52 protein-coding genes and 1 tRNA gene are annotated in these 57,076 nt (G+C 63.9%); 18 read left to right on the top strand and 35 right to left on the bottom strand.

Features of this window, described 5'->3' with window-relative positions; translation table 11 throughout:
* Nucleotides 1-75: 75 nt before the first annotated feature.
* Nucleotides 76-1,371 carry an MFS transporter gene (locus tag IVB01_RS18075; RefSeq protein ID WP_247276936.1) on the top strand — a complete coding sequence of 432 codons (1,296 nt, stop codon included), beginning with the start codon at nt 76-78 and terminating at the stop codon, nt 1,369-1,371.
* Between the two features lie 211 nt (nt 1,372-1,582).
* On the top strand, nt 1,583-3,058 hold the full coding sequence (locus tag IVB01_RS18070) for an FAD-binding oxidoreductase (protein WP_247276935.1): 1,476 nt from the start codon (nt 1,583-1,585) through the stop codon (nt 3,056-3,058).
* A gap of 101 nt (nt 3,059-3,159) precedes the next feature.
* Here IVB01_RS18070 and IVB01_RS18065 read toward each other — a convergent pair whose 3' ends face one another.
* The 4 genes from IVB01_RS18065 to IVB01_RS18050 all read right to left on the bottom strand — a co-directional run bounded on the left by IVB01_RS18065 (nt 3,160) and on the right by IVB01_RS18050 (nt 8,297).
* Nucleotides 3,160-3,753, bottom strand: a complete 594-nt coding sequence (locus IVB01_RS18065; RefSeq protein WP_247276934.1) for a hypothetical protein — start codon at nt 3,751-3,753, stop codon at nt 3,160-3,162.
* Nucleotides 3,754-4,024: 271 nt separating this feature from the next.
* Nucleotides 4,025-5,722 carry a GMC oxidoreductase gene (locus IVB01_RS18060; protein ID WP_247276933.1) on the bottom strand — a complete coding sequence of 566 codons (1,698 nt, stop codon included), beginning with the start codon at nt 5,720-5,722 and terminating at the stop codon, nt 4,025-4,027.
* 111 nt (nt 5,723-5,833) lie between these two features.
* Complete coding sequence (locus tag IVB01_RS18055; RefSeq protein ID WP_247276932.1) at nt 5,834-7,393, bottom strand: carboxyl transferase domain-containing protein; 1,560 nt, start codon at nt 7,391-7,393, stop codon at nt 5,834-5,836.
* Nucleotides 7,323-8,297, bottom strand: coding sequence for a helix-turn-helix domain-containing protein (locus IVB01_RS18050; RefSeq protein ID WP_247276931.1), 975 nt, complete (start codon nt 8,295-8,297; stop codon nt 7,323-7,325). Before IVB01_RS18050 ends, IVB01_RS18055 begins: the two co-directional genes overlap by 71 nt.
* 94 nt (nt 8,298-8,391) lie before the next feature.
* On the opposite strand from IVB01_RS18050, the gene IVB01_RS18045 reads away from it, so the two are divergent.
* From IVB01_RS18045 to glsA, 4 genes are all read left to right on the top strand, one after another.
* A complete protein-coding gene (locus IVB01_RS18045; protein WP_247276930.1) occupies nt 8,392-8,613 on the top strand; it encodes a biotin/lipoyl-containing protein in 222 nt (73 codons plus the stop codon).
* Nucleotides 8,614-8,758: 145 nt separating this feature from the next.
* A complete protein-coding gene (locus IVB01_RS18040; protein ID WP_247449219.1) occupies nt 8,759-9,925 on the top strand; it encodes a TAXI family TRAP transporter solute-binding subunit in 1,167 nt (388 codons plus the stop codon).
* 9 nt (nt 9,926-9,934) lie between these two features.
* A complete protein-coding gene (locus tag IVB01_RS18035; RefSeq protein ID WP_247276928.1) occupies nt 9,935-12,010 on the top strand; it encodes a TRAP transporter permease in 2,076 nt (691 codons plus the stop codon).
* A gap of 21 nt (nt 12,011-12,031) precedes the next feature.
* Entirely contained in the window at nt 12,032-13,879 is a 1,848-nt protein-coding gene (gene glsA / locus IVB01_RS18030) for a glutaminase A (protein ID WP_247276927.1), read from the top strand.
* Between the two features lie 54 nt (nt 13,880-13,933).
* On the opposite strand, the gene IVB01_RS18025 is transcribed toward glsA, so the two are convergent.
* From IVB01_RS18025 to ugpC, 14 genes are all read right to left on the bottom strand, one after another.
* The gene (locus IVB01_RS18025; protein ID WP_247276979.1) at nt 13,934-14,236 is read right to left on the bottom strand and encodes a nucleoside triphosphate pyrophosphohydrolase family protein; all 303 of its coding nucleotides are present in this window, start codon (nt 14,234-14,236) and stop codon (nt 13,934-13,936) included.
* A gap of 25 nt (nt 14,237-14,261) precedes the next feature.
* The gene (locus IVB01_RS18020; protein WP_247276926.1) at nt 14,262-14,789 is read right to left on the bottom strand and encodes a carboxymuconolactone decarboxylase family protein; all 528 of its coding nucleotides are present in this window, start codon (nt 14,787-14,789) and stop codon (nt 14,262-14,264) included.
* Nucleotides 14,790-15,406: 617 nt separating this feature from the next.
* On the bottom strand, nt 15,407-15,766 hold the full coding sequence (locus IVB01_RS18015; protein WP_247276925.1) for an OB-fold domain-containing protein: 360 nt from the start codon (nt 15,764-15,766) through the stop codon (nt 15,407-15,409).
* A complete protein-coding gene (locus IVB01_RS18010) occupies nt 15,763-16,899 on the bottom strand; it encodes a thiolase family protein (protein ID WP_247276924.1) in 1,137 nt (378 codons plus the stop codon). Before IVB01_RS18010 ends, IVB01_RS18015 begins: the two co-directional genes overlap by 4 nt.
* Nucleotides 16,900-17,028: 129 nt before the next feature.
* Nucleotides 17,029-18,228, bottom strand: coding sequence for a CoA transferase (locus tag IVB01_RS18005; protein WP_247276923.1), 1,200 nt, complete (start codon nt 18,226-18,228; stop codon nt 17,029-17,031).
* 122 nt (nt 18,229-18,350) lie between these two features.
* Nucleotides 18,351-18,557, bottom strand: coding sequence for a hypothetical protein (locus tag IVB01_RS18000; RefSeq protein WP_247276922.1), 207 nt, complete (start codon nt 18,555-18,557; stop codon nt 18,351-18,353).
* 121 nt (nt 18,558-18,678) lie between these two features.
* Complete coding sequence (locus tag IVB01_RS17995; RefSeq protein WP_247276921.1) at nt 18,679-19,848, bottom strand: acetyl-CoA acetyltransferase; 1,170 nt, start codon at nt 19,846-19,848, stop codon at nt 18,679-18,681.
* A gap of 59 nt (nt 19,849-19,907) precedes the next feature.
* Nucleotides 19,908-20,558: a bifunctional 4-hydroxy-2-oxoglutarate aldolase/2-dehydro-3-deoxy-phosphogluconate aldolase gene (gene eda, locus IVB01_RS17990; RefSeq protein WP_247276920.1), complete on the bottom strand. Its 651-nt coding sequence runs from the start codon at nt 20,556-20,558 to the stop codon at nt 19,908-19,910.
* 16 nt (nt 20,559-20,574) lie between these two features.
* On the bottom strand, nt 20,575-21,561 hold the full coding sequence (locus tag IVB01_RS17985; RefSeq protein ID WP_247276978.1) for a sugar kinase: 987 nt from the start codon (nt 21,559-21,561) through the stop codon (nt 20,575-20,577).
* Nucleotides 21,562-21,584: 23 nt separating this feature from the next.
* A complete protein-coding gene (gene denD, locus IVB01_RS17980) occupies nt 21,585-22,571 on the bottom strand; it encodes a D-erythronate dehydrogenase (protein WP_247276919.1) in 987 nt (328 codons plus the stop codon).
* Nucleotides 22,572-22,635: 64 nt separating this feature from the next.
* Nucleotides 22,636-23,571, bottom strand: coding sequence for a carbohydrate ABC transporter permease (locus IVB01_RS17975; RefSeq protein ID WP_247276918.1), 936 nt, complete (start codon nt 23,569-23,571; stop codon nt 22,636-22,638).
* A complete protein-coding gene (locus tag IVB01_RS17970; RefSeq protein ID WP_247276917.1) occupies nt 23,564-24,517 on the bottom strand; it encodes a sugar ABC transporter permease in 954 nt (317 codons plus the stop codon). Before IVB01_RS17970 ends, IVB01_RS17975 begins: the two co-directional genes overlap by 8 nt.
* Nucleotides 24,518-24,581: 64 nt before the next feature.
* The gene (locus IVB01_RS17965) at nt 24,582-25,901 is read right to left on the bottom strand and encodes an ABC transporter substrate-binding protein (RefSeq protein WP_247276916.1); all 1,320 of its coding nucleotides are present in this window, start codon (nt 25,899-25,901) and stop codon (nt 24,582-24,584) included.
* A 42-nt stretch (nt 25,902-25,943) separates the two neighbouring features.
* On the bottom strand, nt 25,944-27,011 hold the full coding sequence (gene ugpC, locus IVB01_RS17960) for a sn-glycerol-3-phosphate ABC transporter ATP-binding protein UgpC (protein ID WP_247276915.1): 1,068 nt from the start codon (nt 27,009-27,011) through the stop codon (nt 25,944-25,946).
* Nucleotides 27,012-27,212: 201 nt separating this feature from the next.
* Between ugpC and IVB01_RS17955 the strand changes: the two genes are divergently transcribed.
* The 5 genes from IVB01_RS17955 (at nt 27,213) to IVB01_RS17935 (ending at nt 32,295) form a co-directional block, all read left to right on the top strand.
* Nucleotides 27,213-28,313, top strand: a complete 1,101-nt coding sequence (locus tag IVB01_RS17955) for a LacI family DNA-binding transcriptional regulator (RefSeq protein WP_247276914.1) — start codon at nt 27,213-27,215, stop codon at nt 28,311-28,313.
* Between the two features lie 122 nt (nt 28,314-28,435).
* On the top strand, nt 28,436-30,262 hold the full coding sequence (locus tag IVB01_RS17950) for an IlvD/Edd family dehydratase (protein ID WP_247276913.1): 1,827 nt from the start codon (nt 28,436-28,438) through the stop codon (nt 30,260-30,262).
* 135 nt (nt 30,263-30,397) lie between these two features.
* Entirely contained in the window at nt 30,398-31,129 is a 732-nt protein-coding gene (locus IVB01_RS17945; protein ID WP_247276912.1) for an SDR family oxidoreductase, read from the top strand.
* A gap of 19 nt (nt 31,130-31,148) precedes the next feature.
* Nucleotides 31,149-31,895 (top strand): SDR family NAD(P)-dependent oxidoreductase, encoded by a 747-nt coding sequence (locus tag IVB01_RS17940; protein WP_247276911.1) that lies wholly within the window; start codon nt 31,149-31,151, stop codon nt 31,893-31,895.
* A gap of 7 nt (nt 31,896-31,902) precedes the next feature.
* The gene (locus IVB01_RS17935) at nt 31,903-32,295 is read left to right on the top strand and encodes a GFA family protein (RefSeq protein ID WP_247494716.1); all 393 of its coding nucleotides are present in this window, start codon (nt 31,903-31,905) and stop codon (nt 32,293-32,295) included.
* A 2-nt stretch (nt 32,296-32,297) separates the two neighbouring features.
* Here IVB01_RS17935 and IVB01_RS17930 read toward each other — a convergent pair whose 3' ends face one another.
* Nucleotides 32,298-33,206, bottom strand: a complete 909-nt coding sequence (locus IVB01_RS17930; protein ID WP_247494715.1) for a DMT family transporter — start codon at nt 33,204-33,206, stop codon at nt 32,298-32,300.
* A gap of 89 nt (nt 33,207-33,295) precedes the next feature.
* On the opposite strand from IVB01_RS17930, the gene IVB01_RS17925 reads away from it, so the two are divergent.
* The 3 genes from IVB01_RS17925 to IVB01_RS17915 all read left to right on the top strand — a co-directional run bounded on the left by IVB01_RS17925 (nt 33,296) and on the right by IVB01_RS17915 (nt 35,404).
* Entirely contained in the window at nt 33,296-34,159 is an 864-nt protein-coding gene (locus IVB01_RS17925; RefSeq protein WP_247420192.1) for a LysR family transcriptional regulator, read from the top strand.
* Between the two features lie 78 nt (nt 34,160-34,237).
* The gene (locus tag IVB01_RS17920) at nt 34,238-34,918 is read left to right on the top strand and encodes a site-2 protease family protein (protein WP_247276907.1); all 681 of its coding nucleotides are present in this window, start codon (nt 34,238-34,240) and stop codon (nt 34,916-34,918) included.
* Between the two features lie 63 nt (nt 34,919-34,981).
* On the top strand, nt 34,982-35,404 hold the full coding sequence (locus IVB01_RS17915) for a hypothetical protein (protein WP_247276977.1): 423 nt from the start codon (nt 34,982-34,984) through the stop codon (nt 35,402-35,404).
* On the opposite strand, the gene IVB01_RS17910 is transcribed toward IVB01_RS17915, so the two are convergent.
* The 6 genes from IVB01_RS17910 to IVB01_RS17885 form a co-directional block, all read right to left on the bottom strand.
* Nucleotides 35,392-36,207 carry a TonB family protein gene (locus IVB01_RS17910; RefSeq protein WP_247276906.1) on the bottom strand — a complete coding sequence of 272 codons (816 nt, stop codon included), beginning with the start codon at nt 36,205-36,207 and terminating at the stop codon, nt 35,392-35,394. The two genes, IVB01_RS17915 and IVB01_RS17910, sit on opposite strands and share 13 nt — an antisense overlap.
* A 9-nt stretch (nt 36,208-36,216) precedes the next feature.
* On the bottom strand, nt 36,217-36,675 hold the full coding sequence (exbD, locus tag IVB01_RS17905) for a TonB system transport protein ExbD (protein ID WP_247276905.1): 459 nt from the start codon (nt 36,673-36,675) through the stop codon (nt 36,217-36,219).
* A 3-nt stretch (nt 36,676-36,678) separates the two neighbouring features.
* Nucleotides 36,679-37,644 (bottom strand): tonB-system energizer ExbB, encoded by a 966-nt coding sequence (gene exbB, locus IVB01_RS17900; protein ID WP_247276904.1) that lies wholly within the window; start codon nt 37,642-37,644, stop codon nt 36,679-36,681.
* On the bottom strand, nt 37,641-38,330 hold the full coding sequence (locus tag IVB01_RS17895; protein ID WP_247276903.1) for a Fe2+-dependent dioxygenase: 690 nt from the start codon (nt 38,328-38,330) through the stop codon (nt 37,641-37,643). The genes exbB and IVB01_RS17895 overlap by 4 nt, the downstream gene beginning before the upstream one ends.
* Nucleotides 38,331-38,332: 2 nt before the next feature.
* Entirely contained in the window at nt 38,333-40,735 is a 2,403-nt protein-coding gene (locus tag IVB01_RS17890) for a TonB-dependent receptor (protein WP_247276976.1), read from the bottom strand.
* 223 nt (nt 40,736-40,958) lie between these two features.
* Entirely contained in the window at nt 40,959-41,198 is a 240-nt protein-coding gene (locus IVB01_RS17885) for a hypothetical protein (RefSeq protein WP_247276902.1), read from the bottom strand.
* 376 nt (nt 41,199-41,574) lie between these two features.
* Between IVB01_RS17885 and IVB01_RS17880 the strand changes: the two genes are divergently transcribed.
* The 3 genes from IVB01_RS17880 to IVB01_RS17870 all read left to right on the top strand — a co-directional run bounded on the left by IVB01_RS17880 (nt 41,575) and on the right by IVB01_RS17870 (nt 46,521).
* Nucleotides 41,575-42,747: an efflux RND transporter periplasmic adaptor subunit gene (locus IVB01_RS17880; RefSeq protein ID WP_247276901.1), complete on the top strand. Its 1,173-nt coding sequence runs from the start codon at nt 41,575-41,577 to the stop codon at nt 42,745-42,747.
* On the top strand, nt 42,744-45,890 hold the full coding sequence (locus IVB01_RS17875; RefSeq protein ID WP_247276900.1) for a multidrug efflux RND transporter permease subunit: 3,147 nt from the start codon (nt 42,744-42,746) through the stop codon (nt 45,888-45,890). Before IVB01_RS17880 ends, IVB01_RS17875 begins: the two co-directional genes overlap by 4 nt.
* 64 nt (nt 45,891-45,954) lie before the next feature.
* Nucleotides 45,955-46,521: an invasion associated locus B family protein gene (locus IVB01_RS17870; RefSeq protein ID WP_247276899.1), complete on the top strand. Its 567-nt coding sequence runs from the start codon at nt 45,955-45,957 to the stop codon at nt 46,519-46,521.
* A gap of 9 nt (nt 46,522-46,530) precedes the next feature.
* On the opposite strand, the gene IVB01_RS17865 is transcribed toward IVB01_RS17870, so the two are convergent.
* The 8 genes from IVB01_RS17865 to IVB01_RS17830 form a co-directional block, all read right to left on the bottom strand.
* Nucleotides 46,531-46,893 (bottom strand): DUF1428 family protein, encoded by a 363-nt coding sequence (locus IVB01_RS17865; RefSeq protein WP_247276898.1) that lies wholly within the window; start codon nt 46,891-46,893, stop codon nt 46,531-46,533.
* Between the two features lie 173 nt (nt 46,894-47,066).
* Nucleotides 47,067-47,140 (bottom strand) — tRNA-Gln (locus IVB01_RS17860).
* A 264-nt stretch (nt 47,141-47,404) separates the two neighbouring features.
* The gene (locus IVB01_RS17855; protein WP_247276897.1) at nt 47,405-48,376 is read right to left on the bottom strand and encodes a tripartite tricarboxylate transporter substrate binding protein; all 972 of its coding nucleotides are present in this window, start codon (nt 48,374-48,376) and stop codon (nt 47,405-47,407) included.
* 143 nt (nt 48,377-48,519) lie between these two features.
* A complete protein-coding gene (locus IVB01_RS17850; protein WP_247276896.1) occupies nt 48,520-49,650 on the bottom strand; it encodes an iron-containing alcohol dehydrogenase in 1,131 nt (376 codons plus the stop codon).
* 11 nt (nt 49,651-49,661) lie between these two features.
* The gene (gene pdxA / locus IVB01_RS17845) at nt 49,662-50,699 is read right to left on the bottom strand and encodes a 4-hydroxythreonine-4-phosphate dehydrogenase PdxA (protein WP_247276895.1); all 1,038 of its coding nucleotides are present in this window, start codon (nt 50,697-50,699) and stop codon (nt 49,662-49,664) included.
* Nucleotides 50,696-51,802, bottom strand: coding sequence for a four-carbon acid sugar kinase family protein (locus tag IVB01_RS17840; protein ID WP_247420197.1), 1,107 nt, complete (start codon nt 51,800-51,802; stop codon nt 50,696-50,698). Before IVB01_RS17840 ends, pdxA begins: the two co-directional genes overlap by 4 nt.
* Nucleotides 51,799-53,244 (bottom strand): FAD-binding oxidoreductase, encoded by a 1,446-nt coding sequence (locus IVB01_RS17835; RefSeq protein WP_247276893.1) that lies wholly within the window; start codon nt 53,242-53,244, stop codon nt 51,799-51,801. Before IVB01_RS17835 ends, IVB01_RS17840 begins: the two co-directional genes overlap by 4 nt.
* 26 nt (nt 53,245-53,270) lie before the next feature.
* Nucleotides 53,271-54,191 carry a dihydrodipicolinate synthase family protein gene (locus tag IVB01_RS17830; RefSeq protein WP_247276892.1) on the bottom strand — a complete coding sequence of 307 codons (921 nt, stop codon included), beginning with the start codon at nt 54,189-54,191 and terminating at the stop codon, nt 53,271-53,273.
* A gap of 102 nt (nt 54,192-54,293) precedes the next feature.
* Here IVB01_RS17830 and IVB01_RS17825 point away from each other — a divergent pair, with 102 nt between their 5' ends.
* Nucleotides 54,294-55,145 (top strand): IclR family transcriptional regulator, encoded by an 852-nt coding sequence (locus tag IVB01_RS17825; protein ID WP_247276891.1) that lies wholly within the window; start codon nt 54,294-54,296, stop codon nt 55,143-55,145.
* A 15-nt stretch (nt 55,146-55,160) separates the two neighbouring features.
* On the opposite strand, the gene IVB01_RS17820 is transcribed toward IVB01_RS17825, so the two are convergent.
* Nucleotides 55,161-56,063 (bottom strand): ribonuclease Z, encoded by a 903-nt coding sequence (locus IVB01_RS17820; RefSeq protein WP_247276890.1) that lies wholly within the window; start codon nt 56,061-56,063, stop codon nt 55,161-55,163.
* A gap of 28 nt (nt 56,064-56,091) precedes the next feature.
* Nucleotides 56,092-57,069, bottom strand: coding sequence for an antibiotic biosynthesis monooxygenase (locus IVB01_RS17815; RefSeq protein ID WP_247276889.1), 978 nt, complete (start codon nt 57,067-57,069; stop codon nt 56,092-56,094).
* Nucleotides 57,070-57,076: the final 7 nt, after the last annotated feature.

The raw sequence follows: 57,076 nt of genomic DNA, 5'->3' as shown, positions 1-57,076 counted from the left end.
TTGCGACAGAAGCCGTCCGTGCCATCCTCGAACTGACGCCGGTCTCTTGCGACCGCCCGTCAACATTGAGGCCCAATGATCTCGAACTGGCTCGCGGCAGCACTTTCCCGCCGCAACATTCACTACGGCTGGGTGATGGTCGGCGTAACCTTCCTCGCCGCGCTGATCAGCGCCGGCACGGTCGGTGCGCCCGGCGTTTTCATCGTTCCCCTGCAAAACGAGTTCGGTTGGAGCACGGCCGAGATCTCCTCCGCGCTGTCGATCCGCTTCATCCTGTTCGGGCTGATGGCACCATTCGCCGCTGCCCTGCTCAACCGCTACGGCCTGCGCAACGTCACGCTCGCCGCCCAGCTGATCGTCGTCTCGGCGCTCGTGCTCTCGCTCGGCATGACCGAGGTCTGGCAGCTCGTCGCCCTCTGGGGCGTGGTGATCGGCATCGGCACCGGCATGACCGCCTTGGTTTTGGGCGCCACCATCGCCACGCGCTGGTTCGCAGCAAGACGCGGCCTCGTCGTCGGCATCATGACGGCGAGCGTCGCCACGGGTCAGCTCGTATTCCTGCCGCTGCTCGCAAGCCTCACCGAACGGTTCGGCTGGCGCCTCGCACTCGGCTTCGTCTGCATCATGCTCGGCGTCTCGGCGCTGGCAGTCCTGCTCGCGATGCGTGACCGGCCGAGCGATGTCGGCCTGCGCCCATTCGGCGACGCAGGGACCGCGCCGCTGCCCGCTCCGCCGGCCAGTCACGGCTCGATCACCGGCGTTGCGCTCGGCACGCTGCGCGACGCCTCGAAGTCGACTGCGTTCTGGATCCTGTTTGCGACCTTCTTCGTCTGCGGCGCCTCAACCAATGGTCTCGTCCAGGTGCACCTGATCCCGATGTGCCTCGATTTCGGCATCCCGCAGGTGCAGGCGGCAAGCCTGCTTGCGGCAATGGGCATCTTCGATTTCTTCGGCACCATCATGTCGGGCTGGCTGTCAGACCGCTACGACAATCGCTGGCTCTTGTTCTGGTATTACGGCCTGCGCGGGCTGTCGCTGATCTTCCTGCCCTTCAGCGATTTCTCGTTCTACGGCTTATCGATGTTCGCGATGTTCTACGGGCTCGACTGGATCGCCACGGTTCCGCCGACCGTACGGCTCACCGCGCAGAAGTTCGGGCCCGAGCGCGCCAACCTCGTGTTCGGCTGGATCTTTGCCGGCCATCAACTCGGCGCCGGCACCGCCGCCTTCGGCGCTGGCCTGTCGCGCACCGTCTATGAGAGCTACTTGCCCGCCTTCTTCGTCGCTGGCGCGCTGTGTGTGTTCGCTTCGGTCATCGTGCTGGCACTGTCGCGGCAACCCAGGTCGAACCCGCAAGCGGCGACGGCCTAGTACCTCATCGTGATGAAGCCGAACACCGCGGCATTGCCGAGGCGAGACGCCGCGCCGTAAAAGGCGACTCGCGGCTTCGCGGCGCTGGCAGTGACGCCGAGCCCCCGCGGAATTTGAGCTATATTCCCATTAGACTCCCGGGCACAAACGTGGACAATACCCCAGCACGTCACGTGCACAGTGCACACCAAAGATGCACCAGAGGAAACACATGCCGGCTGCCTTCCCGTCGTCCCCACCCGACATTCCAGCCACTCCTTTGACCACCGAAATGCGCGATGCGTTGCGCGCGATCGTGGGCCAAAAAGGTCTCATCGAGGACGAGCACGGCAAGCAACCGTTCGTGACCGATTGGCGCGGATTGCTGGTCGGCGGAGCCGGTGCCATCGTTCGTCCCGGCAGCACCGAGGAGGTCTCCAGGGTGGTCCGGCTTTGCCACGAGCACGGCGTCGCGATCGTGCCGCAAGGCGGCAACACCGGTCTGATGGGCGGGGCGACGCCCTGGCCTGCGCACACCGGCATCGTGTTGTCGCTCGGCCGCATGAACCGCATTCTGGAGGTCGATCCGGTCGGCTATTCGATGACGGTCGAGGCCGGCTGCGTGCTGCAGACGCTTCAGGAGACAGCAAGCGCACACGACAGGTTCCTGCCGCTCAGCCTCGGTGCCCAGGGCTCGTGCATGATCGGTGGCAATCTGTCGACCAACGCCGGCGGCGTGCAGGTGCTGCGCTATGGCAACGCCCGTAATCTCGTGCTGGGGCTCGAAGTCGTGCTGCCCAATGGCGAGGTCTGGGACGGATTGCGCGCGCTCAAGAAGGACAACACCGGCTACGATCTCAAGCACCTGTTCATGGGTGCCGAAGGCACGCTGGGGATCATCACCAAGGCCGTTCTCAAGCTATGGCCTGCCCCGAAGGACGTCTGCACCGCCTGGCTGGCGGTGCGCGATCCGCGCGCGGCTCTGGAAATCCTGTCCGAAGCCCACAGCGCCTCCGAAGACAATGTCGGCTCCTGCGAGCTGATGAGCCGCTCCGCCATAGACATGGTGCTGCGCCATATCCCCGGCACTCAGGATCCGCTCAAGGCAGATACGTCATGGTACCTCCTGCTCGAATGGTCATCCGCACGCCCACGCCGGGACGGCACCGAGGGCATGTCCGAGAAGATGGAGCAGTTTCTCGCCGATCAGCTCGAGGCCGGTCGCGTGCGCGATGCAGCGATCGCACACACGGTCAGCCAGTCGCGCAAAATGTGGCGCATCCGCGAGGGTGTCGCCGAGGCCTCCCGGGCCGAGGGACCGGGACTGAGCTACGACGTATCCGTTGCGATCTCCAGGATTCCCGAGTTCATCGATCTGGGACTCAAGGCCGTGCTCGGCATTCTCCCCACCATCCGCCCCTATCCGCTCGGACATATCGGCGACGGCAATCTGCATTTTTCATTCATGGGGCCGCTCGGCATGGATCAGCAGACGCTGACCCAATACAAGGGCGTCATCACGCGGGCCGTGAACGATCTCATCACCTCCATGGGGGGCTCGATCTCGGCGGAGCACGGCATAGGCATCGACAAGCTCGACGAGCTCAGTCACTATCGCTCGAAGACCGAGCTCGACATCATGCGCACCATCAAGCGCGCGCTCGATCCGCAGAACATCATGAATCCCGGCAAGGTGCTGCGGCTGTGATCGACGCTGCGCCCGGCGCCAATCAATGGTCCAGCATGGGCGGGTCGCAAAGGTGGCGCGACCTGTCCATGGTCTTGTCGAGAGTATAGTGTCCGCCGTCCTCAAGCCATCGAACCGCCGCGCGGGTTGACGATCGTATACCCTCGCAATGAACGCGCATGGATTCGCGTCGCGCGCCCGCCCGAGTTGGCGTCATAGGCCATCCAGACGTCGCCCCCGAGGTGCTGCTCCAGGACGAAAACGTGTCCTCGTCGTGCAGCAACCATTCCTGGTGCGGGTGATGTCCGCCGAAAGCGCAGCCAATTGGCCGCAAGATTCAATTCCGGCACGATACGGCCGAACACGCGCAGAGCCGCGCCGCAGCCGCAGAAGGACGAAGGGCAACCGGCCGGACGGCCACCGATAACGCGCGCGCCGGATACACCGGAGACGGTCGCCGGCGTGGCGGCGCCCCCTGCATCAGTCACTGTCAGTTGCGTCGAGCGGTAGGCTTGTAGAGAAGACCTGGAATTGAGTGAAGATCTGGAAATCAGTGAGGACCTGGAAGTCCGCTCGTTTCGCGTTCTCGAATACGAGAAGTCGCAGGGCATGGTGACATTGCATTCAGTGGCTTGATGAATGCGATAAGGCCGGGCTTCCGAAGCGACAGAACCTAGAACAACGAAGACGCACGCAGAAAATACTCGCTTGAACATTGCAGGACTCCAAATGAGAGACCCTGCCCCGGACAACGAGAAACCAATAACAGTTTGGCTGAAATGGGCCTAAAGAGCGGCCAAAAATGGCTGGATTGCGCGACACAACCTGCAATCGTCGTCGCCTACACGTAGCGGCTGAGATGATTAACTCGCAGCGCACGAATGCCCGCCCAGCAAGTCAAGCTTGCGGCATGCAACCAAGTCCCGTCCGCAACTGGAGCGTTGCGGAGGCACTTGATTGGCCAACGTCCGGTGCGCACCCTGCCGCTCACTGCATCATCGCCGCCGCGATCTTCTCCGCGGTCATTAATACCGGAAAATTGGTGTTGGCGCATGGCACCACCGGGAAGATCGACGCGTCGACGACGCGCAGGCCCTGCACGCCCTTGACGTGGCCCTGGTTGTCGACCACTGCCATCGGATCGTCGTCCCGGCCCATGCGGCATGAGCACGAGGCATGCCACACGCCGATGGTCGCCTTGCGCACGAAAGCTTCCAGCGCCTCGTGGTCGTTCATCACCTGATCGAAGGTAAAACCCTCGACCACGAAATTGTCGATCATGTAGTGACGCAGCGCCGCCGGGCCGTCCATCAGAGCCGCGGCGATCGTGGTGAGAATTCTGTTTTTGGTATTGACCACGCCGATCTTGCGGACGCGGTCGGTGTAGGCGGCCGGGAACGGCTTGTCGGTCACCTTCCTGACGACTTCGCTCATCTGCACCGCCGCCATCTTGCGGAAACCGCTCATGAGGCGATCGAGGTCGCGCCGGTCGGACAACAAATTGAACTCGACGATCGGCTCCGCTGAGGGATCGCGCGAGGTAAGCTTGACCTGCCCGGTCTCGGAATAGGTCTTGTTGACGAAGGTAAGGAGCGAGCCGATCTGCGCGCCGACCGCGTGCCAGGCCGATTTGCTGATGACGACGACGAACATGTCGCCTTTCGGCACGCCCGGCAGCCCGGAGGAATATCGCAGCCCAAGCTGCATGTGGCGCCTGGTGTGCTCGTTCATGCGCGCGCCGCGGCGAACGAAGGACGACAGCGAGATCGAGGGATGATCCATCAGGCGCTGGCCGACGCCTTGCAGCCCCATCAGCACGGGAATGCCCAGATCCTTGAGGTGACCGACCGGGCCGATGCCGGCGCGCAAGAGATGCGCTGGCGAATGGATGGCGCCGCTGGAGAGAATGATCTCGCGACCGCGAAATTCTTGCTCCCGTCCATCGATCACAGCTTTCACGCCGACGCATTGCGTGCCCTCGAACAGCAGCTCCCGAACCTGCGTGTTGGTGGAGATCGTGAGGTTGGCGCGTTTACGGGTGTCGCGATCGAGATAGCCCATCGCGGCCGAAACGCGCTGCTCGGTTTGGTTCGAATGCGTCACCGGGAAATAGCCGTCGACGAACTCGCCGTTCTGGTCCGGCACGAACTGATGGCCGGCCTGCTGGAAGGCCGCGGCGAAGGCCTGTGAATGCCGCGTCCAGTGCTCCCTCGGGATACGGCGGACCGGGATCCTGCCGTCCTTGCCGTGGTACGGTCCGTCGAAATCGAGGTCCCGCTCGACTTTCTTGAAGAAGGGCAGCACGTCGTTCCAGCTCCAGCCCTCGGCGCCCCGCGCCTGCCATTCGTCGTAATCGGTCGGCGCGCCGCGATTGGCCATCTGACCATTGATCGACGAGCCGCCGCCGAGCACGCGCGCCTGCTCGTATTTGCGTAAAGGAGGACGTTCCTCGTTCGGATTGTTGTGGCTGACAACTTGCGTCGTGACCTTGAGTTCGGTCCAGTGGAAGCGCGGATCGAAATACGCAGTGCCCGGATAGCTGTCCCTGATCTCGGCCGGCTCGTTGCCGGGTGGTGTGTCCTGTCCGGCTTCGCACAGCAGGACCTTGCTGGCGTTTCTTGCGGAGAGCCGGTGGGCCAGCACGGACCCCGCCGAGCCGCCGCCCACGATAATGAAGTCATACACGATTGGCGCGTCCTCTCGTTTTTGCCGGGGAAGCGTAGCGCGTTCTTGTTTTGAGGTCACGCCATGGCTGCCGCGACAAGATTGTCGCGCAGTCGCGACGATGGCTGAACGTCACGGCCTGATCGAAAAGTTCTCCGGCGGCCCTGGCTTGCGCAGCGGCTCGGCGAGGCGCGCGAACTCGCACAGCAGCGACCGCGTCTTTCTGGGATCGATGATCTCCTCGATCCAGAATTTTTCGGCAGAGCGGAACGGCGAACGCAGTTTGTTGAGGCGCTCCTCGATCTCCTTCAGCTTCGCGGCCTTGTCCTCGACCGCGTCGATATCGGCGCGGTAGGCGGCTTCGATGCCGCCCTCGAGCGGGAGCGAACCCCAATAGGCGGACGGCCAGGCGTAGCGGATCGAGAAACGATCGGCGGGCTGATGCACGACGCCGGCCACGCCGAAGGCGTTGCGCAGGATCATTGTGCACCAGGGCACGGTGGTCTGGTTGACTGCGGCCATGGCGCGGACGCCGTGGCGGATGGTGGCCGCCTTCTCCGCGTCGAGGCCGATCATGAAGCCCGGGCAGTCCATGAGATAGACGATCGGCAGGTGGAAGGTCTCGGCGAAGTCGACCCAGCGCACCACCTTCTGGCAGGCATCCGCCGTCCAGGAGCCGCCATAGTGAAAACTGTCGCTGGCGAGCAGCAGCACCGCCCTACCCTCGAGCCGGGCAAGACCGACGATAACAGGCTTACCGAAGTTCTTTGCGACCTCGAAGAACGAGCCCGTGTCGACGACGGCGTCGATGATCGGGCGCATCTTATAGACCTGCTTGCGGTTGCGCGGCACCGCGTTCAGCAGCGCTTCCTCGGCGCGTTCCGGATCGTCGGTGCACGGCAAGGTCGGCGGCAGCTCGTACACCGAGGACGGCAGATAGGACAGGAAGCGCCGCGCGCAGGCAAACGCCTCCTCCTCGGTCTCGACCGCATGATCGACCGCACCGGCGCGAGTCTGGATGTCGGCGCCGCCAAGTTCTTCCTTCGAGAGGTCCTGCCCCAGCGCCTTCACCACCGGTGGGCCCGCAACGAACATCGCGGACTTTCGGGTCATGATGGAATAGTGGCTGGCGGCGAGACGCGCAGCACCGAGCCCCGCGACCGACCCGAGGCCGAGCGCGACGACCGGTACGCGCGACAAATTCTCCGTCGTGAAGCGATACCACCGCGTGCCACCGATGCCGCCCGGCAGATTGGCCGCGCCCTTGGTCTCGATGGTCTTGACCGAGCCGCCGCCGCCGGAGCCTTCGATGATGCGGATAATGGGCAGCCGGAAGTCGTGCGCCATTTCCTCCGCCATCAGCGGCTTGGCCGAGATCGACGCGTCCGCCGAGCCGCCGCGCACCGTGAAATCGTCGCCGACCACGACCACGGTGCGGCCGTCGACGCGTGCGCGACCGAACACGCAGTTCGCCGGCGTCAGCTTCTGCAACTCGCCGCTGGAATCGTACTCACCGATGCCGGAGACCGCACCGATTTCGTGAAAGCTGCCTTTGTCGATCAGTCCGCCGATTCGCTCCCGAACAGTCAGCCGGCCCTGGTCATGCTGTCGCTTGACCTTGTCAACGCCGCCCATCTCCCGCGCGAAGGCTTCGCGCCGGGCTAGCTCGTCGAGTTCCGGCTTCCAGTTCATTCACTCCCTCCGAGTTGATCGGCTTGTTCTTGTTATGCACGGCTATGGCGACCGGTCTACGCGAGATACGGTTGTTGAAGGCATCGCCCTCCGCGCCTTCCATCAGGCTGCCGAGCGAGCGGCCGAGCGCGAGCATCAACGGGGCGACTTCGTCATGCAGCCGTTGCTCGTCATACATTGCGGCCAAAAGACCGATCGTGACGACCACGAAGGTCTGATACTGCGGCGACCAGATCGGCACAGCGAGTCCGTTGATGTGCGGGCTCCAGAGGCCGCAGGCTACGACATAGCCGCGCTCGCGCAGCGATTGCCGGTTGGCCTCGATGCGGGGTTTGAGAATCTTCGCAGCCTCGGGCGCTTCCCGCTCCATGTCCGCAATGAAGGTGTCGCCCATCTCGGGCGCGAGCGCCGCAGTGTAGGCCGCGCCCGCGGCGGTCGAAGCCATCGAGATGCGGCTGCCGGTGCCCTCGTGCAGGCCGAGTGCGGTCGCTGAGCGCGCGAACTGGAGATAGACGAGATGGAAACGATCGGGAACGACGAAGCCGACCGTGCCCGGAACCTGCTCGGCGACTTCCTGAAGCCGCTGGCGGATCATGCTGCGCAGCTGCGCGCCCTTCATCATCGAAGCGCTCATCGCCACCGCGCTCGGGCCGATGCGATACTTCTGGTCGCGCGGCAGATACACAAGCTGACCCATGCGGGTCAGCGTGTGCGTGAGCCGCGACACCGTCGAGCGCGGCAGGCCGCAGCGATTTGAAATCTCGAGATTGCCGAGCCTGCTATCGTGGCCCTCGAAGCATCGCAGCACGTCGAACGCGCGCGATACCACCTGGATGACATCACCCTCACCGGCATCGCCGGCGAGCGCACCTTGCCTACTCAACCGCTCCGAACGTCGTCCCATGATCCCTACCGTTTGTTCCGCTGTGCGGAATTAAATTCCACTTGCAGACGACGCTACCTCAGGCATTTTGCGACGACAACAAAAAGGCGATGGCATGCCAGAAATTAAAATCGTTACCGAAGTCGCGGGCCGTGTCTGCGCGACTCCCGTGCAAGTTGGAGGAACCGTCGCGGATGGCGATGACGTTGTGGTGGTCGAAGCCATGAAGATGGAGATACCGGTGCCATCGCCCGCGAGCGGCACGATCACATCGCTGCTGGTGAAGCTCGACGACGTCGTTGCCGAGGGACAGGCGATCGCGATTGTCGCGAGCTGACTGCATAATCCGTCACTTCCGCGACAATCTGTCAGTCTCATTGCGGCATTCGCGAGACGGCGTTGCCATCGCCTGATCCCGGTGACATGATCCGATTCAAGCAAAAAGTTTCTTCGCGGCAAACGCGAGGATGAAGGAGGGAAACATGCTTCGTGGGCTGCTCGTGCTCGCGCCTGCCTTGGTGGCGGGCATTTCTTTTGCGTCTACACGCTATGCGTTCGCCGAGGACATCAAGCTGCCGGCGACATTGACGTTCACCGCCTATGACACCGGCACTGCCGGCTTCAACATAGCAGTCGGCGTCGGCAAGATGATGAAGGACAAATACGGCACCGACGTGCGCGTGCTCCCCGCCGGCAACGACGTCGCCCGCCTCGCGCCGCTCCGCGCCAAGCGTGCGGCCTCCGCGGCGATGGGATCTGGCACCTATTTCGCGCAGGAAGGCGTATTCGAGTTCGGATCGAAGGAATGGGGACCGCAGCCGCTCCAGATCCTGCTCTCAACCGTCGACTGCAATTGCGGCTCGCTCGCCGTCGCCGCCGACACCGGCGTGAAGGAGCTGAAAGATCTCAGGGGCAAGCGTGTCGGCTTCGTCGTCGGCTCGCCGGCGCTGAACCAGAACTCGCTCGCAGTGCTCGCCTTCGCGGGGCTGACGCAGAAGGATGTCAAGGTGGTCGAGTTCGCCAGCTACGGCGCGATGTGGAAAGGCCTGATCAACAACGACGTCGATGCTGCCTTTGGCACCACCATCACCGGTCCTGCCAAGGAAGCCGAGACTTCGCCGCGCGGGCTGATCTGGCCGCCGCTCCCCGCCAAGGACAAGGAGGGCTGGGCGCGGATGCAGAAGGTCGGCTCGTTCTTCTTCCCGCAGCTTGCGACCTGCGGCGCCGGCATCTCGCCGGACAAGCCGGTCGAGCTCGGCAACTATCCCTATCCGATCTTCGTCGCCTATGCCTCGCAACCGGCCGATCAGGTCTATGCGATCACGAAGGCGATGATCGTGAACTACGACGCCTACAAGGATTCCGCGCCGGGCGCCGGCGGGCTTGCCGCCGACCGGCAAACCAAGAACTGGGTGGTGCCGGTGCATCCCGGCGCGGTGAAGGCGCTGAAGGAAGCCGGACAGTGGACCGACGCGCAGGAAGCGCACAATAACAAGCTGATCAACCGGCAAGAGGTGCTTGGCGCAGCGTGGGCGGAGTACGGCAAATCCAATCCGCCATCGGATGACAAGGCGTTCCTCGACGGCTGGATGAAGGCCCGCGCCGCTGCGCTCGCTAAGGCCGACATGCCGAACGGCTTCGAGGATTAGAACAGGATCATGTCTTCTACTTCAGTCTCCACCGGCCCGCAGGACGAGGCCAAGCGGATCGTGTTCGACGATCCGCACGGCGCCGCCGCCAACATGCAGGAGGCGGAGGTCACGCGCGTGCGCACGTTGCGCGGCGCCTGGCGCTGGACGTTGGTGGTCGCGACGGCGGCAACCATCCTGCTCTGCATCAACCAGCAATTCTCGCTGCGCTTCTTCGTCGGCTACACCCAGCTCAACACCGAATACTTCTATCTTCTGATAGCGTTGATGCTGCCGTTCACCTTCTTGATCTTCCCTGGGACTGAACGCGCGCCGCTCGACCGGATTCCCTGGTACGATCTCGTCTTGTTCGTCGCGACCTTCGCGGCGGCGCTGATGCTAATGTCGAACGTACGCAAGGCGGCTGAGGCCGGCTGGGAGTTCGGCGGCGCGCCTAACGGCGTGATCGCGGCGGGCCTCGTGATGTGGGTGATGCTGATGGAGGCGCTGCGCCGCACCGGCGGCTGGAGCCTGCTGCTGAGCGTCCTGCCCTTCACCGTCTATCCGCTGTTCGCCGAGGCCGGCTGGCTCGGCCCGTTCCGCGGCACACAATCGACGCTCGAGCAAGCAACCGCCTACCACGTGCTCTCCGGCGAGAGCCTGCTCGGCATTCCCATTCAGGCTTTCGCCGACACCGTGATCGGCTTCCTGGTGTTCGGCACGGCGCTGATGATGACGGGGGCCGGAAAGTTCTTCATCAATCTCGCCTTCGCACTGTGCGGCACCTTCCGCGGCGGGGCGGCGAAAGTCTGCATCTTTGCCAGCGGCCTCCTCGGCATGATGTCGGGCTCCATCATCTCCAACGTGCTCACCGCCGGCACCATGACCATTCCTGTCATGAAGAAGAGCGGTTTTCGCGCGTCCTATGCCGGTGCGATCGAGGCCTGCGCCTCGACCGGCGCGGTGCTGGCGCCGCCGGTAATGGGCGCGACCGCCTTCGTGATCGCGCAGTTCCTTAATGTCAGCTACGCCGATGTCGCGATCGCCGCGATCATTCCGGCGACGCTCTACTACATCGGCCTGTTCATGCAGGTCGACGCCTACGCCGCGCGCCACGGGCTGAAGGGGATTCCGCGCGCCGAGCTGCCCCGCATCATGGATACGATCAGGGAGGGCTGGTATTACGTCTTCGTCATCGCACTTTTGATCGTGATGCTGCTCTACTTCAAGCGCGAGAGCCACGCGCCGTTTTACGCCACCGCGCTACTGCTGGTGCTCAACCAATTCTTCTCCAAGGACACGCGCTGGACGTTTGCGACCATCGGCAAGTTCCTCGAGATCAACGGCCGCACCTTCGTCGAGCTGGTCGGCATCCTCGCCGGCTGCGGCCTGCTGATCGGCGCGTTCTCGATGACCGGTGTGGTGTCGAGCCTTGCCAACGACCTCCTGCACATTGCCGGCGACAATGCTTTCCTGCTGCTCGGCATGTGCGCGCTCACCAGCCTGATCCTCGGCCTCGGCCTGACGACGACGGCCTGCTACATCTTCCTCGCCATCCTGGTCGCGCCCGCGCTGGAGAAGCTCGGGCTCAATCGCATGGCCGTGCACATGTTCATCTTCTATTGGGGCATGCTGTCGTCGATCACGCCGCCGGTCGCCATCGCCTCGTTCGCGGCCGCAGGCATCGCCGGCTCGCCGGCGATGAAGACCGGGTGGGAATCGATGTGGGTCGGCAGCATCATTTACTTCATCCCCTTCTTCTTCGTGCTCAATCCGGCGCTGGTGCTGCAAGGGCCAAGCCCATACCTCGCCGGCCTCGGCCTGATGGGGCTTGCCGCGTTCGGCACGCTGTTCATCTGCGGCGGCATCCAGGGCTACCAGCCCTTCGTCGGCGACCTTCGCGGCGCCGGCGCGCTGGAATGGCCGATCCGTGTCCTGCTGGTGATCGGCGGCTTCGTGGTCGCGACGCCCGGCGGCGGGATCATGCCGCTGTCGCAGATGCAGGTGACGCTGCTTGGCCTTGCGATCCTCGTGCCCACGACTTTGCTCGCGCTTCTCCTGGTTCGCCGGCATACCATCGTGCCGGACGGGTTGCGCGCGCCCTGATTGCGTTGCACAAGTGAGGCGATGAAGCCGCACTCGCCCGCCGCCTCCGCCTGGACCCGCTCGAAACCGCCCTTGCTGCGGTTTCTGAACAATTGCCTCAACGAATTCTCTGCCGACACCTCAGGCAGCGTTGCCGACTACATCCCCGAGCTGGGCAAGGCCGACCCTGCCCATTTCGGCATCAGCCTCGCGACGCTGGACGGGCATGTCTACGAAGTCGGCGACAGCCGGGTGCCCTTCACCATCCAGTCGATGTCAAAACCGTTCGTGTTCGCGCTGGCGCTGGACCTTTTGGGAGCAGGCAAGGTCGAAAGCGCGATCGGCGTCGAACCTTCCGGCGATCCCTTCAACTCGATCCGGCTCAATTCGGAGAACCATCCGTTCAACCCGATGGTCAATGCCGGCGCAATCGCCTGCACGGGGCTGATCTACGACAGCAAGGGCGCGGGCGCTTTCGAGCAGATCCGCCTTGCGCTCAGCCGTTTCGCCGGACGCGATCTCGCTCTCGATGAGGCCGTCTATGCTTCGGAAAGCCAGACCGGCGACCGCAACCGGGCCATCGGCTACCTCCTCAAGACCAACGCCGTGATCTCCGACAACGTCGCGGCCGTGCTCGACGTCTATTTCCGGCAATGCGCCGTTCTGGTCACGGCGCGCGACATCGCGGTGATGGCGGCCACGCTCGCCAATCGCGGCATCAATCCGGTCACCGGCGAGCAGGTGCTGACGCCCTACGCAATCTCGCGTACGCTCTCCGTGATGACCTCCTCGGGCATGTACGATTATGCCGGCGAATGGATCTACCGGATCGGCATTCCCGCCAAAAGCGGTGTCGGCGGCGGCATCCTCGCCGCACTCCCTGCCCGGCTCGGCCTCGGCAGCTATTCGCCCAAGCTCGACAAGCACGGCAACAGCGTGCGCGGCATCAAGGTTTGCGAGGCGCTGTCCTCGCATTACGATCTGCACATGCTCAACCGCAGCGACGACGCACGCAACGCCGTCATCGCTGATTACGACATCGGCAGGAGCCCGTCGCGACGCGTGCGCCGGCCCCAGGAGCGCGAGATTCTTTCCGCGCATGAGCAGGAGGTGCGGGTCATCGAGCTGGTCGGAACACTGTCGCTGTCGGCCGTCGACTACGTCTCGCGCCGGCTTGCAGGCCGTCCGCGGCCGCAATTCGTGATCTTCGATCTGCATCGCGTCCCCTCCACTACGCGCGCCGGAGCGCGGCTAATCGCCGAAACGTTCGAAGAGCTCGCCGCACTCAACGTCACGGTGGTGCTGTCGGGCGTCAGGCGCGCCTCCAAGGAATGGGACAGCTTGCGGGAATGGACGGCGGAGCTGAAGAACGTCCGCGACTTCTACCTGCTCGACACCGCGATCGAATGGGCCGAAGACCAGATCGTCTACCGCTATGGCGGCTCGATCGACTTCCACGAGACCACCGAGCTTACCGAGCAGCCGCTGCTCGCGGGGCTGAGCGAGGACGAGCTGAGCGATCTCGCCGCAATCTGCACCGTCAGGACTTATCCGTCCGGCGCCAAAATCGTCACGACCGGCGATCCCGCCGATGCCGTGTTCTTCCTCCGCAGCGGCGCGGTCCACGTCACGCTGCCCGATGGCGTCAGGCTGGCAACGCTCACCGCAGGCATGGCCTTTGGTGAGATGGCGCTGCTGGAAGCAACGCGGTCCGCCGACGTATTCGCCGACATGGCGGCGACCGCGTTCGAGGTGGCCTTGAAGGATTTCGAGCGCTTCCGCGAGCAGCACCCGCACGCCAGCGAGCGCATCATGCGCAATCTGGCGCAGCTATTGGCCGACCGCCTGATCGTGGCGAACGCGAAGGTGGATATTTTGACGTCGACGTAGCGCTGGGCGCGGTTCTTCACCTCTCCGCGACGGGGAGAGGTGATCCGAACCGGCTCAGCGGCTCGCGGCCTCGCTTAGGCGCCGGTTGATCCTGGCTGCGCTCGCCTTGAGCACGTCGGATGGCTGCTGGCCTGTGGCCGCACACAGGCAAGCCCAGTAGTAGACGACATCGCCGAGTTCATCGACGAGACCCGCCTGATCCAGCCAGCCGTCGCGGAGCAGCTTCTTGATGTGATCGGCGACCTCGCCGGCTTCGCCGGCAAGGCCGAGGCCGAGATAGGACAGCCGCTCGTTGGACGGATGCTCTTCGACTTTCCCAATGCGCGCGGCCCAAGCCGCATATTCATCGATCGTCATCGGCATCCCTCGCCGCTCCTAAGGATCAGCCCACCACTTCCGTGACCGGCTGAAGATCGATCTCGAAGGTTTCCAAAAACTTTGATGTCATGATGTAGAAGCCGACCGAGAGCTGGAGCTCGATCAGCGCGGCCGGTGTCAGCTTCGACGCGATCGCCTTGAAGGTCGCGTCCGTCGGTTTGTTCGATTTCACGATCTCGTCGGTGAACGCGAGCGCGGCGCGCTGCACCTCGTTGAAGCAACTCGCGGCCTGCCAATTCTCAAGCGCCTCGTTCTGCTCGTCGGTGACCCCGACATTCTTGCCGATGCGCTTGTGCGCTACGATCTCGTAGGGCGCCTCGCACAGAATGCCGGTGCGTGTGATTGCAAGCTCGCGCACCACCGGATCGAGCTCACCTTTGTGGCGGATGGCGCCTCCCAAGCGGCAATACTGCTCGAAATAGCTCGGTGAGTGCGCCATCATGCGGAAAATGTTGGCGTTGCGATTCTTGTCGAGGATTTCGCGGGTGCGGTCGGAGGCCTTGGACGGGTCGCTGTAATTGATGCGGGCCATGATTTTCCTGAAGTCTTCTCGGAGATTTTGATGCTTTTTGTCGTTGCCGGCGAGAGCTCCCCGAAACTCTATTCTTGCGCTGACGCAGGAGCAACATCATCGAGTCAAATTGCCGCCGCATTGCTGATCAACCTTGACACAGTCGATATTCGCCGCGTGGGGACAGATCGCGGCGGATACTCGTAAGTGGGGTGTTCCGAGTAAAACAATTGGCCGTCGGGTGCGCAAGCCGCGCAACGATGAGTCACGCCCAAGTCTAGGGAGAAAAAGGCATGAAGGAAGCCACCAAGGGGGCGGCCTCGGGAGCGCTCGCGCATATGCTGGCCGTGACGGCCATGCTCGTCATCGCCAGCATCTTGTTCTACGGGCGTTAGAGCATGATCCGGAAAATTGTAGCGGTTTTCCCTCGCGACAAGCGCGGAACGCGTTTTCGCGGAGATCATGCTCAAACAATAACCTAAGGCGCGATGACGATTTATCCTAATCTCATCGCGCTTTAGTTGGAGGTTTAGAGTTTTCGTCATTCCGGGGTGGCGCCTCGCACAGCGCCAGGCCCAGAATCCCGTTCCAGGCCCGGTCCTTTGGACCGCCCCCGAATGACGAATCCCGCTTCTCTCTCACGCCTCTTTGGTGAAGAACGGCACGAGCTTTCCGGCAAAGAGCCTGAAGCTCGCGGTGACAGAATCGCCGATGGCCAGCCCGGTCTCGCCGTGCGCCATCAGGCGAAAACCCTCATCGCAATCGACCAGCAGGATGTTGTAGGGCACGTGCGCGCGCGTCTCCGGCGTCGCAGCGCGGCAGACCAGCGAGATCGCGTAGACCCTGCCCTTGCCGCTGGCGCGCTCTTCGTGCGGATCGGACACGCCGCAAGCGGCGCAGAAGGCGCGGTGGAAATACTGCACATGGCGGCAGGCGGCGCAGGTTTGATAGGTGATAGCCTGTTCGCCCTTGGTCCAATCGCCCAGACGCTCGCTCATCGCACCCGCTCCAGGAACATGCTTACATGGGACGACAGCACGCCGCCGTCGCCGTGCAAGAGCGCGATTGAGGCATCGCGCACCTGCCGATTCGCCGCCCGTCCCGTCATCTGCAGATGCGTCTCGACCAGATGCGCCATGGCGCCCCCGACGCCGCAATGGCCATAGCTGAGCAGGCCGCCATGGGTGTTCAGCGGCATCGCGCCATCACGGTTGAAATGGCCTGATCGTACACGGGCCGCAGCCTCGCCGCGGCCGGCGAGGCCGAGGTCCTCCAGCAGCATCGCGAGCGTGATCGTAAAGCTGTCGTAGATGGCGGCGTAGCGCACGTCCGAGATCGCAAGGCCCGTCGCCTCCTTGGCGCGCGCGATCGATATTTCCGCGCCGAGTTCGCTGAGGCCGGGTGCGGCCGTGACATGCTGATGGGTGTGGGCCTGCGCGCAGCCACGGATGCGCACGCCCGCCTCCCCGGTCCGCTCGCCGCTAACGATGAATGCAGCGCCGCCGTCGGACACCGGACAGCAGTCGAGCAGCTTCAGCGGCATCGCCACCGGTTTCGAGGCCATAACGTCGGCGACCGTGATGGGATCATGGAATTGCGCGCCAGGATGGGTGCACGCATGCTTACGCATCAGCACCGCGAACTCGGCGAGATCCTCTTCGGTCACGCTGTATTCGTGCATATAGCGGGTGGCGACCAGCCCATAATAGGCGGGAATGGTCGGGCCAAGCGGCACCTCGTAATCGGGATGGCCGACCTGCGCCAGCGCCTGGATCGAGGCGTCGCGGCTCTGGCCCGTAAGGCGGTTCTCGCCGGCGACCACGAGCACGTGGCGCGCGAGGCCCGCCTCGACGAGGTGATGTGCGAGCATCGTCATCGCGAGACCCGTGGCGCCGCCAACCTGAACGGCGTGGGCGTAAGCGGGGCGGATGCCAAAATGCTCGGCGAAGACGGTCGCTAGCATGATGTGCGGCGAGACGGTGGAGTAGCCGCAGAGGATGCCGTCGATCTCGGCGCGCTTCAGCCCGGCATCGTCGAGCGCAGCTTGCGCAGCCTTGCTCATCAGGTCGAGCGAGGATGCACCTTCGTGCTTGCCGTAAGGCGTGAGGCCGACGCCGGTGATGAAGCTCATGGGTCTCACTTTTCCTCTTCGTTATTCCGGGGCGATCCGAAGGGCCGAACCCGGAAGCTCGAGGTTCCGGGTTCTCGCTTCGCGAGCCCCGGAATGACGGATGAGAGAGCCGTGGTCATCGTCGTTTCCCTACTCCGGCGCCGATCCGGTGACGCCATCGCGGATCATGGCAGCGATCTCGTCGGCGGAATAACCGATCTCGCGCAAAATTTCCGCGCCATGCTCGTTGAGCCGCGGCGCGAGCCGAACCGGCACCGCCTCGGTCTCCGACCAGGTGGCCGTCACCTTCATGCTGCGGATCGGCCCCTCGGTCGGATGGTTCACGACCGGGAAGAAATTCGTCGCTTCCAGATGTGGATCGTGCAGGATCGATGCGAGGTCGTGCATCGGCATCACCGGCACGTCGGCCTTGGTCAGCAGGTCGATCCATTCGGCCGTGCTGCGCGTCTCAAAAATGCGCGCGAGCTCGGCATAGACGACGTCGATATTGGCAGCGCGGCCGGCGAAGGTTGCGAATTTAGGATCGGCGCGTAGATCGGCGCGCCCCGTCGCGTCAAAGAAGTTCTCCCACTGCTTGTCGTTGTAGACGATGACGCTGAGATAGCCGTCTGAAGTCTTGTAAGGCCTACGGTCGCGCGAGAGATGGCGGGCGTAGCCGCCCTTGTCGAGCGGCGGCTCATAGGTGAGCCCGCCCATGTGATCGCCCATGACGAACCCGGCCATGGTTTCAAACATCGGGATGTCAACGCGCTGGCCGCGGCCGGTGCGGTCGCGATGCACGAGGCTGGCGCAGATCGCGCCCACCGCGGTGAGGCCGACGATGCGATCGACCAGCGCGTTGGGCACGTAGCGCGGGACGCCGTCGCCGGTCTGCGCCATCAGCGCCGGCAGCCCGGTCGCTCCCTGAATCAGATCGTCATAGGCGGGTTTTGCGGCATAGGGCCCGTCCTGGCCGAAGCCGAAAACGCCGGCATAGACGAGACGTGGATTGATCTCGGAAACGACATCGTAGCCGAGCTGAAGCCGCGCCATCGCCTGCGGCCGGACATTGTAGACGAGAACGTCGGCGCCCCGAAGCAACCGCAGCACGGCATCGCGCCCCGCAGGCTTCTTCAGATCGAGGCAGATCGAGCGCTTGCTGCGGTTGGTGTTGAGGAACACCGGGCCCATGCCGGCGTGCCGCATCGGGCCGATCAGCCGGGTGACGTCCCCGTCGAGCGATTCCACCTTGACGACGTCGGCGCCGTAGTCGCCGAGCATCTGGGTTGCATAAGGCCCCATCAGCACGGTGGTCATGTCGATGACCTTGATGCCCTTCAGCGGCCCCATCGCTTGCTCCCCATTGCCCAGGGCTCAAACGCCCTGCGATGTCGGTTCAGCTAACGGCAGCGCCGTCGCTCGCGCAAGGGCAACCGGCGTATGGCGGCATGCATCCGCGGCGATATCGCCCGCTATTTTTTCTGGCGGGATTCGCGGATCTTGATGAGACGGTCGAGTTCGTCGTTCTGCTGATTGATGCGGTCGGCGATCCGCGACTCGTTCTGCTCACCCGAGGCGGCAGCGGCCTGCTCGATGAGCTGGCGGATATTGTCCTCGAGGATCGCGATGCGATGGTTCAGTGCGTCCATCGACAGCGAGTCTTCGTAGTCATTGCTCATGATGCATTTCCCGCAAAGTCAATCAGGAGCCGTAGGGTGGGCAAAGCGTAGCATGCCCACCATCATCTAGCGCAAGAAAGCAGGTGGGCGTAGGCGCCTTTGCCCACCTTCAGAACTGAGCTTACTTCAACGGCTCCAGCACGGAAACGTAATTGGCGACCGCCGCACCGCCCATGTTGAAGATCCCGCCGAGTTTTGGGTTCTTGAGCTGCATGCCCTCGGGCGCCTGTCCCGCGAGCTGCATCGCGGTCATTACATGCATGGAGACGCCGGTGGCCCCGATCGGATGGCCCTTGGCCTTCAGGCCGCCGGACGGATTGACCGGCAGCTTGCCGTCCTTCAGCGTCCAGCCCTCCTTGATCGCGCGAGCACCCTGCCCCTTCGGCGTCAGGCCCATCGCTTCGTACTCGATCAGCTCGGCGACCGTGAAACAGTCATGAGTCTCGACGAAGGAGAGATCGGAGAGCGTCACGCCCGCCTTTTCCAACGCGCGCTGCCAGGCGACGGTGCAGCCCTCGAACTGGAGGATGTCGCGCTTGCTCATCGGCAGGAAGTCCTGGGCGTGAGCGGTGGCGCGGAAGCCGATCGACTTGCTCATGGTCTTGGCGGTCTCGGCATCGGCCAGCACCAGCGCGGCGGCGCCGTCGGAGACCAGCGAGCAGTCGGTGCGCTTCAGGGGACCGGCGACATAGGGGTTCTTCTCGCTCTCGGCGCGGCAGAAGTCGAAGCCAAAATCCTTGCGCATCTGGGCGAAGGGGTTGGCGACGCCGTTCTTGTGGTTCTTGGCCGCGATCAGCGCCAGCGCATCCGACTGGTCGCCGTATGTCTGGAAATAGGAGCTGGCAATCTTGCCGAACACGCCGGCGAAGCCGCCGACCGTGTCGCCGTCCTCGGGCAGGTAAGACGCCTTGAGCAGGTTCTTGCCGATCTCGGGCCCCGGCGTGCGCGTCATCTGCTCGACGCCGACGACCAGCACGATCTTGGCGGCGCCTGCGGCAATCGCGCGCAAGGCCTGGTGCACGGCGGCCGAGCCGGTTGCGCAGGCGTTCTCGACGCGGGTCGCCGGCTTGAAGCGCAGCTTCGGGTCGGCCTGGAGCACCAGCGAGGCGGTGAAATCCTGCGGCGAGAAGCCGGCGTTGAAATGGCCGAGCACGATCTCGTCGACATCGCCAGCCGAAATGCCGGCATCCGCCAGCGCCTCGTTGGCGACGCGCGTGACGAGGCTTTCAACGGTTTCGGTATCGAACTTGCCGAACGGCGTATGCGCCCATCCGACGATGCTGGCGGTCATGGTCATTTCTCCCTGGGGCCTCTTCCTGAGCTAAGTCTTAGCCCAGGGATAGCAAGACTTCACGCGGCTTTCAGGGCCTTGAGGGTGCGCTGGCAGATGGCAGTTATGCCGGCCCAGTTCCCCGCCCGGATTTCGGCCGTCGGGCACAACCAGGAACCGCCAACAGCGACCACGTTGGGCTCGGCAAGCCAGGTCGCCGCATTGGCCTCACTGATGCCGCCGGTGGGGCAGAACCGCACGCTCGGGAACGGCCCGCCGAGGGCGCGAAGGCCCTTGATGCCGCCGGCCTGCTCGGCCGGGAAGAATTTGGCGACGTCGAAGCCATGGGCCAGCGCCATCATCAGCTCGGAGGCGGTCGCGATGCCCGGCGCGAACGGCAGGGCGCTGTCGGCAGCGGCCTTCAGGAGGTCGGGGGTCAAACCCGGGCTGATGCCGAACTTGACGCCGAGCTTCTCGACGCGGGTGAAGTCGGCCGGATTGAGAATTGTGCCAATGCCGACGAGCGCCTCGGGGACCTCAGACATCATCGCCCTCGCTGCCTCGATCGCAACAGGAGTGCGCAGGGTCACCTCCAGCGTGCGGACGCCGCCGGCAACCAGCGCACGCGCCAGCGGCACCGCATCCTGGATACGCTCGATGGTGAGGACGGGAATGACGGTCGCCGCCTTGAACAGCGCGACAAGGTGATTCTGTTGGGCACTCGTGGTCATCGTTGTGGTCGCTTCTTCACTTGGTCGCCTGGCGAGAGGCCGCCGGCCGGTGCCGCTTCTTCGGCGGCATGGCATAGCCCGGAATGATGGCGCCAGGATAGCAGATCACGAGGCTGGCGAGGCGATGCCCGGCCTGGGCGGCCTCGACCGGCTCCGAGCCGGCGAGCCGGGCGGCGATATAGGCCGCGGCAAAGCTGTCGCCGGCGGCCGTGGTGTCCACCACCGGCTTGGTCATGGGCTCGGCGCGGACCTCGTTGGTGCCGCCGGGAAAGCGCAGGAGGCTCACCGGCTCGGCGAGGCGGAATACCAGCTCCGGAGCAGGGATGCGGGCGATCAGCTGCTCGTGGCTTTCGCCAGGGTAGAGCGCGAGCAGGTCCTCGATCGAGGTCAGCACGATGTCGGCGGCCGCGAAGGCCGTGGCAAACACCTCGCGCGCGACATCGCGGCCCGGCCAGCCGCGCGCGCGAAAATTGGTGTCGAACACGAAGCGGGTGCCGAGCAGGCGCGCGCGCTTGATCGCCGCGAACAGGCGCTCGCGTCCGGGCGCGTCGTAGATCGAGAGCGTGATCGCGGAGAGATAGACGATGTCGTAGCTCATCAGCGAGTTGAGCAGCTCGTCGGTCTCCGGCAAATTCATCAGCTGCCGCGCCGCCGCGCTATCGCGCCAGTGGAAGAACTGGCGCTCGCCCTTTGCATCCAGCTGGATCATGTAGAGACCGGGCAGCTTGCCCGGCAACCGCACGACGCGCCGCGTACCGACGCCCTCGGTAGTCCAGGCTGCGACCATCTCATCGCTTAGGGCATCATCGCCGAGCGCGGTGAGATAGTCGACCTTCACCTCGAGCCGCGCCAAGTACACCGCCGTGTTCAGGGTGTCGCCGCCGAAGCCGCGCGAGTACAGGCCGCCGCCCTGCCCTTGCGCCGCGGACGATCCGGTCGAATGTCCGCCCTGGGCCTGCCGGAGCTCGACCATGCATTCGCCGATGCAAGCAACGCTCGCCATCATATGACCCGCTCAGTGCGCGATCAGGCGACGAAATTGCCGCCGAGCTCGTCTTCGATGTGAATGCGGATGATGTCGTCGAAATTCTTCTCGGCGGTGGTGAAGCCGAGCTCGCGCGCGCGCTTCGCATCGAAATTGCGCGGCCAGCCGCCGACGATGCCGACGATGAAGGGATCGGGCTCGCGCTTGATGCGCGCGGCGACCTTCTCGCCCGCAACGCGCTTCAAGGCCGCGATCTGCTCGCCGACTGTCGCGGACAGGCCCGGCATGGTCAGATTGCGGCGTGGGCCGACCGTGGCGAGATCCATGGTGCCGGCGTGGAGCAGGAAGCCGACCGCGGAGCGTGGCGTCGCGTGCCAGTGACGGACGTCCTCGGACACCGGGAGGATCGCTTCCTTGCCGGCGAGCGGCTCGCGCAGGATGTTGGAGAAGAAGCCCGATGCCGCCTTGTTCGGCAGGCCCGGGCGGATGCAGATGGTCGGCAGGCGGATGCCGATGCCGTCGAGGAAACCGCGGCGCGAATAGTCGGCGAGCAGGAGTTCGCCGATCGCCTTCTGGGTGCCGTAGCTGAGCAGCGGCGTGTGGAAGAATTCGTCGCCGATCGCATCGGGGAACGGCGCGCCGAACACCGCGATCGAGGACGTGAACACCACGCGCGGCTTGTAGCCACCGCCGACGAGGCGGATGGCATCGAGCAGCATCCGCGTGCCGTCGAGATTGATGCGGTAGCCCTTCTCGAAGTCGAGCTCGGCTTCGCCGGAGACGATCGCGGCAAGATGGAAGATCACATCGGGACGGCCGGCGATCAGCTTCTCGGCTGCGCCCGGCACGGCGAAATCGCCGGACACGGTCTCGACGGGGAAGCCGGCCCGCTCCGGCTTCTTCGGCTCGACCACGTCGTGCATGGTCAATTTCGTGATGTCGCTCTTGCCGAGCCGGCCGTCGCGCAGCAGCCGTTCACAGAGTTTGCGGCCGACCATACCGGCGGCGCCCAGAACCAGAATGTGCAAGAGCCTACTCCTTCTTATTGGCCGGAGCGCGCCGCTCCCAACGCGTCCTCGGCAAGCCCCGCGATCATTCCTTCACGGCGCCGGTCATCGCCGACACATAATGCTCCACGAAGAAGGCGTAAAGGATGACGAGCGGCAGCGAGCCGGCCAATGCTCCCGCCATCAGCGAACCCCAGCGGTAGATGTCACCATCGACGAACTCGTTGACGATCGCGACCGGCACCGTCTTGTTGCTGGTCGACTGCAGGAACGTCAGGGCGTAAATGAACTCATTCCAGCACAGCGTGAAACAGAAGATGAAGGCCGAGATCAGGCCGGGGATTGCGAGCGGCACGACGATCTTGATCAGGATCTGCCAGCGGCTCGCTCCGTCGATCAGCGCGCATTCCTCGAGCTCGAATGGGATGGTCTTGAAATAGCCCATCAACAGCCAGGTCGAGAACGGGATCAGTATCGTCGGATAGGTCAGGATCAGCGCCAGCGGCGAGTCGAAAAGGCCGTACTGATACACGACGGTGGCGAGCGGAATGAACAGGATCGACGGCGGCACGAGATAGGCGAGGAAGATCAGCCCCCCGACGAGATTGGCACCCTTGTAGCGCAACCGCACGATCGCGTAGGCCGCGAACACCGATGCGATGATCGAGAGCACCGTGGCGCAGATCGCCACGTACATCGTGTTCCAGAGCCAGTACGGATAGTAGCTCTCGAACAGCAGCTTGTGGAAGTGCTTGAACGTCGGGTTCCAGGTCCAGAACGGATTGTACTTGTCAAGATCAAGCAGCTGCTCGTCGGGCTTCACCGAGGTCAGCGCCATCCAGTAGAACGGGAACAGGAGGACGACGACGATGATCGCAAGCGGCAGATAGAGCGTCACCAGCCGGCGCGGCACCGACTGCAGATAGCTCATGCCTTCGCTGTGATCATCCTTCGCGACTGTCGGCGCCGAGCCATGCAGCACGGCCTTGAGATCGATCCGCGAGGTGGGGAGATCAGTCATTGCTTTCCCCTTGCTGCCACTTGCGACGCTGCAAGCCGAACCAGGAAACCATGATCGCAGCGAGCAGGAATGGAATCATGGCGCTTGAGATCGCGGCCCCCTCGCCCAGTTGCCCGGCGATGATCGCGCGCTGATAGGACAAGGTTGCCATCAGGTGGGTGGCGTTGACCGGGCCGCCGCGAGTCATCGCCCAGATCAGCTGGAAGTCGGTGAAGGTGAAGAGCACGGAGAAGGTCATCACGACAGCGATGATCGGCGTCAGCAGCGGATAGGTGATGTACCGGAAATTCTGCCAACGCGTGGCACCGTCGAGCGTTGCTGCTTCATAGAGCGACGGCGAGACGGTCTGCAGGCCAGCGAGCAGCGTGATCGCCACGAACGGCACGCCGCGCCAGATATTGGCGAAGATCACGCAAATACGCGCCCAGGTCGTGTCGCCCAGGAAATTGATGTTCTGGCTGATCAGGCCGAGATGCTTCAGCGACCAGGAGATGATCGAGAATTGCGAGTCGAAGATCCACCAAAAGGCGAGTGCCGAGAGCACGGTCGGAACGATGAAGGGGATGAGCACCATCGCGCGCAGCATCGCCTTGAAGGGCATGTGCTCGTTGAGCAGCAGCGCCAGATAGAGTCCGACCGCGAATTTGAGAGCGCTGGCGACAAAGGTGTAGAGCAGCGTATTGAACACCGAGAGCCAGAAGATCGAATCGTCCCAGAGCCACTCGTAGTTCTCGGTGCCGATGAAGTGCCCGACCCTTCCGATACGCGTGTCCGTGAAGGACAGCCAGATGCCGAGCCCCAGCGGATAGGCCAGGAAGAAGATCAGGAACGCCATGGCCGGCACCATGAACCAGAAGCCGAGCCAATTTCGATTGTGTTTGAGCTGGGTCCAGGCGCTAGCCTCGCTCATCTGAGGCTTGGCCCGGGGAATTGCGACATCAGCCATGCCCGATATCCCTGATCGAAATGTTGACGAGCGGGCGGCCGGACGGCCGCCCGCTCCGTGACCCTCAGCGATAGATGCGCTTCAGCTGGCGCTCGGCTTCCGCCATCGCGCCCTTCGCATCCTTGGCGCCGGTGCAGTAATTGGCGAACATGTCGACGACGATGAAATCGGCGATCGCCGTCGCCGCCTTCTCGCCGACCGTGCCGATGCCGGACGCCGGCAGCGTGCGCTTGGAGGCCTGCGAGAACACGGCGTTCTTCGGATCCGCCGTCCAGATCGGTGCCGACTCATAGGCGTTCAAGGTCTGGGTCAGATAACCTTGCGCGCCATCCAGCCACTTCTCGTAGTTCTCCTTCTCCAGCATGAAGGCGACGAACGCCTTCGCCGCATTCGGATATTTGGTGAAGTTGAAGGCGAGGATCGGCAGCGCCAGCTGCAGCTCGGTCGGCTTGCCGACCGGACCAACCGGCCAGAGGGCATGATAGGTATCGGCGGCAAGCTCTTTCTTGGTCGCATCGGTCTTGGCGGCCACGTAGATCGAGATGCCGTTCGCCGTGCAATAGAGCTCGCCGGCAAGGAACGCCTTGTTGTTGGAGGAATCGTTCCAGGACGGGGTGCCCGGGATGAAGTTCTCGTACAGCGCCTTGCAATATTCCAGCGCCTTCGCCGTCTCCGGCGAATTGATGATGATCTTGTCGTTCTGATCGACGGTGTAGGCCCCGTGCCCCCACAGCACCCAATGCAGCCACGAATTGCCGTCGCCCGAGGCATGCCCGAGGGCGAAGCCGGCCGGCGTGTTGTTCGCCTTCAGCGCCTTGCACATTTCGAGGAAGCCGGGGAAGTCCGTCGGAAACTCCTTGAAGCCCGCCTTGTCGATCGCCGACTTGCGGTAGGTCATGTAACCGCCGTTGGTCGCCACGGGAATGCCGAGCCAATCGTCGCCGAGCTTGCAAGTCTTGGCGGCCGCATCGGTCCAGCCGCCATACTTCTTGCCGAGATAGTCGGCGACGTCGTTCATCTTCAGCACTTTGGTGGGGAACAGCTGCGGCAGCGTGTGCAAGCCCCAGGCGAGATCGAGCCCTGAGCCGGTATTGGCCGCAACCGATGCCTTCGGCTGCACGTCCTCGAAGGATTCGCTGAATACGTTCATCTCGGTGCCGGTCGCAGCCTTGAACGCCGCAACCATCGCGTTGAACGCATCGTCCTCCTGCGGCACGAAGCGCTTCCACCGCATCACGGTCAGCTTGGCACCGGGCTCCGCCTTCCAGGGCGCGCTCTGCGCCCAGGCCTTGGCGAAATCGAACAGTGCCGGCCCAGTCAGCATGCCGGTCGCAGCCAGAGCCGTTCCGCCTTGAAGCAGAGTCCGGCGGGTAAAGTCTTGCATATCGTCCTCCCTGTGATGCTTTTTCTTGTCTTACGTCTTACGCTAGGCGTTCAGGCGCTTGCCTGTGGCCTCGTCGAACAAATGCACCAGCGACGGGTCGGGCTTCAGCCGCACCTTGTCGCCCGGGTTGAACTGGTGGCGCTCGCGGAAGACCGCGACGACCTGCTCGCCGCCGACCTTGGCGAACACCTGCGTCTCCGAGCCGGTCGGCTCGACCACGATGATCTCCGCCTCGGCGCCGTCATCGGCGATGGTGAAATGCTCAGGCCGCACGCCATAGACGGCAGGACGGCCGTCGGACGCCGTCGGCGCAGTCTTGAGCGGCAGCTTGACACCGTTCGGTCCCTCGAAGGTAGCAACGCCGTTGACGCGCACATGACCTTTGAGAAAGTTCATGGCGGGCGAGCCGATGAAGCCGGCGACGAATTGGTTGTCGGGCTTGTCGTAGAGCTCGAGCGGCGTGCCCATCTGCTCGACGATGCCGTCATGCATGACGACGATCTTGTCGGCCATGGTCATGGCCTCGATCTGGTCGTGGGTGACGTAGACGGTCGTCGTCTTCAGCCGCTGGTGCAGCTCCTTGATCTCGGTGCGCATGGCGACGCGCAGCTTGGCGTCCAGGTTCGACAAGGGTTCGTCGAACAGGAACACCTGCGGATCGCGCACGATGGCGCGGCCCATGGCGACGCGCTGACGCTGGCCGCCCGAGAGCTGGCGCGGATAGCGATCGAGCAGCGGCGACAGCGCCAGGATCTCGGCGGCGCGCTTGACGCGCTTGTTGATCTCGTCCGAGCTGGCATTCCGCAGCTTCAATGAGAAGCCCATGTTCTCGGCCACCGTCATGTGCGGATAGAGCGCGTAGTTCTGGAACACCATCGCAATGTCCCGCTCCTTGGGCTGGACATTGTTGACGACGCGGTCGCCGATCGAGATCGTGCCGGAGGTGATGTTCTCGAGACCGGCGAGCATGCGCAGAAGCGTCGACTTGCCGCAGCCGGAGGGGCCGACCAGAACGACGAACTGGCCGTCTTCGATCGGAATGGTCACGCCGTGCAGGACTTCAAAATTGCCGAACGATTTCCGCACGTCGCGGATTTGCACAGACGACATCTAGCTCCCTCCTCGAAAGTCGACGACGCCCTTCGCGCCGCGACCGTCTTGCTTTTTCAGACTTTACCGAACCAGGCCCGATCATAGCGGGCAACATTGTCGGCAGTTTGTGCGGTTTTGGCAATTTGTCTTTGGTTAGTCGTTGCTGGTAGCGCTGTCAACGTTCCTTTGTTTGCGACCGTGACTGTGTTAAGAGCAGCAATGGGTCGAAAACGCACCAAGTCAGGCAAAATCCGGCTGGCGGAAGTCGCCGAGCTTGCCGGCGTCAGCCCGATCACGGCGTCCCGCTTCTTCCGCAATCCGGAAGCACTGTCGGTTGCCAAGCGGACGCGGGTCGAGAGCGCCGCCAAGGAGCTCGGCTATGTGCCGAACCTTGCTGCACGCGCGCTGGCCTCGCAACGCACCGAGGTGATCGGTGTATTGATCCCATCCCTCACCAATAACGTGTTCTCCGACGTGCTGCGCGGCATCTATGACGCCTCCGAAGGCAGCCGTTACTCGATCCAGCTGTCCAACACCCGCTACAGCATCCTCCAGGAGGAGAAGCTGCTGCGCCTGTTTCTGGCGCAGAAGCCGGCCGGGCTGATCGTCACGGGCATCGACCAGACCACAGAATCGCGCGCGATGCTGGAGGCTGCCGACTGCCCGATCGTGCAGATCATGGAGATCGGCCCCAATCCGGTCGACATGATGATCGGCTTTTCGCACCATGATGCTGCGCGCGCGGCAGTTGCCCACCTGTTCGCGCAGGGTCACCGCAAGGTCGGCTTCATCGGCGCGCGGATGGATCCGCGGGTGCAGCGGCGGCTCGATGGATATGTCTCGGCCATGAAGGACGCCGCCCTGTTCGAGCAGCGGCTCGTCGTGACGACGGCGACGCCGACATCGGTGACGCTCGGCGGCGCCCTGTTCACCGACCTGCTCGCGCGGGACCCCGGCATCGATGCGGTGTTCTGTGCCAATGACGACCTCGCGCTCGGCGTCCTGTTTGAATGCCGGCGCCGGGAGATCGCCGTCCCGGAGCAGATCGCGATCGTCGGATTCAACGACCTCGAATTCATGGCCTCAGCCGTCCCCACCCTCAGCAGCGTGCGCACCAATCGCTACGAGATGGGGAAAACGGCCGCGACCATGCTGATCGACGCGATCGATGGACGGCGGCCCGAGCAACCGGTGCTCGACCTCGGCTTCAAGGTGATCGAGCGTCAAAGCTCGTTGTCGCGGCGTTCGGACAATCGACCAGCCGCTTCCGGAGCCGGCGCCGCCAACAAAATGGTAGCGTTACCAAGTAGCCAAGATTAGTATCGTACTTGTGAGGAAATGACCCGCCAGCGGGCCGGCAGACCATCGCTCGCGCCGCTGGGCATCGCACCAGCCGACAGATTGAGACGGACGCCAGTGCGTTTGCATTGCAGGAGAGACCAATGACAAAAAAGCCAACCAATGGGCACGCTGCCGGCAACGGCGCTCGCCGCCACCTTCGCTCGCAGGAATGGTTCAACAACCCACACAATCCGGGCATGACCGCGCTCTATATGGAGCGCTATTTGAACTACGGCCTCACCCGCGCCGAACTTCAATCCGGTAAGCCGATCATCGGCATCGCGCAAACCGGCAATGATCTTTCACCCTGCAACCGCCATCATATCGAGCTGGCCCATCGCGTCCGCGAGGGCATCCGCGAGGCCGGTGGCATTGCGATGGAATTCCCGACCCATCCGATCCAGGAGACCGGCAAACGTCCGACCGCGGCGCTCGACCGCAATCTCGCTTATCTCGGCCTGGTCGAGATCCTCTACGGCTATCCCCTCGACGGCGTGGTGCTGACCACCGGCTGCGACAAGACGACGCCGGCCTGCATGATGGCCGCGGCGACCGTCAACCTGCCCGCGATCGTGCTGTCGGGCGGCCCGATGCTGAACGGCTGGCATGCCGGCGAGCGCACCGGCTCCGGCACCATCGTCTGGAAGTCGCGCGAGCGGCTCGCCGCCGGCGAGATCGACTATGAAGAGTTCATGGAAATCGTGGCCTCCTCGGCGCCCTCGGTCGGCCATTGCAACACCATGGGCACCGCCTCGACCATGAACGGGCTCGCCGAAGCGCTCGGCTTCTCGCTGCCGGGCTGCGCGGCGATTCCCGCCCCCTACCGCGAGCGCGGCCAGATCGCCTATGAGACGGGCAAGCGCATCGTCGAGATGGTCTGGGAGGATCTGAAACCCTCGGACATCCTGACCCGCAAGGCGTTCGAGAACTGCATCGTCATCAATTCGGCGATCGGTGGCTCGACCAACGCGCCGATCCACATCAACGCGCTGGCCCGCCACATCGGCGTCGAGCTCTCGATCGACGACTGGCAGAAATTCGGCCACGACGTGCCGCTGCTGGTCAACATGCAGCCGGCCGGCTTCTATCTCGGCGAGGAGTTCCACCGCGCCGGCGGCGTTCCGGCTGTGGTGCGCGAGCTGATGAAGCACAAGCGCATCCATGAGGACGCAGTGACAGTCAATGGCCGCGGCATCGGCGAGAACTGTAGGAACGCACCGGCGCCTGACAAGGACGTGATCTGGACCTACGACAAGCCGCTGGTGAAGGACGCCGGCTTCCTGGTCCTAAAGGGCAATCTGTTCGATTCCGCGATCATGAAGACCAGCGTGATCTCCAAGGAGTTTCGCGACCGCTATCTCAGCAACCCCAAGGACCTCAACGCCTTCGAAGGCCGCGCCATCGTGTTCGAGGGGCCCGAGGATTATCACGAGCGCATCGACGATCCCTCGCTCGACATCGACGAGCGCTGCGTGCTGTTCATCCGCGGCACCGGGCCGATCGGCTACCCCGGCGGCGCCGAGGTCGTGAACATGCAGCCCCCGGCAGCATTGATCAAACGCGGCATCCTGTCCCTGCCCTGCATCGGCGACGGCCGCCAGTCCGGCACCTCGGGTTCGCCCTCGATCCTGAACGCCTCGCCGGAAGCGGCGGCCAATGGCGGGCTCGCCATCCTCAAAACCGGCGACAAGGTGCGCATCGACCTCAACAAGGGCAGCGCCAACATCCTGATCTCGGAGGAGGAACTGAAGAAGCGCCATGCCGAGCTCAAGGCCAGCGGCGGCTTCAAGCATCCGCCGAACCAGACGCCGTGGCAGGAGATCTATCGCAATACGGTCGGCCAACAATCGACCGGCGCCTGCATGGAGCTCGCCACGCGCTATCAGAACGTCGCCGGCACCTTTGGCGTGGCAAGAGATAACCACTAGCAGCCACACCGTCATTGCGAGCGAAGCGAAGCAATCCAGAGATATCTCCACGGAGATGGCCTGGATTGCTTCGTCGCAAGAGCTCCTCGCAATGACGTGGGTTGGCATTGAAACTACACGAAGGAGAACAAGAACATGGCAGACCGCCTCAAGGGAAAGCGGGCCGTCGTCACCGCTGCAGCCGCAGGCATCGGGCGTGCCTGCGCCGTCGCATTCGCGCGTGAGGGCGCGACCGTCATCGCCACCGATATCAACGAGAGCGGCATTGCGAGCCTCACCAAGGAAGGCGTCGCCGAAGTCGCAAAACTCGACGTCCGCAACACCGCCGACGTCAACGCCTTCGCCAAGCGCGTCGGCAAGATCGACATCCTGCTCAACGCTGCGGGCTTCGTGCACCACGGCACGATCTTGGAGTGCTCGGAAGAGGATTTTGACTTCTCGTTCGACCTCAACGTCAAGTCGATGCACCGGACCATCAGGGCGTTTCTGCCCGAGATGCTGGCAGGGGGCGGCGGCAGCATCGTCAACATCTCGTCCTGCGCGGCGCTGCGGCCGCCGGCCAACCGTTACGTCTACAGCGCGTCGAAGGCGGCGGTGTCGCTGCTGACGCGCGCGGTCGCGCTCGATTTCATCACCAAGGGCATCCGCTGCAACAGCATCTGTCCCGGCACCGTCGAGACGCCCTCGATGCTCGACCGCGCCGCCGCGCAGGGGCCGCAAGGCAAGGAGATGTTCATCTCCCGCCAGAAGATGGGCCGCCTCGGCACCGCCGACGAGATCGCGGCGATGGCGGTCTATCTCGGCAGTGACGAAAGCGCCTTCACCACCGGCGTCGACCTCGTCGTCGACGGCGGCTACATGCTCTGATGTTCAGGGGTCACGTCTCATGAACAAGATCGACCTCAACGGCCGCGCCGCTGTCGTCACCGGCGGCGCGCAGGGCTTTGGCCGCGCGATTACCGAGCGCTTCGTCGTCTCCGGCGCCAAGGTCGCCATTTGGGATTTCGATGCCGCGCTGGCCGAGAAGACGGCGAAGGAGATCGGCGACGGCGTCCGCGTCTTTAAGGTCGATGTCACCGACACCGCAGCCGTCGAGCAGGCATGCGATGCCACGCTCGGCGCTTTCGGCAAGATCGACATCCTCGTCAACAATGCCGGCATCGCCGGCGTCAACAAGCCGGTCTGGGAGACCGACATCGAGGAATGGCGCAAGGTGCTACGCATCAACCTGGACGGTCCTTTCATCGTCTCCAAGGCGATCGTGCCCGTGATGCTCAAGCAGAAATACGGGCGCATCGTGAACATCGCCTCCATCGCCGGTAAGGAAGGCAATCCGAACGCCTCGCACTATTCGGCGTCCAAGGCCGGTCTGATCGCACTGACGAAATCGCTCGGCAAGGAGCTCGCCGCCCACGACATCCTTGTCAACGCGGTGACACCGGCGGCGGCGAAGACCGCGATCTTCGACCAGATGACGCAGCAGCATATCGACTTCATGCTGTCGAAAATCCCGAAGGGGCGCTTCGTGCTGGTGGAAGAGCTGGCCGCGATGGTGGCCTGGCTCGCATCCGAGGACTGCGCGTTCTCCACCGGCGCGGTCTTCGATATCTCTGGCGGTCGCGCAACTTATTGAGGACATCATGATCCGGGAAGGCGGATGCCTCTGCGGCGCGGTGCGGTTCAAGGCCGAGGGCGAACCGCTCAACGTCCGCATCTGCCATTGCCGCATCTGTCAGAAAGCAATGGGCTCGCCCTACTTCGCCCGCGCGCAATTCGACCAGCGCGCGCTCAGCGTCGAGGGCGATACCGCCCGCTTCGCCTCCTCCGAGAACATCGACCGCGTGTTCTGCAAGCGGTGCGGCACGCGGCTGTTCGCCTGGCGCCGCAACGGTACGCTCGCCGGCGTCGCGCTGGCCACGTTCGATGATCGCAACGCCTTCGCGCCCACCGAGCACATCTGGGTCTCGGAAAAGCTTGCCTGGCTGAAGCTCGACGACAGCCTGACGCAATATCAGACCACGATCCCGGCTTGATGTCAGGCCTGGTTTGAAACGGATGCGCTCACCGCCTGAGCACGCTGGTCCGTCGTCGCAATCCATATCCCGACAAACACCGCGACGATGCCGGCCGCCAGATTCCAGCTTAGCGGTTCGTGCAGCAAATAGGCGCCAACCAGCGATGCCGTGATCGGATTGACCGTCACCGAGATCGCGACACGCGTCGGCGTGGTCCGCTCGAGCGCGAAGGCCCAGAGATAAAAGGTCAGCGCGGCTCCGAAGGCCCCGAGATAGAGCGCCGCGAGCCATTGCGGTGTGCCGAAGCCGGTCACCGGCACAAAACTGCTGCGTACATATGAGAGCAGGATGAGGCACGTCGCGCCTGCCGCCATGCTCATGGTCGTGAAGGCGATCGGGCTGGAACGCCGGATCAGCGGCTTTGACCAGATACCGTAAAGTGCCATACACGCGGCCGCAGCGATCATCAACAGATCGCCACGCCAGGCGCCCGACGGCGCCGAAGCCAAGTCGAAGAGAAGCGCAAGGGCGACGCCAAACGTCGCAATTACGACACCGATCGACTTGCGGCAAGTGAGCGATTCGGCGCCGAGCGCAGCCCCCATCACCAGCGAGAGCAGAGGCAGCGTCGACAAACCGAGCGCGCCGCGCGCGGCGGTGGTAAAGATCAGCGATGCATTGAATAGGATCGGGAACAGGGCGAAGAACAAAAGACCAAGCCCGATCGCGGCGACCCGGTCCCCTCGCCCCGGCCAGCGGTCTCCGCGCAGCAGCGTGAGCGGCAGCAGCAGGAGAAAGCCGATGCCGAACCTGAACGAGCCGATCGCGAGCGGATCGAGCATACTCACGAGATAGCGCGTGGCGCCGATCGAAGTGCCGCCGAGGCCGCTCGACAGCACGGCAGCCAGAACGCCAGAGATCTCGGTCACGATTGCTCCCATCAATGCTTCGAAGGCAGCATAAGAGGCGCGTCGAAACGGGGAATGGATTTTCCGTCATGCTGGGATAACGTTACATCATGACCACACCAGATCTCGATCCCAATCTGCTGAAGGCATTTCTCGCGGTCACCGAGCATCGTTCGTTCACCCGCGCGGCCCACGTCCTCAACCGGACCCAATCGGCGGTGAGCGTTCAAATCAGGCGCTTAGAGGAGCGGCTCGGCACAAGATTGTTCCAGCGCACCAGGGCCGGCGTCCTGCCGACCGCGGCAGGCGAAGAGTTGCGCGCCTATGCGCAGCGCATTCTCGCGCTCAACGCGGAGGCGGTCGGGGCGCTTCGCGCACGCAAGGCCGAAGCCGTGGTCCGCCTCGGCGTGATGGACGACTACGGCACCATCGTCATTCCGCCCCTGCTGACGAGCTTTGCCAAGCATCATCCACTGGTCCGGATTGAGATCGAGACGGGACTGACCGCGACGATGCCGGCGCGGCTCGGCGATGCCTACGATCTTGTCATCGCCATGCATCCGCAAGGATGTGGCGACGGCGAGCTTTTGAGGCGTGAGCGGGCGGTCTGGGCGGCTGCCTCATCCTATCGCGCCGCGGCGCATAATCCCCTGCCCGTGGCACTCTACCCGCCAGGGTGTCTGTTCCGGCAATGGGCTGCGGAGGCGCTCGACACGGCTGGCGTGCCCTGGCGCCTCGCCTATGTCAGCCGGACGCTCGCAGCAGTCGAGACGATTGCGGCTCAAGGCCTCGCGGTGACGGTGGTGAAAGCAGGGACCTTGCCGGCGAGCCTTCGCGTGCTGTCCGATTGTGACGGCATGCCGCCGTTGCCGCCGGCGGAAATTCGCCTTCACCGCGCGCGCCACCTATCATCGGCAGGCGGCCTTCTCGCGGACCATTTGCAACGGGGAATTTCGGAATTGAACGCCATATAACGGTAGATTGTGAAGGGTTGTGGCCCTATACGGCCTGCTTTGGGAGGCGCGCGGGCAGAAGCCGAAACGGATGAGCTGGTGAACATTTCTTTTTATGATCTATCCGTCTGGGTGATGCCGGTGCTGCTCGCCATCACCTTCCATGAGGCTGCGCACGCCTTCGTCGCGCATCAGCTCGGGGACAACACAGCCTCGCAGCTCGGTCGCGTCAGCTTCAATCCGCTCCGCCACATCGACCCGTTCGGGACCCTGATCCTGCCGGCGATGCTGCTGTTTGCGCATTCGCCGTTCCTGTTCGGCTACGCCAAGCCGGTGCCGGTCAATTTCCGCAAGCTGAACAACCCCAGGCTCGACATGGTCTGGGTGGCGCTGGCCGGGCCCGTCACCAACGTCCTGCTGGCGCTCGCCGCCGCCCTCGCCTTTCATGCCCTGCCACTGGTGCCCGCGAGTTCGGCGAAATGGGTTGCGGACAACCTCAAGAATGCCCTCGTGATCAACGCGATCCTGGCGGTGTTCAACATGATGCCGATCCCACCGCTTGACGGGGGTCGGGTCGCGGTCGGGCTGTTGCCGCAGCGGCTTGCCTTGCCGCTGGCCCGGCTCGAGCCAGTCGGGATGCTGATCCTGATCGGCCTCCTGATCCTGCTGCCGCTGGCGGGTTCGCAGTTCGGTCTAAATCTTGATGTTATTTCAGCAATACTGCGAACGTTGACCGGTTATGTGATTCAGGCTGTTCTGTTCCTGACCGGCAATGTGTAGTTGAACAGCGACACCCGAACACAAGCCGAAGGGCCAGAGGCCGACTTGGTCAAAGCTGCCGATATGCTGATCGCGCGACGCGCCGACACCCGCGCCCGCGCCGATTTTGCCACATGGAAGATGATGGCCAAGCTCAACGGGGCGTCCGCGCTGCCTGCGGAAGCCCAGGAGTTCCTCGCGAGCTACAAGAACCTGCTGGCGGAGATGAGCGAGGGCGAAGCCACCGAGGCCACCATCGGCGCGATCTACAAGGCCTACTATGCCGAGATGGGCGGAGCGGGAACGCCGCCTGACGTCCGCCCCCGTCCGCCTGAAACGGCGGCGGATAATGTTACCGCCTTCCGCCGCCCGACCCCCAAGCCAAAGAAGGCCGCCGCCTTCGGGGCGACGGCATTCGCCGGAACCCAGAAACGGCCGCTGCCGGTGGCGCTGATCTTTGCCTGTCTAATCGTGGTCTATGTCGGGATCCGGCTCTACTGGCGCTGAGCCGTCTTCTTCTTTTTCTTCGCGTCCGGTGGCGTGAAAATGATGTCGACGGTGCGCTCGAACCGGTCCTCTGTCAGCCCGGCGGGCGGCTGCGGAATGGGATCGGATTTACGGACAATCGAGACTGCCGCCGCATCGTAAGCCGCGTCCCCGGACGACTCAACGACCTCGACCGAAAGCACGTTTCCTCTGCGGTTGATCGCAAAGCTCACTTTGACCTTCTGGTTATTGGGCTCCTTGCCCTCCGGATTGACCTTGTGGGCCGTCAGATGCGCGCTGATCTTGCGGTTCCAGTCCGCGGTAATCTTCAGGATGTCCTTGCCAAGCCCAAGCACCGGCGCCAAGGCCTTCTCAGCCTCGCGCGCGTCTTCATCGAGTGCCTGCCGTGCCGTGGCAACCGACTTCGGCGAGGCCTCGGCAGCGGGAGTTTCGACCGCCGCAATCTTCGGATCCTCGTCCTGCGGCTTCTTCGAGATGTTCTCAGTGACGACCCGATCAGGATCGTCGACCTGTTGCGACTGATCCTTTGGCAGCTCGGTTTCCTTGGTCTCAGCCTTCTGCTCGGGAAGCGCCTGCTGCTCCTGCATCGCTTCGCTGTCAGGCCCGGGCGGAAGGTCGGTATCGGGCGCCTTTGGCGAGGCCACCTCGACGGCGAACTCGGCGCCGGCCGCACCCAGACCGTCGTCGCCGTCATCGGCTTGCAGGTGCGCCAGCGCGAGCGCCGCACCACCCAGATGAAGCGCGAGCGCCGCCACCGCCGCCAAGACCCAAAGCTTCCTGGATGGTCTGGGTTCGTTCGACATGGTGCGCCTCTAAGGCTGAGCGGCGCCTGCCGAGGGCGCCCCCGGAGCGCCTTCCAGCGCGACCAGCTTCACCCGCGTATAGCCGCCTGAGCGCAAGAGCTCCATGACCCCCATCAACTCGCCATACGGCACAGAGCGATCGGCACGCAGGAAGACATACTTGTCTTTGCTCATGTCGGACAGACCGTCGAGGGTGCCGATCAGCTCCGCCCGATGGACCGGGTTCTCTCCGATCGCAAGCGTCAAATCGGGCTTGATGCTGAGATAGGTCGGCTTGTCTGGCTTCTTCTGCGGCGTCGCGCTCGACGTCGGCAGATCGATCGGCAGGTCGACGGTCGAGAGCGGCGCTGCGACCATAAAGATGATCAGCAGCACCAGAATGACGTCGATAAACGGTGTGACGTTGATGTCATGCGTTTCCGAGAAATCGTCGTCTTCGCCGTCGTTGTCTGCGAGCGAAACGCCCATGGTTCACTCCGCTGCGCGCGAATGCACGCTGCCGTGGCTGCGATCGAGATCGCGCGAGAGCAGCCGTCCCGCAGCGCCCGAGGCGCGGCTGACGAGCTCGAGATAGCCTTTCGTCACGCGCGCGAAATGGTTGTAGATGATGACGGCGGGGATCGCGGCGACGAGACCGATTGCGGTGGCGAGCAGCGCCTCGGCGATGCCGGGCGCGACCACGGCGAGGTTCGTGGTCTGCGACTTCGAGATGCCGATGAAGCTGTTCATGATGCCCCAGACCGTGCCGAACAGGCCAACGAAGGGCGAGGTCGAGCCGATGGTGGCGAGCACGCCCATGCCGATGCGGATGCGGCGCTGTTCCGCGCGCACGATCTCGGCAAAGCTCGAAGCGGCGCGCTCCTTGATGCCGGCATCGCTTGACAGGCCGGCCGACATCCGCGCCTCACGCAGGGCCGCCGTCAGGAAGGATGGCAGGATGCCCTCCTTAGTGCCGAGCGCCATCTGGGCTTCCGCGAGCGAGCGCGCCTCTGCGGTCTTCTTCAGCGCCGAGCGCAGCTTGGTGGAAGCAACCGACAGCTCGATCGACTTTGCGATGAAGACGGTCCAAGTCACCAGCGAAGCAAAGGCGAGCCCGATCATCACCGCCTTCACGATGACGTCCGCCGACATGAACATCACCCAGGGCGACAATTCCTTCATGGCCGGCGCGATGGCGGCCGCTGCATCGGGCTTGGCGGTCGAAGCGGCGGTCGCGGGGGGCGCCGTCGCAGCAGCGGGCGCGGTTGCGGTCGAAGCCGAAGGTGCCGGGGCAGCAGGTGCGGTAGCCGCTGGCGGCGCACCGGCCGGGGCCGGCTGAGCCGTCGATTGCGCCGGCGCCGGCGGGGTTTGTATCTGGGCGGAAGCAGGAGATGCGAGCCAGGCGGCGGCCAGCATCGCGGCGGCGGCAAGGCTGGCTTGGAAGGTCATGATCTTCATACTTCGGCCCAGTAGCGAATGAGGTTGTGATAGATACCCGTCAATTTGACCGTTTCGGGATCGTCACGCCCGAGCCGTTCCACCAGCGCCTGAATCGCGGTGTCGAGGTCAAAGATCATGCTTCGGGCTTGATCGTCCCGTACCATGCTCTGAAGCCAGAGGAAAGACGCAACCCGCGTTCCCCTCGTCACCGGAGTGACCAGATGGAGGCTGCTCGAGGGATAGAGCACGCAGTCGCCGGCTGGCAACTTGACTTCGTGCGATCCGTAGGTGTCCTCGATCACAAGTTCGCCACCGTCGTACTCTTCCGGCTCGGCGAGGAAAAGCGTGACCGACAGGTCTGTGCGGATGCGAAGGCCGGTCAGGCGGTCGCCGCGGATCGCATTGTCGACGTGCAGGCCGAAATGGTGACCGCTGCTCGCCGCATAGCGGTTGAACAGCGGCGGGAAAATCTGGAGCGGGATTGCCGCCGCGATGAAGCGCGGGTTCGACGTCAGCGCCGAGATGATGCGGTTGCCGAGCTTGCGCGCGACTTCGCCATCCGGCGGCAATTGCTCGTTGCGCTTGACCATCGCCGACTGCGCGCCGGCGGTGGAGCGGCCGTCCTCCCAGTCGCTGGCATCCATGATGCGGCGGAAATCCGCCACATCATCCTTGCTGAGAACGCCAGGCAGGCACGTCAACATGATCAGAACTTCGCTGTCGTCACGATGTAGAACGCCCGCCCCGGCGCGACCGCCACGAACGGTACGTTGCTGCGATAGAATGAGTCGTAATAGAGCTTGTTGGTCAGGTTCTGCGCGTAGAACTTCATGGTCCAGTTCTGGTCGATCTTCTTCTCGACGAAGGCATCGAAACGCCAATAGCTCGGCAGCTCGTTGGTGTTGGCCGCGAACGTGCCGCCATAGACTTTCGAGCGGTACACCGCCTGGCCGCCCAGTTCCCAGCCGCCGTCGAACTTGTACTTGGTCAGCATGCTGAACGACTGGTGGGCAATATTGGCAAGCTGAAGGCCGATATTGGAGGGGATGTTGCTCTGCGTAACCTTCGACTGCATCAGCACCAAGCCGCCGAAGATGCTCCAGCGGTCAGTGATCTTGCCTTCGGCCTCGATGTCGATGCCCTGGATGCGGTAGGCCGCATTGGAGGTGAGCAAGCCCGCGGCATTGGTCTCGCGCGCATTGTCCTTGGTGGTCTGGAACAGCGCGCCGGTCACCAGCAGGTGGCGATCGGCGAGCTCCCATTTGGTGCCGAGCTCGATCGCCTTGTTGCGTTCGGGCCCGAGCAAGACGGCCGTGTTGGGCGGAACACCACCGTAATCGGTAGCGGTCGCATCAAGCTCTGATCCGAACGGATTGGCAGAGGTTGCATAAGCCGCATAGAGGCTGCCGATCGTCATCGGCTTGTAGACCAGGCCGACGTTGTAGTTCACCAGGTCGGCGTTCTGCTTCAGATAAGCCGCGTTGGTCGACGAACTCTGGCTATAGCCGTCGTAGCGGACGCCGCCATTGACGATGATCGTGTCCTGCCAATTCGCGGTGTCCATGACATACACGCTGCTGGTGTTGACGCCATAGCGCGTCGGATTTCCAATTAGCGACGGTATACCGAAGGGAATGTAGGTGAACTGGGGGGAGTAAAGATTGACGCCCTGGACAGCACCGTTGCTCGTGAATCCGGAGCCGGACAGTTCCGACGCAAGGCCGGCATAACGGTCGATCGAGATGTTCTCGTTCGAATATTCGACGCCGAACACCGCGGTGTGCTTGACGCCTCCTGTGTCGAGCTTGAACGTGGCCTCGTTCTGATTGGCCCACACGTCCACGTTCTGGTAGCGGCTCTGTGCGCTCGCCGTCGTGGTCCAGAGCAGCCGGTTGGGGCTGGTGGTATTCGGGTTCTGCGGCAGCGTGCCGATGTAGTTGAGCAGTGAATGCTCGCCGCGCACCTTGCTGGTCAGCGTGATGGCTTCGTTGACCTTGTACTCGATCGTGCCGGTGCCGAAATCCTGCCGCGCGGTCTGGAAGTCGCGCTTGAGGAAGCCGTACCAGTTTTCGCGCGGAATGCCGGCCGAGGTCACCGGCACGTTGCCCTGCTTGTAATAAGGCACGCCGAAATCGGGATAGCCGCTGAGGTCGGTATGGACGTAGTTCGTTGTGATCTTGATGTCACTGGTCGGAGTGTACTTCGTCGAGATGAAGCTGCCCCAGCGATTATCGGTCACGTAGTTGCGCCCGGCGACATTGGCGTCCTGGAACAAACCGCCCGCACGCACCGAGAAGGTCGGATCGATGACCTGGTTGACGTCGAGCGTAACGCGCTTGGTCTGATCGGTGCCGAACTCGCTGTCCATCCGCTTGAAGTTGACGTCGCCGGCCTGCTTGGTGACGATGTTGATCGCGCCGCCGGCGGTGCCGCGGCCGGCGTAGGAGGATGCCGGTCCGCGCAGAATCTCGATCTGCTCGGTGAAGAAGTTCTCGCGGATGGACACGGCGGGATCGCGGATGCCGTCGATGAAGACGTCGTTGCGCGCGTCGAAACCGCGGATGAAGAAGCGGTCGCCGAACGCGTTGCCGCCCTCGCCCGAGCCCAGCGTGACGCCCGCGGTCGAACGTCCGATCTCCTTCAGCGTCGTCGCGTTCTTGTCCTCGAGCACTTCCTTACTGAGCACCGTGATGGTCTTGGGCGTGTTCAGCATCTTCTCGGGAAACTTGCCGGAAGCCTGGACGTGGTCGACCTTGTACGGCGCCGCCGGATCGGAATACGGATTGCGGTCCACTTCGCCCGCGGGGACGGAGGGCGCAGTCTGCTGGGCTGCCTGCTGCCGCTGCGCGGCGCGGCGAAGCGCGTTGCGGGCGCGGACCTGCTCCGGCGAAGGCTTCGAGGCCACCGGACGCGGACGTTGGACCGGAGCATCGACCGTCACCGGCGGCAGGTTCGACTGCTGTGCTTCTGCGCCGCTTGACACCGACGCCACCGCAATCAAGCTCGCGACTGCTGAAACCTTCTTGCCGGAAATGCCAGCGGACTTCTCATCCATTGAGTTGAACGCTACGACCGAACGCAACGACTTCGGTGCGACCACCTGCCCCATTACCAAACGCCCCATCTTCCTGTTCGCTCATTCACTTCGATGAACGATGGGCTGTGGTATCGGCCACAAAATAGCGGGTCAATGCGAGCACGCCGCGAGAACGCTTGAATAGGTCCAGATCAAAACGATTCTAAACTGCTGTTTGAAATCATTCTAACCAAAGATTGGAGTCGTTCTAAAACGAGCGCGAAAACGCCGCGAAATCGGCGTCGTGCTCGTGGCATCAGTCGCTGCTCGGCGGCTTCATCAGCGAGAACAATTCGTCGACAGTTTTCTGCGCGACCGCACGCACGCGATCGGTGTTGCCCATCCCCGCGATGTTGACGCCGTTGACGACGGCTTTGATCTCGTCGCGGAAGTCGGTGAGAAAGCGGAAGGGATCGCGCTGCTCGTTGGCGACGCGCGCGATCAGCCCCGTGATCAGAATCTGACACGCGATCAGCTTGCCGTTCAATTCGTCCATCGCTGCGCTCCATTCGTGGCGGCGCCGATATGACCGATGCTGATTTTCCTGACAACCGAAACGGGCTGCGCGCGATTTAGAACCCTTCTCGTGACCTGCCGACCTGGTGGCTTTCCGCGTTGTCCCCCAGCGCCACACACACGGCGTCCGGGGCATTGGGCAGCGCTCGCACGCGGATCGTTCGAGTCGGAAAAAAGCAGCATTGCACACCGCCGCGCCAGACTGCTGCATGGGGTGCAAAGCTTTCCAATTGTTTAGGATTCTCGACCGATAGTGCTGTTTACACTTAAACTTGGCGTGTATTATACAAGCGCGCTGGAACCCTATGATTGCCCCATAATTCGTAGCTTGGGGGCACGAGAGCCGCCGAGCCGATATGAAAAAAACACGGCCGATCCTCTGGATTCTGATTATCGCGGCCGTGGGCTCCGCGAGTTACTATGGTTGGCAGAAATTCGGCTCGCCTGGGGCCGGAAAGACCCAGACAGCCGAGAAAGCTCCGCCCCGGCCGCAGCCCGTCCCGGTCAGCGTTGCCCCGGTCCAGAAGACCGACTTTCCGGTCTATCTGACCGGTCTCGGCACGGTTCAGGGCTTCAACACCGTCCAAGTCCGCAGCCGGGTGGATGGTCAGATCGACAAGCTCGCCTTCCGCGAAGGCCAGATCGTCCAGCAAGGCGAGCTTCTGGTCTCGATTGATCCCCGCCCCTATCAAGCCGCCCTCGATCAGGCCAAGGCCAAGAAGGCGCAGGACGAGGCAAACCTCGCCAACGCCAATCTCGAACTCCAGCGCGCTATGAGGCTCGGCGAATTCGCAACCGCACAGCGGGTCGATACCCAGCGCTCCACCGTCGCCCAGCTCACCGCCCAGATCGCCGCCGACGAAGCAGCGATCGCCAACGCCCAGACCCAGCTCGACTACACCCAGATCAAGGCGCCGATCACGGGCGTCGCGGGGCTGCGCCAGGTCGACATTGGCAACATCGTCAACGCATCGACGCAGACCGGCATCGTCACGATCTCGCAGGTCGAGCCGATCGCCGTGATCTTCACGGCACCGGAAGACCAGCTTCCCTATATCAGCGAAGGCCAGAAGGCCGGCGCGCTCAAGGTGATCGCCTTCACCACCGACGGCAAGAAGACGCTGGCGGAAGGTAAGCTCGCCGTCATCAACAACCAGGTCGACGCGAGCAGCGGGACTATTCGGCTCAAGGCGGTGTTCGACAACAAGGACCACTCGCTGTGGCCGGGCCAGTCGGTTTCGACGCGTCTTCTGGTGCGGACGCTGAGGGATGCGACCGTCGTTCCCGATGATGCAGTCCAGCATTCGACCAACGGCCTGTACGCCTATACCGTCAATCAGGACAACAAGGCCGAAGTGCACAAGATCAAGGTCAGCTATGGCATCGATGGACGTTCGGTCATTGATGAAGGCCTCACGCCCGGGCAGCAGGTCATCACCGGCGGTCAGTTCAAGGTGCAGCCTGGAAGCCTCGTCTCGACAGCGGTGGCGAGCTCGGATCCGGCCCAGAACAAGGTGCGACAGGAATGACCGAGGGCGGGATTTCGGCACTCTTCATCCGTTATCCCATCGGCACCTCGCTGCTGATGGCCGGCATTCTCTTCGTCGGCCTCGTCGCCTATCCCCTGCTGCCGGTTGCGCCGCTGCCGCAGGTGGACTTCCCGACCATCCAGGTCACCGCCAACCTGCCGGGCGGCAGCCCCGAGACGATGGCCTCGTCGGTGGCGCAACCGCTCGAGCGGCAATTCGCCCAAATTCCCGGCATCGCCCAGATGACCTCGACGAGCTATCTGGGCACGGCGTCGATCACCATCCAGTTCGACCTCAATCGCAGCATCGACGGCGCCGCCAACGACGTTCAGGGGGCGATCAACGCCGCCAGCGGCCAGCTCCCGAAGAACCTGCCCTCGCCGCCGACCTACCGTAAGGTCAACCCTGCGGACGCCCCGATCCTGCTGCTGTCGGCCACCTCCGAGACACTGCCGCTGACCAGCGTCAGCGACGCCGTCGACGCCCAGCTCGCCCAGCAAATCAGCCAGCTCTCCGGCGTCGCGCAGGTCTTCATCGGCGGCCAGCAGAAGCCGTCCATCCGCATTCAAATCGACCCGGCGAAGCTCGTCGCCAAGGGCCTGTCGATGGAGGACGTCCGCAGCCAGATCGCCATTACCACCGTCGACAGCCCGAAGGGCAATATCGACGGGCCCAAGCGCGCCTACACGATCTACGCCAACGACCAGCTCACCCACGCCAAGGACTGGAACGACGTCATCATCGCCTATCGCAATGGCGGCCCCTTGCGAATCCGCGATATCGGCCAGGCGGTCAGCGGCGCCGAAGACGCCAAGCAGGCGGCCTGGGCCAACGGCAAGCGCGGCGTGTTCCTGGTGATCTTCAAGCAGCCCGGTGCCAACGTCATCGACACTGTCGACCGCATCAAGGCCACCCTACCCAGGCTGGTGGCCGCTATTCCGCCCGCAATCAAGATCGAGCTGATCAGCGACCGCACCACCACGATCCGTGCCGCGGTCGAGGACGTCCAGTTCACGCTGCTGCTGACCATCGCGCTCGTGGTCATGGTCATCTTCATCTTCCTGCGCAGCTTCTGGGCCACCGTCATTCCCACGGTGACGGTGCCATTGGCATTATTGGGTGCGTGCGCCTTGATGTGGGTGGTCGGCTATTCGCTGGACAATCTGTCGCTGATGGCGCTCACCATCGCGGTCGGATTCGTGGTCGACGACGCCATTGTGATGCTCGAGAACATCACCCGCTATATCGAGGAAGGCGAATCCCCGCTCGCGGCGGCCTTCAAGGGCTCCAAGGAAATCGGTTTCACCATCGTCTCGATCAGCATCTCGCTGGTCGCGGTGCTGATTCCCCTGCTGCTGATGGGAGGCATCATCGGGCGCCTGTTCCGCGAATTCGCCGTAGTGCTGGCGATGACGATCTTCGTCTCGATGTTCGTGTCGCTGACGCTGACGCCGATGATGGCCTCGCGCTTCCTGCGCGCGCATGGCGAGGTGACCCACGGCAAGTTCTACCAATGGAGTGAGCGCGCCTTCGACGGCATGTTGCGCGGCTACGAATATGTGCTCGACCACGCTCTGGCCTGGCGCCGCACCACGCTCGCGATCTTCTTCGCCACGCTTGGATTGTCGATTTACCTGTTCATTCTGATCCCGAAGGGCTTCTTCCCGCAACAGGACGTCGGCTTGATCACGGCCACGTCCGAAGCCTCGCAGGACATTTCTTTCAAGGAGATGCTCAGACGCCAGGAGCAGCTCGGCAAGATCATCCTGGCCGATCCCGACGTTGCGAGCGTTGCCATGGCGATCGGCGGCAGCGGACGCGCCGGCAACAATGGCGCCCTGTACATCACACTGAAGCCTCGCGATATGCGCGAGGCATCGGCTCAGCAGATCATCGCGCGCCTGCGTCCGCAGTTCGACAAGGTCGAGGGCGCCCGTCTTTACATGCAAGCGGCCCAGGACGTCCGGCTCGGCGGCCGGCCGACCCGCACGCAGTTCGAGTTCACCCTACAGGACGCCGATCTCGCCGAGCTCAACGACTGGGCACCGAAGATCCTCGCCAAGATGCAGACGTTGCCGGAGCTGCGCGACGTCGCGACGGACCAGCAGACGCAGGGCACCACGGTCCAGCTCAAGATCAACCGCGACACCGCCTCGCGCTATGGTATCCAGCCGCAGATGATCGACGACACGCTGTATGACGCCTTCGGCCAGCGGCAGGTCACGCAGTATTTCACCCAGCTCAACACCTACAAGGTGATCCTCGAGATCCTGCCCGAGATGCAGGGCGATCTCGAAAGCCTGAACAAGCTCTATTTGAAATCGCCGCTGACCGGCGAGCAGGTGCCGCTGTCGACCTTCGCGACCTGGACCACCGATCCGGTCCGCCCGCTCTCGATCAGCCATCAGGGTCAGTTCCCGGCGATCACGATCAGCTTCAACCTCGCGCAAGGCGCCGCGCTTGGCCAGGCCACGGAAGCCGTGCAGCGGGCGATGACCGAGCTCGGCGCGCCGCCGACGCTGAATTCGAGCTTCCAGGGCACCGCGCAGGCGTTCCAGCAATCGCTCGGCACCGTGCCGCTGTTGATCCTCGCCGCGCTCGTCGTGGTCTACCTGATCCTCGGCATCCTCTACGAGAGCTATATCCATCCGATCACCATCCTGTCGACCCTGCCCTCGGCCGGCGTCGGCGCGCTCGCGATCTTGATGGCGGCCGGCTTCGACTTCAGCCTGATCGCGCTGATCGGCATCATCCTGCTGATCGGCATCGTGAAGAAGAACGGCATCATGATGGTCGACTTCGCGATCGCCGCCGAACGCGACGAACACAAGACGCCGGAGCAATCGATCCGCCAGGCCGCGCTCCTTCGCTTCCGGCCAATCATGATGACCACGATGGCCGCGCTGCTAGGCGGCGTGCCGCTGATGCTCGGCCACGGCACCGGCGCCGAGATCCGCCAACCGCTCGGCTACGCCATGGTCGGCGGCCTGATCGTCAGCCAAGCGCTGACGCTGTTCACCACGCCGGTGGTCTATCTCTATCTCGACAAGCTCAACAACTGGTTCTCCACCTGGGGCCGTTCGGGTGACGGCGAAGGCGACGAGGCGCCCGAGCACAGCACCGTCAAGCAAGCCGCCGAGTAAGCTTGCACCGCACCTCTCGCGACGCTACAGCGGGACTCACGGTTCACGCTAACGCGGTTTCGCCATGTTCATGCAATCCAGACTTGTCGCCCTCGCCGCTGTCTTGTTGTCGACCAGCGCTGCGTATGCCCAGCAGGGCGCCAAGAAGAACGCCGCTCCGCCTACCTCGACCGCACATCCCGCGCCTGTCCCGACGCAAGCGCAGGCGGACGGCGCTCCGGGCCAGCCCGGTTGGATCGTGCGCTGCACCAGCGCGAGCCGCGACGCGCCGCTCGAATGCGCAATGGAGCAGAACGCTGTACTGACCAAGACCGGCCAGACCGTCATCCTGATCAACATCCGCATCGCGCCCGACACCCGCACGCCGATCGCGCTGCTGCAATTGCCGCTCGGCCTCAACCTGCCCGTCGGCGCCAAGCTCCAGGTCGACGAGGGCAAGACGTTCGATCTCGAGATCCAGACCTGCGAGAACCGCGGCTGCTACGCCTCGACGCCGGTCGCGCCGGATCTGCTCGCCGCCTTGCGGGTGGGCAAGCAGTTGAAGGTTTCCTTCCAGAACATGGCCAAGGAAACGATCGCGATCCCGATGCCACTCAACGACTTCGCCGCGGCCTACGACAAGATCAAGTAACGAGCGCCGTCAGGTCGCGATGTCGCCTGCCCGAAGCAGCGTCGAGAAGCCGCCATAGATCATGCGCTTGCCGTCGAATGGAATGTCGGTGCACTTGAGCCGCGGGTCCGCCATCACCTTCTTGTTGATGGCATCGCGGGTCTCCCGGTCGCGGTAGACGATCCAGGAGAAAACCACGATCTCGTCCTCCTTCGCCATGACCGCGCGCGGAAACGAGGTGAGCTCGCCATAGGGAACGTCGTCACCGATGCATTCGACATAGTCGAGCGCGCCGTGCTCCAGCCAGAGCGCGCAGGCGGTCGTCGCCAGCGCCTTGTAGGCCTCGATCTTGTCCTTCGGCACGGCCAGCACGAAACCATCGACATAGGGCATCACGGATCTCCTTCGGTTGTGTGTGGTCCGAGGACGATGGGGCGCACTGCGATCCGACACGAAACGCGATTTTCAGATGAGGCAAACGGTCGCGATCGATGGTGCCGTCAACGAATTTTGGTCCCTGCCGCAGAGAGGCCGGGGGGTTAAGTCTGGGAAAAAGCGCCCGGAATTGGCTGGGGAACCTGGATTCGAACCAAGACAAACAGAGTCAGAGTCTGTTGTGCTACCATTACACCATTCCCCACCGGAATAGTCGAACAAATTCAAGGACTTGTCGACTTGCTCGACCGTGGCCGGAAGCGCGTTTGGCGCAAATCACGGCTCAGGCGTGGCAGCGTTCTACCCGCTCGGCTCTGGGCTGGCAAGCGCTGCGGTACTGGGTTGTCTCGACGGGCGATGGCACGAGAGGTCGGAGTCCGCGGCGACAAGGACCGCGCCCGACCGCATGAGGCGATCGGGTCACGGTCCGGCCCGCAGACGTCTCGAACGTCGCCAGCGCCTTAGGCGCTTAGTCCAGCTTGATGTTCGCGGCTTCGATCACCTTCTTCCACCGCTCGGTCTCGGAGACGATGTAGGCCTTGAAGGGCTCGGAATCCACCGCGACCGCGGTGGCGCCGAGTTCGGCCATCTTCTGCACCGTCTCCGGCTGCTGCATGAAGACGCGGATTTCGGCCGAGAGCTTCTCGACGATCGGCTTCGGTGTGCCTGATGGCACGAAGAAGCCGTGCCAGGCCACGGCCTCGAAGCCCGGCAGGAATTCGGCGACGGCGGGCACTTCAGGATCGAAAGTGGCGCGTTTCGGCGTTGCGGTCGCAAGCATCGCGAGCTGGCCGGTCTTCACTTGTGGCAACAGCAGCGGCACGTTGTCGAAGGCGAGATCGATCTGGCCGCTCAACAGGTCAGTTAGCATCTGGCTGGAGCCCTTGTAGGGTACGTGCACCATCTTGGTGCCGGTCATCTGCTGAAACAATTCGGCTGCCAGATGCTGCGAGGTGCCGACGCCGGCCGAGCCGAACGAGACCTTGTCCGGATTGGCTTTCAGATAGGCGATCAGCTCCGGCACGGTGCGCGCCTTGATCTTGTTGGGGTTCACGACAAGCACATTGGGCACGACGCTGATCTGGGCGACCGGCGCAAGATCCTTGTCCGCCTGATAGCTGAGCTTCGGCCCGTAGAGCGTGGGGTTGATTGCGAGCGCAGACGTGCTAGCAAGACCGAGCGTGATGCCATCCGGCGCCGACCTCGCTAACCGCGTCACGCCGAGGATCGAGCCGGCGCCGCCGACGTTCTCGACCACGAAGGGCTTGCCGAACTTCACCTGCAAATCGTTGGCGACCATGCGCGCGAAGATATCCGCGGTGCCGCCGGCGGCGAAGGGCACGATCACCGTCACCTGCTTGGACGGATAACCGTCCTGGGCCTTGGCCGGCGACGCCGCCAGCAGCATGAGTGAGGCAAGAACAAGCCACAGCGATCTCATCGAAGTTTCCTCTGTTTTCAGTGTTGTTGATTGGCTGCCGCGAACGAGCGGCGGGGATGGCTAAAGCGTGATGCATCGCGCTTTAGGTTTTTGTTTGAGCATGATCGTTTCGGAAACCGCTACACACTTTTCCGGATCATGCTTTAGAACGCGACCTCATACATGTGCAGGATCGCATCCCGGCTAAGATCGCGCGGATTGTTGTCGAGCAGGCGGCGAATGGCGTACGCCTCGTCGGCCATCACGCCGAGGTCGTCCCTGGACACGCCGAGCCCCGACAACCGCATCTCGATACCGAGATCGGCGCAGAACTTGTAGGTTGCGTCGAACGCCAGCTTTGCATCGCCCTGCTTCGGCAATCCAAGCGCCTGGAGCACCGCGACGGTCTTCGCCTCCACGGCCGGCATATTGAAGGCCAGGGTGTGCGGGAAGATCACCGCGCAGGCAAGCCCATGCGCCACATGGTGACGCGTGCCGAGCGGATACGCGACCGCATGGCCGGCGGTCGTGTTCACCGGTCCCAGGCAATAGCCGCCATAGAGCGAGGCCAGCGCCAGGCCCGCGCGCGCCTTGCGATCGCCACCATCGGCCACCGCCCGCTTGAGATACAGCCCAACCAGGCGCGCGCCTTCGAGCGCATAGAGGTCGATCATCGGATGCGCCTTGCGGCTGGTATAAGCCTCGACGCAATGCGCCAGCGCGTCGACGCCAGTCGCCGCAGTGACCTCCTTCGGCACGGTCATTGTCAGATCCGGATCGACGATGGCAATGTCAGCCAGCATGACGCGGCTCTGCACCGCCTGCTTGTTCTGGCTCACGGGGTCGGTGACGAGCGCGCGGGTGCCGGCTTCGCTGCCAGTGCCCGACGTGGTGGGAATCTGCATCAGCGCCACGTTGCGGCTGGCCACTTTCTCTGACCCGACGATGTCGGCGAAAGCCACGTCGCTCGTGCACATCACCGCGACCAGCTTGGCCAGATCCATCGCGCTGCCGCCGCCGAACCCGACGACGAGATCGGGCTTGGCGTCGCGCGCCATGGCAACAGCCTTCTCGAGATTGGGCAAGTCCGGCTCGGGCTTCACATCGCCGAACACCTTCACTGAGCCCGGCAACGCAAGCGTATCGACGCGTTGCGCATTGAATGGGTCCGAGATCACCAGCGGCCGTTTGGCGCCGATCCGCTCGGCGAAACGCGCTGCGGCGGCGATTGTACCGCAGCCGAACTCGATCGCAGTCGGGCGGAGGATTTCAATGGGCGTGAAGGCGTTGGTCATCGTGTTCGATCTCATGACTTGGATGCGGAAGCGCCTGCGGCCAGCCGCTCGGCATAATCGATGGCCTCGATCAGGCTGTGCTCGTTGGCTATGCCCTTGCCGGCAATGTCGAAGGCGGTGCCGTGATCGACGGAGGTGCGGATGATCGGCAGGCCTAGCGTGATGTTGACGCCGGAGAGCTCCTGCCAGCGGCCGGTCGCGGGATCGACCTGGAAGCCGAGCAGCTTGACCGGGATGTGGCCCTGGTCGTGATACATCGCGACCGCGGCATCGTACTGGCCGGCGCGCAGCTTGACGAAAATGGTATCGCCAGGCACGGGGCCGACGACGTCGAGACCGTCGGCGACCGCCCTGGCGATCGTCGGCGCCGAGACGTCGATGTCCTGCCGGCCGAACAGACCGCCCTCGCCGGCATGCGGGTTGAGCGCAGCGATCGCGATCTTCGGCCGTTCGATGCCGAGCCGGCGCAGCGCGCCATCGGTGAGGTCGATCACCATGCGCAGGCGCTCCGGCGTCAGGCGCTTCGGCACGTCCTCCAGCGCGACATGGGTCGAGACATGGCTGACGCGCATGTTGCCATGGGCCAGCAGCATTACCGAGCCGCGCACGCCGGTGAGATGTGCGAGCATCTCGGTATGTCCAGGAAAATGATAGCCGGCCCTGTTGAGCGCTTCCTTGTTCAGCGGCGCCGTGACGATGGCGGCGGTGCGGCCCGCCTGCGTCAGGCGCACGCCCTGCTCGATCGCTTTGTAGGCAAAGCGGCCGCCATCGGCGCTGAGCACGCCAGGCCTGATCGGGTCGCCCTCGACGTCGGCCTGAAGAAAACAGAGATTGGACCAGTCGGGGTCCTCGACACTGACTTCGGGAATGGCGACATTGGCGCCGAGTGCCGCTCTCGCGCCATCAAGCGCCGCGCCGCTGCCGATGATCAACAGGCGCAGATCGCCCTTCGTGATCCGGTCCTTCAGCGCGACGCAAGCCTTGACGATGATCTCCGGCCCGATCCCGGCGGGATCACCCATGGTGATGGCAAGATGACAAGAGGTCATGTCGGGCTCCCCATATTGAGCAAATGATTGTCCCGGAGTAGATCGCGCCAGAGCTCGCTTGGTCCGAATGCACCGGATTTCGAGATGACGTCGACGCCGGCCCAACGGCCGCCCTGCAAGATCGAGCGCGGCAGTCCCGGCACAATACGTCCCGTCACCTGGAGCGCATGCGCGCCAAGGGCAACGCACGCCGCCTTCAGGGTCTCGCCGCCGGCAACGATCAGCGTGCCCGGAGGTTCGAGCGCCGCGATCAGTGCCGACATTTCGCGCGCAATCCGCCGCGCCGCCTCGGCGCGGGCCAGGCCCTCGGCGAGAGCGAATTTGACCAGTGCCACGCCGTCATCGGCAAGCTTGTGCCGGACAGGCGCCGCGCTCCCGCCTTCCGCAAGTGCGATGGTTGCCGCGCCGCACGCGGCCAGCTGAGACGCAGTCGCAGGCTGATCCGAGCCGAACAGCCCCAGCACCGGCAGCTTCAATTGGCCCGGCGCCTCGGCGCGATGGCTGCGGGCGAGCGCGCCGGCGAGCCCACCGCTTCCGCACCACAGCACAGGCCCTGGCATCCGCCGTCCCATCTGGACGATACGATCGAGGTCGATATCACTTTCGGCATCGAAAACCTGAACGCCGCCCTGCGATAGCGTATCGGCCCCGCCCTGCCGCGCCTCGATGTCTTCCTGCCGCAGCTCGGTCAGGAGATTGTCGCCGACGCGATGCCACTCGCCTTGTAGCGTGCGCGCGAATTGCTGGCCATCCACGGTGCGGCGCCCCTGATAGTCGAAGGCGGGCGCGACTACGCAGGACGCCCAATCGCCGCTATGCAGGCAGGCGCCGAGCTCGGCCGCCCACGCGCCACGAAGGAGACTATCGACCTTCTTGTAGGCGATCGTCGCCCCGCGGAGCTGCGGCGCCAGTCGTCCAACGATCTCGACGCTCTTGGCTTTCGACCGCTCGCGGGTACCGCTATCGATCGCGAGGCTCCGACTGTTCGGTACTGCAGGCGCAGGTAGCCAGGTGACGTCGAACGGCCCGCACAGACCGACGAACTCCGCCGCGGTGTCGAGTGCACCGGAGAGATCGTCGGCAAGCAGGCGGACGCTCGTCATCGTCGCGCGCCTCCGGCACTAAAGATCTTGCCCGGATTGATCAGTCCATTCGGGTCGAGCAAGCGCTTGATATCACGCATCAGCTCGATGTCGAGGGGATCAGTAACGCGAGCGAGGCGGCCGCAATTGGTGATGCCAATGCCGTGCTCGGCACTGATGGCTCCGCCCTGCGCGGCGGTCTCGTCGTCGACGATCTCGTTGATCTCCGCCACCAGCGCGGCCGTGGCAGCGCCATCCTGGCAACGCGCGCGGTCAATCAGGGCGATCACGTGGATGTTGCCGTCGCCGATATGGCCGTGCATCACGACGCGCGCATGCGGGACGGCGGCCTTGATCCGGGCTTCGACATTGGTCACGAAGGCCGCCTGCCTCTCCAGCGGCACCACGCTGTCATGCGACACGACATAGCCGCTGCGCTTGTTGCCTTCGGACACGCTGTGCCTGACCACCCAGATCGCCTTGGCTTGCGCAAGGTTGGACGCGAAGATCACGTCTTCAGCGAGCCCGGCCTCCATCGCTGCCGCGAGCACCGTGGCGAGCGGTTCGTCGAGGTCAACGCCTGCGAGCGTGTCGGTCAGTTCGACGATCAGATACCAAGGCGTCGTCAGCTCGAATGGGATCGTGACATGCGGCACGGTCTGCGCAATCGCTTCGATTTGCGAGCGCGACATGATCTCGAGGCTGCCGAGCCGGTCGCCGACTGTGCCGCGCAGGCGCTGCATGATCTCGAGCGCCTGCTCGACGCCTTGCAATTTCAGCAGCGCCAGCGCGAAGCTGCGCGGCGGTGCAAACAGTTTCAGGACCGCCGCCGTGACGATGCCGAGAGTGCCTTCTGCGCCGATGAAGAGCTGCTTGAGCGCGTAACCGGTGTTGTCCTTGCGCAGCGCGCGCAGGCCGTTAAAGACACGCCCGTCGGGCAGCACGACCTCGAGCCCGAGGACCAGATCGCGTGTCGGTCCGTAGCGCAGCACGGCCGTGCCGCCGGCATTGGTGGAGATGTTGCCGCCGATCTGGCAGGAGCCCTCGGCACCCAGACTCAAGGGAAAATAGCGATCGACGCTACGGGCTGCGTTCTGCACCTCGGCGAGGATACAGCCAGCTTCCACCGTGATCGTGTTGGCGAGCGGGCTGACGTCGCGCACGGCCCGCAGACGGTCGAGCCGGATCACGACATTGCCCGCACGATCGTCCGGCGTCGCGGCCCCGCACATGCCTGTGTTGCCGCCCTGCGGCACGATCGCGAGCTGCCTTGCCGCGCAGTATTTGACGATTGAGGCGACCTCGGCGGTCGAGGCGGGCTTCACCACCGCGATTGCGCGACCGTGATAGCGACCGCGCCAGTCCACCACATAGGGCTCATGGTCGGGTCCGGACGGGATGACGTGCTTGTCGCCGACGATGTCAGCGAGCCCGGGCAGCGCATCCTGGAAGGAGTCGGACATCGGATCGCCTCGCTGCCGCGTCGCGACTAAACGGCGGCTGCGAATGCGGCGGCATCCGCAAGCAGCTCTTTCACTTGGGCCGACGCTAAGGATTCCAGCGGCGGACGTAGCCGTTGCCATCCGGCATGGCCGGTGCGCTCGGCCACCAGCGCCTTCAATGACGCCATCTGTGCGAAGCGCGAAACCAACTCGCGCGCCTTGACGATACGCGCTTGCGCCGCCTTGAGGGCGGCGTCGTCGTCGCTGTCGCGAAAATGCTTATAGACATAGGCAAGGTCGCGCGCGACGAGATTGGAGGTCGCGGTGATGCAGCCGGCACCACCCTTGCGGAGCAGCGGCAGCAGCAACGGATCGGCGCCGACCAGTACCGAAAAGCCGGGGAAGCGCTCGACCATCGCGGTCATATTGACGAAGTCACCGGAGGAATCCTTGATGCCGGTGAACGTCGCCGGATAGGCCGCACGCAATCGCTCGATCAGCGCATGCGAGATCGGCTGCGCTGACATCTGCGGGATGTGATAGAGCACGATCCTGAGCCTGGCATCGCCGATGCGCTGCACGACCTCACTGTAGGATGCGAAAATGCCGTCGTCGGTGACGCCCTTGTAGTAGAACGGCGGCAGCATCACCACGGTGTCGACGCCGACCGAGAGCGCATGACGCGTCAAGGCGATGGTCTCGCTGAGCGCGGCGACACCGGTGCCCGGAAGAAGCCGCTGCGGCGCGATGCCGGCGGCCACCACCGCTTCGAGCAGCGCGATGCGCTCGGCGGCCGAGAACGAGTTCGCCTCGCCGGTCGTGCCGAGCAGCGCGATGCCGTCGCAGCCTTGGTCGAGCAGATAGCGGCAATGCGCGACGAAGCGCGCATGATCGGGAGCGAGCTCGGCGTCGAGCGGCGTCAGCGCGGCGGAGAACACGCCATGAGGGTGCAGCGATGATGTCGACAAACTTCCTCCCATCCTTAAATCGATATTGTTCGGAATGCGAACATTTGTTATGCAGTTGGCCCGTGGTAAAATCAGCTTGCCGCCACGTCAAGGGGACATGTCATGGCGAGACATTCGCACGTGCCCAAGGTCGAAAAGAAGGCCACGAAACGCGTACCGGGCGCTGGCGCAACGAATCCAAAGAACTACGTCGCATCCGTCGGCAAGGCCTTTGCCGTGCTCAAGAGCTTCACCGGCGAAGCCTTCGAGCTCACCCTGAGTGAGATTGCCGCACGGGCCGACCTCGATCGCGGCACCGCATTCCGCCTGATCCAGACCTTGATCGAACTTGGCTACCTTCAGGCCGTTCCGCAGAGCCGCCGGTTTCGCCTGGGCGTTGCCTGTCTCGACCTCGGCTATACCGTGCTGTCGCACGGATCGCTGCGGCCGATCGTCGAGCCGCTGCTGCGCGACCTCGTTCCTGATGTCGGCGATGCGGCCTCGCTCGGCATCCTCGATGGCGGCGACGTGGTCTATCTCGCACGGGTCGGCGCGGGCCTCGATCGTCACAAGATGGATCGCCGGCCGGGCACGCGAATCCCGGCCTATAGCGCCGCGCTCGGCCATGTCATGCTGGCGCATCTGGCGCGGGACGAGCAGATCGAGCGGCTGGAGTCGCGACCGCGCGTCAAGCTGTCGGAGCGAACGCTCACCGACCTCGACGCCCTGCTCGCCCGACTCGACCAGGTGAAAAAGAAGGGGCACGCCGTCTCCGACGGCGAGAACGCCTACGGCCTGCGCACGCTGGCAACGCCGATCTTCGACGCTCAGGGGCTCGCGATCGGGGGATTGAGCGTCACCATCGATGCGGTGCGCATGGACATGCCGGCCTTTCGCGATCAGGCGCTCCCGCGCCTGATGCAGGTGACGCGCCAGGTGCAGGACCTCGCCATCAAGTCGGGATTGACGACCTGAACGCCGTCGCGAGTGCTAGACGGCAATGCGGTCGAAGTCGGCAGCTATCCGGGTGTTCGGAAAAATTCTGGCTGCCTCCGCAAGGACCTCATCGTCGTCATAGCGGCCCGACTGATGCGTGAGCACAAGCTGGCCGACGCCGGTTTCGGCCGCAAATGCAGCCGCATCGCGCGCAGTGAGGTGCCCATAGTCCCGCGCGGTCGATGCGTCGCGATCGAGGAACGTTGCCTCGATCACCAGCAGATCGGCGCCAGAAACGTATTTGGAGAGGTCTTCGGTCGTTTCGGTGTCGCCGATCACGATGAGCTTCCTGCCGCCGCTCGGCGGCCCCAGGACGTCTCCCGGGTCGATGGTTCGATCAGCGAGCACGACTGCTCGTCCCGCAGCCAATTCTCCCCGCATCGGCCCGTCTGGAACGCCCAGCTCAGCAAGGCGCTCCGGCCGAAGACGGCGGCGGGCGGGACTCTGGAAGGCGAAGCCAAAACTGTCGGTGTCGCGATGGCGAACCGGAAAGCAGCCGATGGTGAAGGCGCCGGCATCGATGACCTGCCCTTCGGTCAGCGGCGCGAACTCCACCGCGATCGGCGCCCTGCCCGCGCCCCACAGGCTTGCGAGCAGGCGGACGACGAGGTCGAGCGTGCGCTGCCCTGCATGAACGGTCATCATGTCGGCGCTCTGCCGCAACCCCAGCGTTGAAAAGAGACCGGGAATGCCGAGCACGTGATCGAGATGGGCATGCGTCAGCAGGATGCGGTCGAGCCGCCGAAAGCCGGCGCCAGCGCGCAGCAACTGGCGCTGCGTGCCCTCGCCGCAATCGACCAGAACGCGCTTGCCCGCCGCCTCGACCAGGAGCGCCGGATGGTTACGCTCCGCCGACGGAACACTGGCCGAGGTTCCGAGAAATGTCAGGGCGAACATGGTCTCACGTGTCCAGCTGTGGACGGTCTCACCGCCCCCAATGCCATGCGAGCAGCAGCGCGTACAAGCCCATCGACGCGGCATAGAGCGCGGCGAGGAGTGCGTATCCTGCGATCTGGCGTCCGATCCTCGCCTTCGGCGCGATCCACCAATCGAGCGCCTTGAAGGCGGCGGGCACCAGCCACCAGCCGAGCAGCTGGGTGCTGACGAGATTGCCGACGAAGAGCGACAGCCAGACCGGCACGCCGTGGCTGTCGATCAACGGCGCGCTGATGAAGTAGCCCCAGAGGTAGACGACGGGATAGAGCACCAGAAGGACGATGAGATTGCTCTTCCAGATCAGGCCAGGTCCTTGCTCCGCCGCCTTGCCGGCCGGGAACCAGAAATTGAAGCCGTAGCTCGCCCGCTTCACGCTCATGCCGGCGTTGAAGCGCTCGCCTTCCCTCAGCAGCGACTGCCGCAACGGCGAGTCCAGCCACGCATTGAGGTTGGCATCACAGTCGAACGACAGGATGATGATCCATTCGTCGTGCAGGCCCGGAATCGGTCGCTCGATCTTGTGGCGCAAAAATCCCTTGAACTCGGCCTCCGCGGCCTGAATGCGCTGCTGCCATTTGAGGAAGGCGTCCTCGAGTCCGTCCGGCACCTTGAAAGAGATCACGGCAGAGACTGCGCTCTCGCGCGGCACGCCGGTGTCGGGCAGGATGTGGACATCCTCCGAACCGACGAAGAAGCGCTGCACCTCCGCGATGAGCCGCGCCCGCACATCGCTCTGAAGCCAGGCGCGGGCTGCCGCCGGGCTCGCGAAGCGCAGGATCGTCACCCAGTCGACATGCGCCGGCGGTTGCGGCGGCACCACCTCCTGGCTGAGGAAGCCGGGCCAGGCCTTGAGCACGTCGCCGACCTCGCCGTTCCACCGCGCGAACGCGGCGAAGCCGTCGTCGGCGATGCGGCGCTGGATGACGAGGGCGACCGGCTGTCCGGCCGTATCAGGAGATGCGCTCATGAGCAGC

It is taken from the genome of Bradyrhizobium sp. 164 (genome assembly GCF_023073715.1).
Taxonomy (GTDB): Bacteria; Pseudomonadota; Alphaproteobacteria; order Rhizobiales; family Xanthobacteraceae; genus Bradyrhizobium.
Note: the sequence above shows the minus strand (reverse complement) of the source record. Positions and strands in the feature narration are given on the sequence as shown.

Coding starts and splice junctions, on each gene's coding strand:
- IVB01_RS18075 (WP_247276936.1), top strand. CDS start 76: ATGATCTCGAACTGGCTCGCGGCAGCACTTTCCCGCCGCAACATTCAC.
- IVB01_RS18070 (WP_247276935.1), top strand. CDS start 1,583: ATGCCGGCTGCCTTCCCGTCGTCCCCACCCGACATTCCAGCCACTCCT.
- IVB01_RS18065 (WP_247276934.1), bottom strand. CDS start 3,753: ATGTTCAAGCGAGTATTTTCTGCGTGCGTCTTCGTTGTTCTAGGTTCT.
- IVB01_RS18055 (WP_247276932.1), bottom strand. CDS start 7,393: ATGAACTGGAAGCCGGAACTCGACGAGCTAGCCCGGCGCGAAGCCTTC.
- IVB01_RS18050 (WP_247276931.1), bottom strand. CDS start 8,297: ATGGGACGACGTTCGGAGCGGTTGAGTAGGCAAGGTGCGCTCGCCGGC.
- IVB01_RS18045 (WP_247276930.1), top strand. CDS start 8,392: ATGCCAGAAATTAAAATCGTTACCGAAGTCGCGGGCCGTGTCTGCGCG.
- IVB01_RS18040 (WP_247449219.1), top strand. CDS start 8,759: ATGCTTCGTGGGCTGCTCGTGCTCGCGCCTGCCTTGGTGGCGGGCATT.
- IVB01_RS18035 (WP_247276928.1), top strand. CDS start 9,935: ATGTCTTCTACTTCAGTCTCCACCGGCCCGCAGGACGAGGCCAAGCGG.
- glsA (WP_247276927.1), top strand. CDS start 12,032: ATGAAGCCGCACTCGCCCGCCGCCTCCGCCTGGACCCGCTCGAAACCG.
- IVB01_RS18025 (WP_247276979.1), bottom strand. CDS start 14,236: ATGACGATCGATGAATATGCGGCTTGGGCCGCGCGCATTGGGAAAGTC.
- IVB01_RS18020 (WP_247276926.1), bottom strand. CDS start 14,789: ATGGCCCGCATCAATTACAGCGACCCGTCCAAGGCCTCCGACCGCACC.
- IVB01_RS18015 (WP_247276925.1), bottom strand. CDS start 15,766: ATGAGCGAGCGTCTGGGCGATTGGACCAAGGGCGAACAGGCTATCACC.
- IVB01_RS18010 (WP_247276924.1), bottom strand. CDS start 16,899: ATGAGCTTCATCACCGGCGTCGGCCTCACGCCTTACGGCAAGCACGAA.
- IVB01_RS18005 (WP_247276923.1), bottom strand. CDS start 18,228: ATGGGGCCGCTGAAGGGCATCAAGGTCATCGACATGACCACCGTGCTG.
- IVB01_RS18000 (WP_247276922.1), bottom strand. CDS start 18,557: ATGAGCAATGACTACGAAGACTCGCTGTCGATGGACGCACTGAACCAT.
- IVB01_RS17995 (WP_247276921.1), bottom strand. CDS start 19,848: ATGACCGCCAGCATCGTCGGATGGGCGCATACGCCGTTCGGCAAGTTC.
- eda (WP_247276920.1), bottom strand. CDS start 20,558: ATGACCACGAGTGCCCAACAGAATCACCTTGTCGCGCTGTTCAAGGCG.
- IVB01_RS17985 (WP_247276978.1), bottom strand. CDS start 21,561: ATGGCGAGCGTTGCTTGCATCGGCGAATGCATGGTCGAGCTCCGGCAG.
- IVB01_RS17975 (WP_247276918.1), bottom strand. CDS start 23,571: ATGACTGATCTCCCCACCTCGCGGATCGATCTCAAGGCCGTGCTGCAT.
- IVB01_RS17970 (WP_247276917.1), bottom strand. CDS start 24,517: ATGGCTGATGTCGCAATTCCCCGGGCCAAGCCTCAGATGAGCGAGGCT.
- IVB01_RS17965 (WP_247276916.1), bottom strand. CDS start 25,901: ATGCAAGACTTTACCCGCCGGACTCTGCTTCAAGGCGGAACGGCTCTG.
- ugpC (WP_247276915.1), bottom strand. CDS start 27,011: ATGTCGTCTGTGCAAATCCGCGACGTGCGGAAATCGTTCGGCAATTTT.
- IVB01_RS17955 (WP_247276914.1), top strand. CDS start 27,213: ATGGGTCGAAAACGCACCAAGTCAGGCAAAATCCGGCTGGCGGAAGTC.
- IVB01_RS17950 (WP_247276913.1), top strand. CDS start 28,436: ATGACAAAAAAGCCAACCAATGGGCACGCTGCCGGCAACGGCGCTCGC.
- IVB01_RS17945 (WP_247276912.1), top strand. CDS start 30,398: ATGGCAGACCGCCTCAAGGGAAAGCGGGCCGTCGTCACCGCTGCAGCC.
- IVB01_RS17940 (WP_247276911.1), top strand. CDS start 31,149: ATGAACAAGATCGACCTCAACGGCCGCGCCGCTGTCGTCACCGGCGGC.
- IVB01_RS17935 (WP_247494716.1), top strand. CDS start 31,903: ATGATCCGGGAAGGCGGATGCCTCTGCGGCGCGGTGCGGTTCAAGGCC.
- IVB01_RS17925 (WP_247420192.1), top strand. CDS start 33,296: ATGACCACACCAGATCTCGATCCCAATCTGCTGAAGGCATTTCTCGCG.
- IVB01_RS17915 (WP_247276977.1), top strand. CDS start 34,982: ATGCTGATCGCGCGACGCGCCGACACCCGCGCCCGCGCCGATTTTGCC.
- IVB01_RS17910 (WP_247276906.1), bottom strand. CDS start 36,207: ATGTCGAACGAACCCAGACCATCCAGGAAGCTTTGGGTCTTGGCGGCG.
- exbD (WP_247276905.1), bottom strand. CDS start 36,675: ATGGGCGTTTCGCTCGCAGACAACGACGGCGAAGACGACGATTTCTCG.
- exbB (WP_247276904.1), bottom strand. CDS start 37,644: ATGAAGATCATGACCTTCCAAGCCAGCCTTGCCGCCGCCGCGATGCTG.
- IVB01_RS17895 (WP_247276903.1), bottom strand. CDS start 38,330: ATGTTGACGTGCCTGCCTGGCGTTCTCAGCAAGGATGATGTGGCGGAT.
- IVB01_RS17890 (WP_247276976.1), bottom strand. CDS start 40,735: ATGGGGCAGGTGGTCGCACCGAAGTCGTTGCGTTCGGTCGTAGCGTTC.
- IVB01_RS17885 (WP_247276902.1), bottom strand. CDS start 41,198: ATGGACGAATTGAACGGCAAGCTGATCGCGTGTCAGATTCTGATCACG.
- IVB01_RS17880 (WP_247276901.1), top strand. CDS start 41,575: ATGAAAAAAACACGGCCGATCCTCTGGATTCTGATTATCGCGGCCGTG.
- IVB01_RS17875 (WP_247276900.1), top strand. CDS start 42,744: ATGACCGAGGGCGGGATTTCGGCACTCTTCATCCGTTATCCCATCGGC.
- IVB01_RS17870 (WP_247276899.1), top strand. CDS start 45,955: ATGTTCATGCAATCCAGACTTGTCGCCCTCGCCGCTGTCTTGTTGTCG.
- IVB01_RS17865 (WP_247276898.1), bottom strand. CDS start 46,893: ATGCCCTATGTCGATGGTTTCGTGCTGGCCGTGCCGAAGGACAAGATC.
- IVB01_RS17855 (WP_247276897.1), bottom strand. CDS start 48,376: ATGAGATCGCTGTGGCTTGTTCTTGCCTCACTCATGCTGCTGGCGGCG.
- IVB01_RS17850 (WP_247276896.1), bottom strand. CDS start 49,650: ATGACCAACGCCTTCACGCCCATTGAAATCCTCCGCCCGACTGCGATC.
- pdxA (WP_247276895.1), bottom strand. CDS start 50,699: ATGACCTCTTGTCATCTTGCCATCACCATGGGTGATCCCGCCGGGATC.
- IVB01_RS17840 (WP_247420197.1), bottom strand. CDS start 51,802: ATGACGAGCGTCCGCCTGCTTGCCGACGATCTCTCCGGTGCACTCGAC.
- IVB01_RS17835 (WP_247276893.1), bottom strand. CDS start 53,244: ATGTCCGACTCCTTCCAGGATGCGCTGCCCGGGCTCGCTGACATCGTC.
- IVB01_RS17825 (WP_247276891.1), top strand. CDS start 54,294: ATGGCGAGACATTCGCACGTGCCCAAGGTCGAAAAGAAGGCCACGAAA.
- IVB01_RS17820 (WP_247276890.1), bottom strand. CDS start 56,063: ATGTTCGCCCTGACATTTCTCGGAACCTCGGCCAGTGTTCCGTCGGCG.
- IVB01_RS17815 (WP_247276889.1), bottom strand. CDS start 57,069: ATGAGCGCATCTCCTGATACGGCCGGACAGCCGGTCGCCCTCGTCATC.